Here is a 56,783-nt window from a genome sequence, read left to right as displayed (position 1 = left end):
CGACGACATGGCAAGCGTGCTCCTGGGCGTCCCGGCTCGCACCCCGGCGGTCGACCCCACACTGCGATGGAGCCCAGGACTGCCCGAACTGATCACAGCCGCCCGGTATGCCACCAGGCAGGCAGCCCACAATCCTGACTGGGTCGGCTCGACGCAGATCTTCGCCCACCTCGCCGACGAGCCGACATCGATCAGCATCCGACCCGTCTTCTCGTCCGGACATGTGATCGGGACCCTGGTCTCGTTCGGTGCCTCCGACGGGGCGCAGTTGCCCCAGGCCGAGGAGGCCGCGCACCCTCGGGCGCAGCCGCGCCGACTGGTCGCGATGCGCGACAACCGGATGGTTCTGCTGCGGCTGCCGGAAGTCTCCTTCGCCGAATCGCAGGGAAACGATGTGTGGCTCTCCACCGATCAGGGGCGATTGCGAGCCGCCTCTTTGAGTCTGGACAAGCTCGAAGGTGAGCTGGCGGATGTCGGCTTCCTGCGGGTGCACCGCCGGTATGTGGTCAACCTCAGCCGCATCCGGGAGATAGAGCGCGGGCCCAAGGGCGAGCTGTCTCTGGTCATGGACGACCGGGCGAACGAGATGGTGCCGGTCTCCCGGCGGAACGCGCCGGCCGTGCGCCGAGCGCTGGACATCTGAGTGGCCTGGCGACCGCTGTTCCCGGAAGGAGGAGTCCCGTGGACGACAGTCCGAACGCCGTTGTCGGCGAGACGAACGTCCGGGGCGCGGGCGGCCTCGGCCTCTCTGCCTCGGCCGGGCACCGCAGCCACGCGAGGGGCGGCGCGAGCACCCGCGACTGGTGGCCGCACCGGCTCAACCTGGCGATTCTCCGGAAACACCCCGCCGTGGCCGACCCCATGGGCGAGGATTTCGACTACGCCGCGGAGTTCCGGACGCTCGACCTCGACGCCCTGGCGCGGGACGTCGACGAGGTGCTGACGACGTCGCAGGAGTGGTGGCCGGCCGACTTCGGCCACTACGGGCCGCTCATGATCCGGATGGTGTGGCACAGTGCGGGTACGTACCGCATCGACGACGGCCGCGGTGGCGCGGGCGCCGGCATGCAGCGTTTCGCGCCGCTGAACAGCTGGCCGGACAATCGCAACCTCGACAAGGCGCGCCGGCTGCTCTGGCCGGTGAAGAAGAAGTTCGGCCGCAAGATTTCCTGGGCCGACCTGATGATCTTCGCGGGCAACCGCGCCCTGGAGACGATGGGCTTCACGACCTTCGGCTTCGCCGGCGGCCGGGAGGACGTCTGGGAGCCCGACGAGGACGTCTACTGGGGTCCCGAGCGCGCCTGGCTCGGCGACGAACGTCACAGCGGCGTCCGGGAGCTGGAGAACCCTCTGGCCGCGGTCCAGATGGGCCTCATCTACGTCAACCCGGAGGGGCCGAACACCGTCCCGGACCCGCTCGCCGCCGCCCGGGAGATCCGCGAGACGTTCCGGCGCATGGGGATGAACGACGAGGAGACCGTCGCGCTCATCGCGGGCGGCCACACATTCGGCAAGACCCACGGCGCGGCCGGCCCGGACGCCCACCTCGGCCCCGGACCCGAGGGCGCCACCCTTGAGGAGCAGGGCTTGGGCTGGAAGAGCAGCTACGGTACCGGAAGGGGCACGGACGCCATCACCAGCGGGCTCGAGGGTACGTGGACACCCACCCCGACGAGATGGGACAACAGCTTCTTCGAGACCCTGTTCGGCTACGAGTGGGACCTGGAGCTGAGCCCCGCCGGTCTGTGGCAGTGGATCCCCCGCGACGGCGGCGGGGCCGGCACCGTGCCGGACGCCCACGACCCGTCGACGACCCACGCCCCGACGATCCTGACGACGGACCTCGCGCTGCGGTCGGACCCGGTATACGAGCCGATCTCGCGACGCTTCCTGGAGCACCCGGACCACCTCGCGGACGTGTTCGCCCGGGCGTGGTTCAAGCTGACGCACCTCGACATGGGCCCGGTCCAGCGCTACCTCGGACCGCTCGTCCCCAGGGAGACGCTGATCTGGCAGGACCCGGTCCCCGCCGTGGACCACGAGCTCGTCGGGACGGCTGACGTCGCCGCGCTCAAGAGGCAGGTCCTCGCCTCCGGGCTGTCCGTCTCCCAGCTCGTCTCGACCGCGTGGGCGTCGGCCTCGACGTTCCGCATCAGCGACAGGCGTGGCGGGGCGAACGGCGCGCGCATCCGCCTTGAGCCGCAGCGGGGCTGGGAGGTCAACGACCCTGACACGCTGGCACAAGTGCTGCACGTCCTGGAGGGGATCCAGGAGTCCTTCAACAGCTCCGAGACCGGGGACAAGAAGATCTCGCTGGCCGACCTCATCGTGCTCGGCGGAGCCGCCGCCGTCGAGCAGGCCGCCGAGGCTGCCGGCCACGACGTCCAGGTCCCCTTCAGCCCGGGACGCACGGACGCCACGCAGGAGTGGACCGATGCGGAGTCCTTCGCCCCGCTCGAGCCGACCGCGGACGGGTTCCGCAACTACCGCGGCAAGGGAAACCGGCTGCCGTCGGAGCACCTGCTCGTGGACCGAGCGAACCTGCTGGACCTGAGCGCGCCCGAGATGACCGTCCTCGTGGGCGGCCTGCGAGTGCTGGGCGCCAACTACCAACAGTCGCCGCTGGGCGTCTTCACGTCGGCGCCCGGGGCGCTGACCAACGACTTCTTCGTGAATCTGCTCGCCACGGGCACGGAATGGAAGCCGACATCCGCGACCGCGGAAACCTTCGAGGGCCGCGACCGCGCTACCGGCGAGGTCAAGTGGACCGGTAGCCGCGTCGACCTCGTCTTCGGCTCGAACTCCGAGCTGCGTGCCATCGCTGAGGTCTACGCGAGCGACGACGCACGGGAGAAGTTCGTGCGGGACTTCGCTGCCGCGTGGGCCAAGGTCATGAACCTCGACCGGTACGACCTCGCTCGATGCGGTCCGGCTTCTCCCAACGGTGGCACATCGGGGTACGAACGGTAGCCGGTCGCGGACGAACGGCATGAGCAGCCCGGACTGGCGCTCGCGCTTGGCGGTGTGAATCATCCGGCGTAGCGTGTTTATTGAATACCAAATTCTCTCCCTTTCCGGCGTGGTTCATTCGACGCAGGAAATGCCAAAGTTGATTCGGAGAACACTTCTTCTGAAAAACGGGGATTCGGGATGAGGAGGGTGAAGCCCCGATGACGACCGCGCAGCAGCGGTCCGACCTGCTGGACAAGATCGGGTTGGACGCACAGAACAAGGCAGCGCTCGGGCAAGTGCTGGGAACCGGACGCATTGGACAGGCCGCTGAGAAATCGGACGGCCACATGGAGGCCACCATTCGCATCCACCCGGATGAGCTGACCTGGGATCCCGACATTCTGGTCATGCCCCATGGAGGCGATATCGAACTCGAGATCATCAATGACGACATGAACACGCACTGCGCGCTCCTGCCGAGCAACGGCGACCGGAAGTTCATCTGGCTCGTGAACCACTCGCGCGGACACGCGACCCTCAACCTCGACGGGCCGGGCTACTACTGGTTCAGCTCGCCCACGGGCAATGACGAGGGCAGGGGGCTGACCGGCGCCATCGTCGTCCTGGGAGACGCTCCGCCGGAGGCTCGCCTCGACCGCCCCGAACAGCCGCGGCCGTAGCAGGAAGCAGGAGGTGGAGGAAATGACCGTCGACTACGTGGACGCGGGCGTTGCCGTCGATCAGGGACGCCTGACCGGCAAGACCGCGGGCGGGGATGTCGCGCCGCCGGTGGTGGCCGGAGTCACCTACGAACGCATCCTCAATGCCCGCGAGGAACCACAGAACTGGCTCACCTACTACGGCGCCTACAACGGGCAGCGGTACAGCCCCCTGGATCAGATCAACACGGAGAACGTCAAACGCATGGTCCCGGCATGGGTCTTCCAGGCCGGCACGACCGGCCTGATCGCGGGTGCGTCGACCTACTCGTTCGAGGCCACCCCGATCGTCGTCGACGGGGTCATGTTCCTCTCCGGCTGGGACGGCTGGGTCTGGGCCCTTGACGCCAAGACGGGCGTGGAGATCTGGCGGTACAAGCATGCGGTCCCCTTCGACGTCTCCTTGTGCTGCGGGAACGTGAACCGAGGGGTCGCCGTGGCTCAGGGGAAGGTCTTCTTCGTCACGGCGAATGCTCGTGTGCTCGCACTCGACGCCACCACCGGCCATCGGGTCTGGGACAAGACCTACGGTGACGTCCGGGCCGGGGAGAGCGCCACGCTCGCCCCGCTGATCGTGAAGAACATGGTCATCGTCGGGAGCTCCGGCGGCGAGTTCGGCGTACGCGGCCACCTCGACGCGTTCGACCTCGAGACCGGCGAGCACCAGTGGCGCTGCTACACGGTGCCGAAGCCCGGGGAACCGGGATCGGAGACCTGGCCCGCCGAAGGCGAGGCCTGGGCACGCGGCGGGGCGAACTGCTGGGTCACCGGCACCTTCGACCCGGAGACGAACCTGCTGTACGTCGGCACCGGCAACCCGGCACCCGACTTCGACGGAGAGGTGCGCGAGGGCGACAATCTCTTCACCGACTGCGTCATCGCCGTCGACGTCGACAGCGGTCAGATCCGCTGGCACTACCAGTGCACCCCGCACGACGTGTGGGACTACGACAGCATCGCCGAGTGCATCCTGTTCGAGCAGGACGGGCGCAAACTGCTCGGGCACTTCGACAAGAACGGCTACTTCTTCGTCCTCGACCGCACGAACGGCGAAAGGGTCGGGATCACCCCCTTCGTGGACCGCATCACATGGGGAGCGATCACGAGGGACGGCCAGGTGACGGCGAAGGTGTACCCGGACAAGGAGGGAGAACCGGTCCACTTCTACCCGGGTCCGGCCGGCGCCAAGGAATGGACCCATGCGGCCTACAGCCCGAGGACCGGGCTCTTCTACGTCCCGGTCCAGGACACCGGCGCCACGGCCACCCGGCGACGCCGGGAGTTCAAGGAGAGCATCCCGTACTGGGGTGCGGGCGTTCAGGTGGACATCGAGGACATGGCGGGGTCCATCAGCGCCTTCGACGCCACCGGCGAGGAGAAGTGGCGCTGGCGCAACGAACTCCCGATGTGCGCCTCGGTGCTGGCCACCGGCGGTGACCTGGTGTTCGCCGGTGAGCCCTCCGGGGAGTTCAACGCGCTCGACGCCCGCACCGGGGAGCAGCTGTGGCAGTTCCAGTGCGGAAGCGGCCACCACAGCAGCCCGAGCACCTACATGGTCGACGGCAGGCAGTACGTCGCCGTACCGGTCGGCTGGGGTGGCTGGGCCGAGGGGTTCCTCCCCGGCATGCTCGGGGCGGGGCACGGAAGCGCCCTGCTCGTCTTCGCTCTCCCGGAACCGTCATAGCGCGCTGACCGGAGCCCGCCGCATCCGCCAGAGAGGAGGTGACTCCATGGAGACTCAGCTCGCTGTGTGGGAGACACCCGAGTTCGACGAGATCGCAGTCGCGGCCGAGGTGACCATGTACCTCGCTCAGTTGGAGGACCTGGAGGACTAGCGGAGGTGGGAGGGCGCCGGACCTGGTCCGGCGCCCTCCGGCGGTTCGAGACGGCCATGGACGGCCGCGCCGACGACGGACCTGGATCCTCACGGACCCGGATCCTCGATGAACGGAAGTGCCAGCGTGTTGCTGCGAGTGCTGGGCTCGGCGGCGGGGGGTGGCTCCCCGCAGTGGAACTGCGGCTGCCCGGTGTGCGCCGCGGTCCGCTCCGGGGCCGGCCTCGCGCGCACCCAGTCGTCGGTCGCGGTCAGTGCCGACCGACGACGGTGGTTCCTCATCAACGCCTCGCCCGACGTGCGCGCACAGATCGAGGTCTTTCCAGGCCTGCACCCGCGCGACGACCGGACGACGCCGTTGGAGGCGGTGCTGCTCACCGACGCCGAGCTGGACCACACGCTGGGCCTGCTGCTGTTGCGCGAGGCCCGCGCCCTGCGGCTGTTCGCCACTCAGGCGGTGCGCAAGACCCTGTTCGACGGCTCGGGGATTCTGCGTGCGCTCGAGCGCTACTGCCCGGTCGAGTGGCATGCGGTGATCCCCGACGCCGACCTCGCCCTGGCGGAGGGTCTGTCCTGCCGGGCTTTCGACGTGCCCACCGTCAAGCGCGACCGGTTCGCAACAGGGGCGGACCACGGCCGCGTCGTGGGCTACCGGCTGGCCGACGAGCGCAGCGGCGGGACTCTGGTGTACCTGCCGGGCGTGCAATCGCTGACACCGGCGCTGCACGGGGAGATCGAGGGCTGCGACTGCTTGCTGATCGACGGGACCTGCTGGCGTGACGACGAGCTGGTACGGCTCGGCCTGGCCGGCAAGACGTCCCGGGAGATGGGCCACCTGCCCATCGACGGCCCGGACGGCAGCCTGGCGCAGCTCCGGTCGCTGGGTGTGGGGCGGACGATCTTCGTCCACATGAACAACACCAACCCGGTCCTCCTGGAGGGCGCGCCCGAGCGGCGTACCGTGGAGGAGAGCGGCATGGAAGTGGCCATGGACGGCCTCGAGGTCCAGGTGTAGAGCCGTGATGACAACGACCACCACAACCGGCGCCGACGGCTTCGTCGAGATCTTGCGGGCCCACTCGCGGCGCTACCACGACCAGCACCCGTTCCACGTCCGGATGAACGCGGGCCGGCTCAGCCGCCGGCAGATCCGGGGCTGGGTGGCCAATCGCTTCTACTACCAGGAGAACATCCCCCGCAAGGACGCCGCGATCCTTTCCAACTGCCCCGACCTCAAGGTCCGCCGCCGCTGGATCCGGCGGATCATCGACCACGACGGCACCGGCGGCGGCGAGGGCGGCATCGAGGCGTGGCTGCGCCTGGGCGAGGCCGCCGGGCTGACCCGCGAGGAGGTGAAGGACCACCGGCACCTGGTGCCCGGGGTGCGCTTCGCCGTCGACGCCTACGTGAACTTCGCCCGGACCCGGCCGTGGGTGGAGGCGGTGGCGTCCTCGCTCACCGAGCTGTTCGCGCCCGACCTGATGGCCGCGCGGCTGGCCGCGTTCGAGCGGTGGTACCCATGGATCGACCCAGAGGGCCTTGCCTACTTCCGTGCTCGCCTGGAGCAGGCTCCACATGACTGCGAGCACGCCTTGGAGGTGGTCACCGCCCACTGCCTCTCCGCCGAGTCCCAGGCGCGCGCCGTCGACGCGCTGTCGTTCAAGTGCGACGTCCTGTGGAGCCTGATGGACGCCATCGACCAGGCCTACCCGGAGTGACCACCATGCACGCGACCCCTACCGGAACGACCCGGACCGGAACCAGGACCCGACCCGGCGTGTCCGGCTCGGACCGGCCCAGGCTTGCGCGCCATGTCCGGCTGACCTTCTGCCGGACCAGGCAGCGCAAGGTCCTGCTGCACCCCGAGACGGTGGTGGTGCTGAACGGCAGCGGCGCGGCCGTCCTCGAGCTGTGCGACGGGCGGCACACCGTGGCCGAGATCGTGACCGAGCTCGGCGCCCGCTACCAGACCGTCCCCGAGGGCGAGGTGCGGCAGTTCCTGGACCGGCTCGTCGCCCGGCGCTGGCTGGAGCTTGGCGATGGATAGCCCGTACGGCCTGCTCGCCGAGCTCACCTACCGCTGCCCGCTGGCCTGCCCGTACTGCTCCAACCCGTTGGACCTGGCCGGCTACCAGGACGAGCTGGCCACCGACGAGTGGCGGCGGGTGCTCGCCCAGGCGGCTGACCTCGGGGTTCTGCAGTGTCATCTGTCCGGTGGGGAACCGCTGCTGCGGCGCGATCTGGCGGAGATCGTGGCGGACGCCCACGACCTGGGCCTCTACACCAATCTGATCACCAGCGCCCTCGGGCTCTCGCCTCCGAGGGCCGAGCAGTTGCGGGCCGCCGGCCTGGACCACGTGCAGATCAGCATCCAGGCCGACGAACCGACCGTGTCCGACCGGATCGCGGGGACCCCGTCCTTCCAGCGCAAGATCGAGGCGATGGGCGTGGTCAAGGAGCTGGGCTGGCCGCTCACCATGAACGTGGTGCTGCACCGGCACAACATCGACCGCGTCGCCGAGGTGATCGGGCTGGCCGAGGAGGTGGGCGCCGACCGGCTGGAGCTGGCCAACACCCAGTACTACGGCTGGGCCTGGCGAAACCGTGACGCGCTGCTGCCGAGCCGGGCCCAGCTCGAGGCGGCCGAGACCGTCGTGCGGGCCGCCCGCGAGCGGCTGCGGGATCGCATGGATGTCGTCTACGTCATCCCCGACTACTACAGCCGCTACCCGAAGCCCTGCATGGGCGGCTGGGCCTGCCGACAACTGACCGTGACGCCGAACGGCGACGTTCTGCCCTGCCCGGCCGCCCAGTCCCTGCCGTTGCCGCGGGCCAGCGTGCGGGAGGACTCGCTGCGGTGGATCTGGGCCGAGTCCCCGGTGATGACCGCGTTCCGGGGGACCGACTGGATGCCGGAGCCCTGCCGGAGCTGCTTCCGGCGAGAGGTGGACTTCGGCGGGTGCCGCTGCCAGGCGTTCCTGCTCACCGGCGACGCCGCCCGCACCGACCCGGTCTGCCACCTGTCGCCCGACCACGACCTGGTCGCCCAGGCCGTCGAGGCCGCCAACGCCGCCTCGCGGGACGACGGTCTTCCGCTGGTCCCCCGCGCGCACCGACCCGGTCGGCTCAGCCACCGGGCCACAACGGCAGCACCGCAGCGGCGATGATCAAGGTGACCCCGCTCAGCAGATCCGAGCGGATCCGGATGAGACGCGCCGCAGCACGTCCGAGCTGCAGCCCGACCAACGACAACGCCGCCGTCATGACACCGAAGACGGCGGCCGAGAACCACGGGGAGAGCCCGAGGACCCCCAGGCTCGCGCCGGCGAACAAGTTGTCCAGGCTCAGCGTCAACGGGATGCCGAACAACGCCCACGGGTGGTCCAACTCGTCCGGCTCGGGGTTCCGAAGGGCCGCGATGACCAGGTAGAGACCGTACCCGCCGAGCGCGGTGGCGCCCACCACATCGGCGACGGCTCCGACGGACTCCCCGATCCGGTGACCGATCAACAGCCCGACCAGGGGCATGATCGCGTCCATCAGCCCGAAGGTCAGCGCCACCTGCACCGCACGCTTCACACCGAATGGGACCGTGCCGAGCGCGATCGATACCCGGAAATTGTCCAGACTGAGTACAAAACCCAGGACCAGTATTTCCCAGATCATGGCGATGCCCGATGGTGAACGGCGTCGGCAAAAACGATTCTGCCTCGGCTTGGATCCATAATTTCACATAATATCTCAGATGGTTCTCGAAATAAACCCAGAAAGCCGCTTTCTGGAAGATTTTCCCGCTTCCGTGAGGGCTCGCCGATTGAACCTGCGCGCGTCATTTTGGCCATCTCGTAGGAGCAGTTCGCGGGCGCCGGTCGGGACGAGTCGGCCGCGGGTGGCCACGCTGAACGCTGCTCCCTGCGCCTGCGGGGATGATCCCGGTTGATGAAACCGGGCGGGGCGTCTTTCGCCTCGCCCGGTGGTGTGTGTGCGGTGTCGTGAAATACCGGCTCAGCGCACTCTTCCCCGTGGTTTCAGCGGTACCGGCGGCAGTTCGGGGGCGGGCAGGGGCGCTCCGTCGTAGCCCTTCACCTCTCCGAATCTCGACCCGCTCATCCAGTCCGCGCGGGCCTGCTCGATGTCCTCCTGGGTACGCCCGACGAAGTTCCACCACATGATCAGCTCCTCCTCGAACGGCTCGCCGCCCAGGAGCATGACCGACGCGTCCGACTCCGCGCGCAGGGGGAGGTCGGAGCGGCCGCAGCCCAGGTAGAGCATGGAGCCCGGGAGCACCGGAACGCCGTCGACGTGGACCTCGCCGGACATCGCCAGGACCCCGTACTCGAAGTCGGGCTCCAGGGGAAGCCGCAGGTCGGCGCCCTGGCCGAGGGTCAGGTCCGCGCCGACGATGGGAGTGAACACGGTACCGGGGGAGGTCGCGCCGTCGAGGGAGCCGAGGATGACCGTGGCCGTCAGACCGGGCGCCGTGACCGTCGGCAGGTCGGGGTGGTGTTCGAATTTCGGGTCCGTGTGCCGGTGGGAATCCGGCAGGGCCACCCACAGCTGCGCCCCGTGCAGGTAGCGGGCGTGCGGCCGGGGGCTCTCCTCGGAGTGGCTGATCGCCCGGCCCGAGGTCATCAGCCCGAGTTCGCGCGGGCGGATCGTCTGGAGGCTGCCGGTCGAGTCGCGGTGCAGCACCTCGCCCTGGTGCAGCCAGCTGACCGTCTGCAGCCCGATGTGCGGATGCGGCGGCACCTGCATCCCGGGCTCGTCGGCGATGTCGTCGGGGCCGTAGTGGTCGACGAACGCCCAGGCGCCGATCATGCGGCGGCCGAGGTTCGGCAGCAGCCGGCGCACCTCGGTCGACTCACCGAGTCGTACCTGGCGGGGGCTCAGCAGTTCGCGGACGGGTTCGGCGACGACGAATCCGCGGCCGCCGCACACGCTCGGAACGGGGGCGCGGTCAAGGTTGCTCATGCCGGACAACTTAGCGGCCTCCGCCCCCGTTGCCGAGCGGTCAGCAGGTCATGCGGAATCCCTTCCTCACGCGGAATCCCTTCCTCACGTCGTCGGGGACACCCGGCTGCCGAGCAGCAGGGCGTGCGGGGCGACGGACGCGGCTCGTCACCCCGCACGGGGTCCGCTCGGGTGCGCCGTGGGGTACGTCAGCGAGCCGTCAGCCTCCACAGGTGGTCGGCGGTGCCGTTGTCGTCCCACTGCAGGACCTGGGCACCGGAGGAGGTGCTCATGCCGGTCACCCCGAGCAGCAGCCCGCTGTGGTAATTCGCGATCTTGTAGGAGCCGTCACCGGACGGGATCAGCTGCCAGAGGTGATCGGCGGTGCCGTTGTCACCCCAGATCAGGGCGGTGCCGCCGTCGGAGGTTCCCGCGTTGGTGATGCCCAGGAGCAGGCCGCTCGCCTGCTGCTTGATCTTGTAGAGGCCGTTGCCCGCGGCCACCAGGGTCCAGTTCTGGTCGGTGCCGGTGGTGGAGGCGGCCTGGACGACGAGGGTGCCCTGGGCCGTGCCCGCGCCGCTCGTGTCGAGGGCGAGGCCGCTGTTCCTGTTGGTGATCTGGTAGCGGCCGGCCAGCGAGGTGGCGGTGCCGCTCGGCGTGATGGTCAGGTGGTAGCCGTCGGAGGCGTTCATGGTCACCGGTACGGTGATCGAGCCGCCGCTGACCGGGTAGTCGGTGTCCGAGATCGTCACCGGCCCGGAGACGGCGGTCGTCCGGCCCCTGGACGGGGTGTACTCCAGCTTGACGTGCACGGTGGAGCCGAAGGCGGAGAGCGACGACAGTCCGTTGACGGTGACGGCGCACGAACCGGTGCAGCCGCCGGTGACGACGCTGATCTGGTTGCCCGCGCCGTTGCGGGAGGCGAAGCCGTCGATGCCGGTCTGTGCCGGAGGCGTGGTGACCAGCATGTTCCCCGACATGGCGCCGTACCACTGGTAGAGCCAGTAGGCGCCGTTCGGTGAGCCGCCGGTGTCGGTGAGGGTGTCGCCGAGGGTGCCGTAGTGGTTCCAGAAGGCCAGTTCGGCGTCGTGCACGCCCGCCCGCTCGAACTTGGCGACATAGCTCGCGAGCGGACCGGGGACACCGACCTCGCCCGTGGTGCCGTACTCCTCGATGGCGATCGGGCGCGGGCTGAGGCCGAGGCTCGACTCCAGGGCCCGGTAGTCGGCCACGTGCGCGGCGATGTTCGCGCTGCTCTGCAGCTCGTGCCAGCTGACGATGTCGGGCACGGCGTTGTTCGCGACGGCGTCCTGGAGGAACGTCCTCATCTTGCTGTCGGTGTACGTCGCGAAGCTGGGCCCCTGGATCGGGGTGCCGCTGTCCTTCGCACGGACCTCCCGGTACGTCCGTGCCCAGCCGTCGTCGAAGGCGCCCGCCGCCGAGGTGTTCCAGGTGCCGTCGGGCTCGTTCCACAGTTCGTAGGCGCTGACGTTCGTGGCGCCGGACGACCGCACGGACGCGACCTGCTTGTCCACGGCCGCCAGCCAGTCGCTCCAGCTCACCCACTTGTAGGGGAAGTTCGGGTACCAGTCCGGCATCCGTACGACCACCTTCGCACCGGCCCTGGCCGCTTCCGGGGCGACGACCAGGGCGTCACCGCCGGGGGCGGGCTCGCCGTTGGGCAGCTGGCTGCCGCCGGGTGCCATCTGCACGAAGGTGTTCGGCTTCAGCGGCTCGACCAGGCTGTCGGCGGGCACGCTCGCCGTGTCCAGGCCGTACAGGCTGCCCGAGGCCACGTGGGTGACCGGGCGCAGGGTCTGGTTCGCGCTCACCACCAGGGTGGTGGCGGAGGTGGGCGAGGCGTGGGCGGCGGGGGCCGTGGTGCCGAGGGCGGCGGCGGTCAGGGCCAGGGCACCGAGGGCGGCTCTGCGGGGGATGCGGCTCATGGCATGGGTCTCCTCATCAAGGAGTAGGGGGGAAGCGGGAGTTCAGTCCTTCACCGCGCCCGCGGTGACGCCCGCGGCCACATAGCGCTGGGCGAGGATCAGGAGGACGGCCGCGGGGACCGACGCGACGACGGCGGTGGCCATGATCGCGTTCCACTCCTGGTTGTTGTTGCCGATGTACGTGTAGATGCCGAGCGTGATCGGCCTCCAACCGCCGCCGCCGTCCAGGGTGGTGGCGAAGACGAAGTCGGACCAGGCCCACAGGAAGCCGAACAGCGAGACGGTGACGACCGCGTTGCGGCTCAGCGGGAGGACCACCGACCGGAAGGTGCGCCAGGTGCCGGCGCCGTCGATCCGGGCGGCCGAGACGAGTTCGCCGGGGATGCCGGACATGAAGGCGGTGAAGATCATGACGCCGAAGGGCACGGCGATGGTGGAGTCCGCGACGATCAGTCCCCACCAGGAGTTGAGCAGACCGAGGTCCAGGAAGACGCCGTAGAAGCCCATCGCCATGACGATCCCCGGGACCATCTGGGCGACGAGGAGCGCCAGCCCGAGGGCGCCGGCGCCGCGCGGGCGCAGCTTGGCCAGCGCGAAACCGGCGGGCGCGGCGATCAGGAGGGTCAGCACGACCGTGCCGAGGCCGATCAGCAGGCTCGTGCCCAGGTAGGGCAACTGGTCGTCGAGGACCGCCCGGTAGCCCTCGAAAGTGGGGTGCAGCGGCAGCAGGTCCGGCGGACTCTTGCGCATGTCCTGCTGCGGGGTGAGGGACACGTTGACCATCCAGTACACCGGGAACAGCATCAGGGCGGTGAGCAGCAGGCCGATGACCGTGTGACGGCGCCTGTCCGTGGCCGGCTTCATGCCTCCTGCCTCCTCTGGACGCGGATGTACAGCAGGCCGAAGGCCAGCGCGATGAGGATCAGGATGTCGCCGACCGCGGCTCCGGGACCGAACCTGGGCAGCAGCGTGCCGAAACCGAGCTGGTACGACCAGGTGGCCAGGGTGGAGGAGGCGTCGCCGGGGCCGCCCTTGGTCATGATCCAGATCAGGTCGAACACCTTGAGGGTGTAGACGAACCCCAGCAGCAGGGTGATCGCCGACACCGGCCGCAGCAGCGGGAGGGTGATCCGGCGGAACTGCTGCCAGGCGCCCGCACCGTCCAGCGCCGCCGCCTCGTACAGCTCACCGGGGATGTTCTGCAGGCCGCTGTGCAGGATGACCAGATTGAAGGGGATGCCGATCCAGATGTTGGCGATGATCACCGAGGCCAGCGCCCAGGTGGGCGAGGTCAGCCAGCCGACCGGAGCGACGCCCAGGAAGTGCAGGAAGTAGTTCACCACCCCCGACTCGCTGTTGAACATCCACGACCAGGTCGACGCCGACACGATCAGCGGCAGCAGCCAGGGGATCAGGAACAGCGCCCGCAGCCCGGTCGACAGCCGGAAGTGCCGGTTGAAGAAGACCGCGAGGGCCAGCCCGATCACGTACTGGAAGGCGATCGACACGAAGGTGAAGACCATGGTGTGCCGCATCGCCGGGCCGAACGTCGGGTCGTCCAGCACGGTACGGAAGTTGGCCCATCCGGAGAACGGGGCGTCGCCCGCCACGAAGGAGCGCACCGTGTAGTCGCGCAGGCTGAGGTCGAGGTTGCGGTAGAGCGGATAGGCGTAGAAGGCGGCGAGGTAGGCGAGGAGGGGGAGAACGAAGGCGAGAGCGGTCAGCCGCCGCCGAAGGGCGGGGGACAGGCGAACTCCCTGTGGTGCGGCGGCCCTGTAGGGGCGTGGGGAACTGCGCGACAAGCCCCCGCCGACCCGCAGATTCACAGCCATCGGTCAGCCCTTGCCCGCCGCGGCCTGTGCGGCATCCAGTGCGTCCTGGGGGCTCTTGCTGCCGGAGAGCGCCGCCTGCACGGCCGTCCACAGGGGCTGGGAGATCGTCGGGTACTTGGTGCCGAGACCACCGCTGGTCCGGCCCCGCGCCGCCGCGACCGCCGCCACCCACGGCTTCAACTCCGTGTTCTTGGCGACCTGTTCGCTCTGCACGGCGGAGGTCGGCGCCACGTACATGAGCGTGGTGTCGGTGGCCAGCAGACTGGAGTCGCTGGTCAGGCAGTTGACGATCTTCTTGCTGACGTCGTAGCGCGAGGTGTCCTTCTGCACCGGCACGGTGACGAACTCGCCGCCCGTCGGCACCGGTGCCGAACCGCCGTTCCGACCGGGGATGTTGATCACGCCGTACCCGAAGCCGGCCTTGTCGGCGTTGCCGAGCTGCCAGGTGCCGTTCTCGCTGAACGCGTAGTCGCCGGTGGCGAACTCCTGCCAGCTGGTGGTCTGGGTGTTCTGCAGCACGTCCTTCGGCGCGTACCCCGCGTCCACCCACTGCTTCCACAGCGACAGCGCGGCGACTCCCTCGGCGGAGTCGAGCCTGGTGAGGTCACCGCCCGCGCCCCAGAACCACGGCAGGAACTGGAAGCTGCCCTCCTCGGTGTTGACCGCCGAGAAGGTGATCCCCTTCTTCCCGGCCGCCTTGACCTTCTTCAGCGCGGCCGTGAGCGACGCCCAGTCCTTCACCGAGGCCGGATCGACGCCGGCCGCGGAGAGGACCTTCTTGTTGTAGTACAGCGCGAGGGTGTTGGCGCCGATCGGGACGCCGTAGGAGGCGCCGTCGATCGTGCCGGCGCCGATGATGTTCTTCTGGATCGAGGAGGTGTCGAGCCCGAGGTCGCTCGTCCTGTTGAGGATCCCGGCCTCCACCAGCGTGGAGACGACCGGGTTGTCGACCAGCATCACGTCCGGCGCGTTGCCCTGCTGCGCGGCCAGCAGCGCCTTGTTGCCCAGGTCGGTGGTGTCGTATGCGGTCCGCTTCAGCTTCACCCCGGCCGCGGTGCCGCACGCGGTGACCCGCCTGCCCCAGTCGGAGGAGGCGTCGAACTGCGGGTAGGGGTCCCAGAAGGCGTACGTGCCGCCGGCCGCGGACGACGATCCGGAGGAGCCGGAGCCGCCACCGCAGGCGGAGAGCGGGAGAAGGGCGGCGGCCGTGGCGACGGCCATGAGGGTACGGCGGGTGGGTGTCACGGGTGACCTCGTTGTCGTAGGACGGGGTGTCTCAGGAGGTGGGGAGCCAGACGCGCATGCTGCCGTCCTCGCGGTTGGCCCAGACGTGGTACGGGATCGCGGTCAGCTCGACCGGCTCGCCCTCGGGTCCGGCCTCTGCACCGGTCGCCGGGGCATACGGCCACCAGCCGCGGTCGGGGACGCGGCGGCGCCGGCCTCCGGCCACCACGGTGGTGACACCGCCGAGGAGGTCCGGGCGGTGCTTCACGGCGAGCGGCCGGGACGGGTCGAGGACGATGTCGTCGAGACCGCCGCCCGGGTGGTCGACCTGCTCCAGGCAGTGCACGAGCGGCCCGCGCTCGATCGCCGCACAGCCGCGTACGGCGTCCACGCGCGGATCGGCGGCGGTCAGCCGCGGCTCCAGGGTGAGTTCCAGCACCACCCGGTCGCCCGGTTCCCAGGTCCGCGTCAGCCGCAGCCAGCCGTCGTCCACCGGTGCCTCGTACGTCTCCTCGCCGCACCGCACCCGGAACTCCCGGCACCACTCCGGGATGCGCAGTGACAGCGTCCAGGGGCCGTCGGACGGGGTCTCCAGCACGGTGAACGCGACCGTGCCGTGCCAGGGGTAGTCCGTCTCGGCCCGCACCCGGACCCGGTCGGTCGCGTACGTCCCGGTGACGAACTGGTGGATCTGCAGGCCCTGTTCGTCGCACGACGCCAGGTAGTGCTGCAGACTCGCCAGCAGCCGCATCACGTTGGGCGGGCAGCAGGCGCAGCGGAACCAGCGGGTGCGGCGGGCCGACTGGTCGCCGCCGGTGTCGGTGTGGCCGTCGCGGACCTGGAGCGGGTTGACGTACAGCCACCGCTCGCCGTCCAGCGAGACCCCGGCCAGGAAGCCGTTGTAGAGGGTGCGTTCGATCAGGTCGGAGTAGCGGGCCCGGCCGGTGAGCAGGGCCATGCGCCAGCTCCACTGGACGGAGGCGATGGCGGCGCAGGTCTCGCAGTAGGCGCGCTCGTTGGGGAGTTCGTAGGGGTCGCCGAAGTCCTCCTTGTCGTGGTGCGCGCCGAGCCCGCCGGTGAGGTGGGTCTTGGTGGTCGTCATGGCCTGCCACAACCGCTCCCCGGCCGACCGCAGTTCGGCGTCCCCGGTCTCCGCCGCCAGGTCCGCGGCCGCAGCCAGCAGGTACAACTGGCGTACGGCGTGCCCCTCGACGTTCGTCGCCTCGCGCAGCGGCACCCGGTCCTGGCAGTAGGCGTCGCCGCCCAGCAGGCCGTGGCCGTGCCGGTCCACGAAATACCCGGCCAGGTCCAGGTAGCGGCGCTCGCCGGTCTCCCGGTACAGCTCCACCAGGGCCGTCTCCACCTCGGGGTGGCCGTCGACGCCGTCGAGGGGCCTGCCGCTGCCCGGCAGACCGAACACCGAGTCGATGTGGTCGGCGAACCTGCGGGCCACGTCGAGGAGTTCGGCGCGCCCGGTGGAGCGGTGGTGGGCCACGGCGGCCTGGATCAGGTGGCCGGCGCAGTACAGCTCGTGCCCCCAGCGCAGGTCCTGGTACCGCTCACCGCCCTTGACCAGCTGGAACCAGGTGTTGAGGTAGCCGTCGGGCTGCTGGGCGGCGGCCACCAGGGCGACGATCCGTTCCACCTCGGCGGCCAGCGACGCGTCCGGGTTCTCCGCGAGGTGCCAGGACGCCGCCTCCAGCCACTTGTAGACGTCCGTGTCGACGAAGGGGAACGCGCCCCGGAACCCGCCCTCGCCCGCCGCCTCCGGCGACGCCTCCCGTGCTGCCGCCGCCAGCCGGAGGTTGTGCAGGTTCCCGGCGGACTCCAGCAGGTCCGGACCCTGGGGGAGGGAGACCCTGGCGTTGGTGGTGCGACGGTCGTGCCAGAAGCCCGCGTCGATGGTGACGGCTGCCGGACGCAGCGCCGTACGGGCGTCGGGGGTGAGCCGGACCGGGCCGACGGGGGAGGGCGGGGCGGAGCGGGTGCGGGGCATGGCTCTCCGGGGTGAGGAGGGGTGGGCGCCGTGACGTCAGTGCTGTCGGTATCCCGAACGTCGTCCGGAACCTCGGGCGTGGCGAGGTGCGGGACCATGGTGGGCAACCGTTTTCTCGTCGAGAAGTACAGGGCAGTCGGAGACGGCGGTCAAGACGCCCGGCACGGATTTCTCAAGTCGCTCCAGGGGTCTGGCCCTTCACCTGGCGGGCTGGGAGGATGGCGGGCGGCTCTGTCGCCGTGAGACGGGTGACGCGGTCGAGAAACCATCGAGGAAAAGGTTTGCCCGTGACCTCTGCTCCAGACTCCCCGCCCACCGGCCGGGCCAGGCTCACCGATGTCGCCGCGCTCGCCGGTGTCAGCGTCGGCACGGCGTCCAAGGCGCTGAACGGCGCCGGCCGGATGCGCCCGGAGACCCGGCAGCGGGTCATGGACGCGGTGCAGGCGCTCGGGTTCCGGCCCAACCAGCACGCGCAGAGCCTGCACAGCGGCCGCAGCTGGACGGTCGGCCTGATGACGACGGACGGCATCGGACGGTTCAGCACCCCCGTCCTGCTCGGCGCGGAGGACGCGCTCGGCGCCGGGAAGATCTCCGTCCTGCTCTGCGACACCCGGGGCGACGCCATCCGCGAGCAGCATCACCTGCGCACCCTCACCGACCGGCGGGTCGACGGCGTCATCGTGGCCGGCCGCCGTACCGACCCCCGCCCGCCGCTGACCGGCATCGACCCGGCGATCCCGGTCGTGTACGCCCTCGCCCCGTCGACCGGCCCCGCCGACACCTCGGTGGTCACCGACGACCGCGGCGGGGCCCGGCTCGCCGTGGAGCACCTGCTCGCCACCGGCCGTACCCGCATCGCCCACGTCACCGGACCCGAGCACCACCAGGCCGCCCGGGACCGCGCCCGGCACGCCGTCGAGCACCTGGCCGAGGCGGGCCTGCGGCTGGCCGCCGGGCGGGTGCACTTCGGGGAGTGGAGCGAGGCCTGGGGAAGGCGCGCCGCCGACGCGGTGCTGCGGACGGCGCCCGACACGGACGCCTTCTTCTGCGGCAACGACCAGATCGCCCGGGGCGTCGCGGACGCGCTGCGCGAGCGCGGCAAGGACGTGCCGGGGGACATCGCCGTGGTCGGCTACGACAACTGGGACACCATGGCCCTCGCCTGCCGCCCGCCGCTCACCACCGTCGACATGAACCTGGCCGAGATCGGCCGGATCGCCGCGCTGCGGCTGCTCAGGGCCATCGACGAGGAGCCGGAGCCCGGGGTGCACACCGTGCCGTGCCGCCTGGTGGTGCGCGAGTCCAGCTGACGGTGGAGGTGGCGGTGTCCGTCCACGGCATCGACCACGACCCCGACCTCGGACTCGGCCGCCCCGGAGGGTGGTTCGCGGGGCGGTCAGTGCCGCTCGGGCTGCCGGGCCGCCCACAGGCCGCGCACGTGGCCCAGGTGGCGGGTCATGACCTCGCGCACGGCCTGTTCGTCGCGGGCCGACAGGGCGTCGAGGAGTTCCAGGTGCTCCTCGGCGGAGGCCTTCAGCCGTCCCGCCGCCACCAGCGCCGTCAGCCCGTACAACCGCGAACGGCGCCGCAGGTCCCGTACCACCTCCACGAGATGGTCGTTGCCGGCCAGCGCCAGCAGCCCGAGGTGGAAGGCCAGGTCGGCCTCGACGTACGCGATGAGGTCGCCCTTCACGGCCGAGGTGACGATCTCCAGGGCGAGCGGCCGCAGCGCCTCCAGGTCACCGGGGTCGGCCGTGGCCGCGAGAGCGACGGTCGTCGGGATCTCGATCAGGGACCGGACGTGCGTGTACTCGTCGAGCTGCCGCTCGGAGACGGCGGTGACCCGGAACCCCTTGTTCGGGACGATCTCGACCATGCCCTCCTTCACGAGTTCGAGCATGGCCTCCCGCACCGGGGTCGCGGAGACGCCCAGGCGGGGGGCGAGCCCCGGCGCCGAGTACACCTCGCCGGGGCGCAGCTCACCGGCGATCAGCGCGGCACGCAGCACGTCCACGACCCGCTCCCGGAAGTTCGGTTTCCGGCCGCCGAGCGACGGAATGGCGGGAGCGGCGGCGCTCGGACTGCTGGGCTGGTCGGCCATGGCGGAACTCCTGGTACGGGTGCGGGGAGGATCAGAGTACGAAGCCGGCCGGGAACGGGTCGTCCGGGTCCAGCAGGTACTGGGCCGTGCCGGTGATCCAGGCCCGGCCGGTGAAGCTGGGCAGGACCGCGGGGCGGCCGGCCACCTCGGTGGTGCCCAGCAGCCGGCCGGTGAACCGGGTGCCGATGAAGGACTCGTTCACGAACTCGGTGTGCAGCGGGAGTTCGCCGCGGGCGTGCAGCTGGGCCATCCGCGCGCTGGTGCCGGTGCCGCACGGGGAGCGGTCGAACCAGCCGGGGTGGATGGCCATCGCGTGCCGGGAGTGGCGGGCGGTGGCGCCGGGGGCGATCAGGTGGACGTGGTGGCAGCCGCGGATGGTCGGGTCCTCCGGGTGGACGGGCTCCGCCTCCGCGTTGATCGCGGCCATGAGGGACAGCCCGGCCCGGAGGATGTCGTCCTTCCGGGCGCGGTCGAAGGGCAGGCCGAACTCCTCCAGCGGGAGGATGGCGTAGAAGTTGCCGCCGTACGCCAGGTCGTAGGTCACCGACCGACCGTCGGCCAGCACGATCTTCCGGTCCAGCGCGACCGAGAACGACGGCACGTTCCGCAACGTGACGTTCCGCGCCGCGCCGCCCTCCACCGCGACCTCGGCGACGACCACACCGGCCGGGGTGTCGAGCCGGATGGTGGTGACCGGCTCCACCACCTCCACCATCCCGGTCTCCACGAGCACGGTCGCCACACCGATCGTGCCGTGCCCGCACATCGGCAGATAGCCGGAGACCTCGATGTAGACCACGCCCCAGTCGCAGTCGGGCCGGGTCGGCGGCTGCAGGACCGCCCCGCTCATCGCGGCGTGCCCGCGCGGTTCGTTCATCAGCAACTGCTTGATGTGATCGCGGTGTTCACGGAAGTACAGCCGCCGCTCGTTCATGGTCGCGCCGGGAATGGTCCCGATCCCGCCGGTGATCACGCGGGTGGGCATGCCCTCGGTGTGCGAGTCGACGGCGTGCAGGACGAGTGTGCTGCGCATGACGCTCCTGGAGATCGGTCGGGTGGGGCCCTGCCGGAACGGCTCGTCCGGCTCGTCCGGCTCGTCCGGCTAGGACAGTCCGGCCGCCCCGGCCTTCTCGGTGGCCGCGCGGACCGCGGCCTCCTGCTCGGGCAGCAGCGGCACGCGCGGTGGCCGGCAGACGCCGCCGTGGCGGCCGACGATGTCCATGGACAACTTGATGGCCTGGACGAACTCGACCCTGGAGTCCCAGCGCAGCAGCGGATGCAGCTGCTCGTACAGTCGCCTGGCGGTGTCCAGGTCCCCGCTCACCGCCGCGCGGTACAGCTCGACCGACGACGCCGGCAGCGCGTTCGGGTAACCGGCCACCCAGCCCTTGGCGCCCGCGATCGCCAGCTCCAGCAGGACGTCGTCGGCGCCGATCAACAGGTCCAGTCCGGGGGCGAGTTCGGCCAGCTGGTAGGCGCGCCGGACATCGCCAGAGAACTCCTTGACGGCGTGCACGTACCCCTCGCCGTGCAGCCTGGCGAGGAGTTCCGGCACCAGGTCGACCTTGGTGTCGACGGGGTTGTTGTACGCCACGACCGGCAGCCCCGCCCGCGCGACCTCCGCGTAGTGCGCCAGCACCGAACGCTCGTCGGCGCGGTACGCGTTGGGCGGCAGCAGCATCACGGCCGCGCAGCCGGCGTCCCGCGCCTGCTCCGCCCAGCGGCGGGCCTCGGCCGAACCGTAGGCGGCGACCCCGGGCATGACCCGCGCCCCGCCGACCGCGGCCACCGCGGTCTCCACCACCGCGGCCCGTTCCTCGGCAGTGAGGACCTGGTACTCACCGAGCGAGCCGTTCGGCACGACGCCGTCGCAGCCGTTCTCGACCAGCCAGGCGCAGTGCTCGGCGTACTTCTCGTGGTCGACGGAGAGATCGTCGCGCAGGGGGAGCGCGGTGGCCACGAGGACACCGCGCCAGGGGCGGGAGGGGGGAGTGGTCATCTGGGCACCTCCGGAGTGGTGGAATGTGACATATCACTGTTCGTCGTCGATGCCGCCGGTGCCGTCGACGGCACCGGTGTCCCCGGCCCGAGCGAGCACCCCGAGCGGCACCGGCCGGGCGAACGGCCTGCGCGTCGCCGTCTCCGGGCAGCCGGTCAGCCCGGCGACCGCCGACCCGCACATCCGCCCCTGGCACCAGCCCATCCCCGCCCGAGTGAGCAGTTTGACGGTGCGTACGTCCCCCGCGCCCAGCTCGGTCACCGCCCGCCGGACCGCCCCGCCGGTGACCTCCTCGCACCGGCAGACGACCGTGTCGTCGGTGACCTGCTCGGCCCAGTGCGCGGGCGGCGCGTACGCGTCGTCCAGCGCCGCGGCGAACCGCCGCAGCCCGGCCCGGACCCGGGCGGCCCGCGCCCGGCCGTGCGCGTCCGGCTCCCGGCCCGACAGCCGCGCGGCGGCCGACCGGCCCGCGAGATGTCCCTCGGCCAGGGCGAGTTCCGCGCCTCCGACGCCGGTGGCCTCGCCCGCCGCCCACACCCCCGGCACGTCGGTGCGCTGTTCGTCGTCCACGTGCACCGCGACCCCGTCGATCCGGCAGCCCAGGCCCTCGGCGAGATCGGTGTGCGGGAGCATCCCGTGCCCGACGGCCAGCGTGTCGCAGTCGATGCGCCGCCGGGTGCCGGGCCGCACCCGGCCCGCGGTGTCCAAAGCGGCGACGGTGACGGCTTCGAGCCGCTGGTCGCCGTGCGCCTCGACGACGGTGTGGTGGACCAGGGTGCGCACGCCGTGCCGCAGCAGCCGGGCCGCGTACCAGGCGCCTTCGGCGAGCTTGGCCGGCTGGGCGGCCAGCGCGGCGGAGTGGCGCAGAAAGGCCCACGGGTCGGCGGACTCCACCAGGGCCGCCACCCGGGCCCCCGCCGCCGCGAGCCCGGTCGCCACCGGCAGCAGCAGCGGTCCGGTGCCGGCCACGACGGCCGTACGACCCGGCAGCACCAGGGCGCCCTTCAGCATGGCCTGGGCGCCGCCCGCCGTGACGACCCCGGGGAGCGTCCAGCCGGGGAAGGGCAGCACCTTCTCGTGACCGCCGGTCGCGAGCAGCACCGCGTCCGCGCGCACCTCGACGGGCTGTTCCTGGGCGGGTCCGAGCAGCGCGTGCACGGTGAAACCGGACCGCCGTCCCCGTGTCACGCACCACACGTGATGGTCGCGGAGGTGGGTCACCCGCCCCGCCGTGATCTGCCGGTCGAGGCCGTCACGCAGCAGTTCCCAGCCGCGCCACCGGTGATGCAGGGCCTGCGGGCGGCGGGCGCCGAGAGCGGCGGCGGGCAGCCGGTAGAACTGACCGCCCGCCTCCGGCGCCGCGTCGATCAGGGTGACGCGCAGGCCGTGCCGGGCGGCTGCCAGGGTGGCGGCGAGACCGGCCGGACCCGCGCCGATCACGGCCAGGCGGGGTGGCCCCTGCCGGGGGCTCGTGTCAGTCATCGTGCCCCGTGCCCTGCTGCGTACGGATCACGTCGCCCGGCTCGACGGGCACGAGGCAGGCCCGTTGGCCGGGACGGTCGTTGACGGTGACCAGGCAGTCGAAGCAGACGCCGATCCCGCAGAACACCCCGCGGGGACGGCCCGTACGGCGCGTGGTCCGCCAGGACGTGACACCGGACGCCCAGAGCGCGGCGGCGACCGTCTGGCCGGGCAGGGCCGTGAGTTCGCGGTCGTCGAAGGTGACGGTGAAGGCGGGGCCCGGCCGGGCCCCGGCCAGCTCCAGGGGGTTCACGCGGCCTCCTCGTCGAAGCGCTCGGGACGGAACGGGGTCAGATCCAGTTCGGGTGTCCCGCCGCTCAGCACCTGGGCGATCAACTGGCCGGTGCCGGTGGCGAGTCCGATGCCCGCGCCCTCGTGCCCGCAGGCGTGGAACAGGCCCGGTGCCCGGGGATCGGGGCCGATCGCGGGGAGGTGGTCGGGCAGGTACGGGCGGAAACCCGCATAACTGCGCATCGCCCGGACCCCGGACAGAAAGGGAAAGAGCCGGATCGCGCCCGCCGCCAGCGCCCGCACCGCCGGCAGCGAGAACGACCGGTCGAAGCCGACGCGTTCCCGGCTCGCCCCGATCAGGACCGGTCCGGCCGCCGTGCCCTCGACGACCGGCGAGGTCTGCAGGGCGGCCGAGTCGCTGGCCACGTCGGCCACGTAGTCGGCCGCGTACACCTTGTGCCGTACCCGGCGCGGCAACGGCTCGGTGACCAGGACGAAGCCGCGCCGGGGGAGGAGCGGCAGGCGCACCCCGGCGCGGACGGCCAGTTCGCCGCCCCAGGTCCCGGCCGCGTTGACCACGGCCGGGGCGTGCAGGTCGCCGTGGTCGGTCCGGACCCCGCACACGGCACCGTCGGCGCCGCGCAGCACCTCCGTCACCGTGCGGCCGGTCGCCAGGCGGGCGCCGGAGGCCCGCACGAGATGCGCGGCGGCCAGCGCCGGCATCACCTGGGCGTCCTGGGGGTAGCGCACACCGCCCGCGAGTCCGGGTGCCAGGTACGGCTCCAGGTCGTGGAGCCGATCCGCGCTCACGTTCTGCGCCACCACTCCGGCCGCCCGTTGCCCGGCCGCGAACCGCTCCAGGGCGGCCAGCCCCTCCGGTTCGGCGGCGACGACCACTCCGCCCTTCGGCTCGTACTCGATCCGGTCGCCCAGCTCCGCGGCCAGGCCGGTCCACAACCGGCTGGACATCAGGGCCAGTTCGAGCTCGGGCCCCGCTTCCTTGTCGGAGACGAGCAGATTGCCCTCGCCCGCCCCGGTGGTGCCGCCGGCCACCGGGCCGCGGTCCACCACGATCACGTCCAGCCCCGCCCGGGACGCGTACAGGGCGCAGGCGGCGCCCACCATGCCCGCCCCGATCACCACGACGTCGCAGGTCAGTCGCATGCTCACGGCAGTAATATGTCACATGGCACCAAGCGGCGGAAGGCCGCCGAGCCGATCGCCCCCACGAATGGCGCTCCCGAGTTGACAGGAAGACGATGGAGTGGTCGGCGGGAGTGCGAAGGAAGGACACCGTCATGCTGGAGATCAAGACGGTCGACAAGCCGGACGAGCGGCGTGACTTCCCCCGCGGTCACCTGGAGGCCGTGCACATGACCGGCCTCGACTTCGCCGTCGCCACCTTCGAGCCGGGCTGGCGCTGGACGGAGTCGGTGGCGCCGATCGCGGGCACCGAGCACTGCATGGTCCACCACAACGGCTATGTGGTGCAGGGCAGGATGCGCCTCGTCATGGACGACGGCGGTGAGGGCGAGATCGGCCCCGGCGACGTCTTCGTCTGCCCGCCGGGACACGACGCCTGGGTGGTGGGAGACGAACAGGTCATCCTGTACGACTTCGCCGGCGGCATGGCGACCGACTACGCGAAGGCCAAGGAGAGCTGAGCAGGGTCACCGGGTGCCGTCACCGTCCGCGGGTGGCGGCACCCGGTGCGTCACACCGGCAGCAGCCGCCCGATCAGCCCGCCGAGCTGCCGTGCGGTGCGGCACTCGTGCATCTCCGTCAGCTCCGCGTACTCCGGCGCGGCCGAGTCGCCGGTGCCCCACAGGGAGAGCGGTTCGGGGTTCAGCCAGTAGACGCGCCGCGCCTGCCGGGCGATCTCGCGGACGGCGGCGAGGTTCGGGTCGAGGTTGTTGGTTCGGGCGTCCCCGAGCACGAACACCGTGGTGCGCGGGGTCACCGCGGCGCCGTACCGCTCCGCGAACTCGCCGAACGCCATCCCGTAGTCGCTGCTGCCGTGCCAGCCGGTGAGCGTCGCCTCCGCGCGGATCCGGGCGCCCAGCCCCTCCGGATCGGCCCGGCCGTGCTCCAGCAGGCCGGTCACCTCGTCGATCCGGTTGACGAACGCGAACACCCGGACCTTGCTGAACTGGTCGTGCAGCGCCTGCACCAGCAGCATCGTGAAGTCGGAGAACCCCGACACCGAGCCGGAGACGTCGCACAGCAGCACCAGTTCGGGACGGACCGGCCGACGCCGGCGCAGCACCGGCCGCAGAGGGACCCCGCCGGTCGACAGCGACCCGCGCAGGGTGCGGCGCAGGTCGATGGTGCCCCGTGCGGCCCGGCGGCGGCGTGCGGCCAGCCGGGTGGCCAGCTTCCGCGCCAGCGGCCGCACGGTCCTGCGCAGCTCGCTGAGCTGCTCCCGCCCGGCGGACAGGAAGTCCACCCGGTCGGCGCTCGGGGCGACCGCCCGCCGGGCGATCTCGTCCCGTCCGCGCCGCTCCGCCACCCGGCGCCGGGCCTCCGCCGCGACCATGCCGCGGAAGGCGTCGATGCGCCGCCGGATCTCGTCGTCGAGCAGCCGGTCCGCGAACCCGGAGCCGTCCGAGCCCCGCCCGCGGACATCCGCCCGCACCCGCACCCGCGCCAGCAGCGTCTGCGGCCGCAGCCGGTCCAGGGTCTGGTACGACGACCACCCGTCCGAACCCGGCGAACTCCCGTATCCGCCCAGGCCGTCCACAGCCTCGGCCGCCAACTGCCGCAGCAGCGCGGTGTCGTCGTCCGCCAGCGCCGCCGCGAGCCGTTCCCGCAGCTCCTCCCGGTCGGCGGCCGGGTCACCGGAACCAGCGCCGGGCCCGCCCACCCCGCGCGGGAAGTAGAGGTCGAAGACCTGGTCGAACACGCCCCGTTGGCCGGTGCCGTGCAGCAGGGTCGCCGCCAGCCCCTCGCGCAGCAGCTCGCGGTCCGCCAGGCCCAGCGCCGCCATCGCCCGGCCGGCGTCCACGGTCTCCCCGGTGCCGATCCGCACCCCGTGCGCCCGCAGCGCGCCGACCAGTCCCGTCAGCCGGGCGGCGAGGTCGGCCGGAGCGCCGGCCGGTGCGGCGGCCGGAGTGCTCACAGCGCGTCCAGGTCCAGTTTGGCGGCCGCCTTCTGGATGTCGTCCTGGTGCTTGAGGATCACGCCCAGGGAATCCCGTACGACCTGTTCGTCCAGCGTGTCGGCGCCGAGCGCGAGCAGGGTGCGCGCCCAGTCGATCGTCTCCGCCACCGAGGGGACCTTGCGCAGGTCCATCGCGCGCAGCGCGCCGACCACCCGGACGACGGACTCGGTGAGCGCCTCGGTGAGCCCCGGCACCTTCAGCCGGACGATCCGGCGCTCCAGCTCCTCGTCCGGGAAGCCGATGTGCAGGAACAGGCAGCGGCGGCGCAGCGCCTCGGACAGCTCACGGCTGGCGTTGGAGGTGAGGACGACGAAGGGGCGGCGGGTCGCGGTGACGGTGCCCAGCTCGGGGACGGTCACCTGGAAGTCGCTGAGCACCTCCAGGAGCAGGCCCTCCACCTCGACGTCGGCCTTGTCCGTCTCGTCGATGAGCAGCACCTTCGGGTCGTCGCCGCGGATCGCGGTGAGCAGCGGGCGGGGGAGCAGGAACTCCTCGCTGAAGATGTCGGTGCGGGCCTCGTCCCAGGTCTCGTCGCGGCCGGCGCTGATCCGCAGCAGCTGCTTGGCGTGGTTCCACTCGTACAGCGCCCGGGACTCGTCCACGCCCTCGTAGCACTGCAGCCGCACCAGCCGGGCCCCGGCGACCTCGGCCACGGCCTTGGCCAGCTCCGTCTTGCCCACCCCGGCGGGACCCTCGACGAGGAGTGGCTTGCCCAGCCGGTCGGCGAGGAAGACGGTGGTGGCGACGGCGGGGGAGGCCAGATAGCCGGTCCCCGCGAGGCGCGCGGCGACGTCGTCGACGGAAGTGAACAACGGGGCCTCCGACTGGGGTGCGTTCTCTCGGACCCCACTATCTAAGCGCTTGTTCAGGCGGCGTGCCACCCTCCGTGACCCCGGACGGATCACCACGACGCGCCGGGCCGCTCGCCCCTGGGATGCAATGGACGCGTGACCGCGCCCCCGGACGACTGCCTCGCGCGCAACGAGTGGCTCTGCGGCGCCTACCTGACCAGCCGCCGCCAGATCCTCCTCGACGCCCTCGGCCAGCACCTGCGGCTCACCTCGGTCTCGGTGCTCGTCGCCCTCGCCGTCGCCGTTCCCCTGGCCCTGCTGGCCCGCCGCTCCCGCTGGGCGTCCGGACCCGTCCTCGGGGTCACCACCGTCCTCTACACCATCCCGTCCCTGGCGATGTTCTCCCTGCTCCTGCCCCTGTACGGCCTCTCGGCCGGACTCGTCGTCGCCGGCCTGGCCCTCTACTCACTCACCCTGCTCGTCCGCAACCTCCTCGCGGGCCTGCGCGCCGTCCCCGCCGAGACCCGGCAGGCCGCCCGCGGGCTGGGGTACGGCCCGATCCGCCTCCTGCTCACCGTCGAACTGCCCCTCGCCCTGCCCGCCGCGATGGCCGGCCTGCGCATCGCCACCGTCTCCGCGGTCTCCCTGGTCACCGTCGGCGCGATCGTCGGCTTCGGCGGACTGGGCAACCTGATCTACGCCGGCATGAACACCTACTTCAAGGCCCAGGTCCTCACCGCGTCCGTGCTCTGCGTGGTCATCGCCGTCGCCGCCGACCTGCTGCTGCTCGGCGTGCAGCGGCTGCTCACCCCCTGGACGCGGGCGGCCCGCAGGTGACCGCCCTCGCCGACGCCTGGGCCTGGCTCACCGACCCCGCGCACTGGGCCGGCGACGACGGCATCGGGCACCGGCTGCTCCAGCACCTCACCCTGACCGTCGTCTGCCTGGTCGTCAGCTGCCTGATCGCGCTCCCCGTCGCGCTGGTCCTCGGCCACCTCGGCAGGGGCGGCGCGCTCGCCGTCAACCTCTCCAACGTCGGCCGCGCCGTCCCCACCTTCGCCGTTCTGGTGCTGCTGCTCCTCACCCCGCTCGGCGGCTGGAGCGAGGGTCCCACGGTGGTCGCCCTGGTGCTGTTCGCCGTGCCGCCCCTGCTCACCAACGCCTACGTCGGCATGCGCGAGGTCGACCGTGCCGTCGTGCGGGCCGCGCGAGGGATGGGGATGACCGGGCGACAGGTGCTGTTCCACGTGGAACTGCCCCTTTCGCTCCCCCTGGTCCTCAACGGGGTGCGGATCGCGGCCGTGCAGCTCGTCGCCACCGCCACCATCGCCGCGCTCGCCGGCGGCGGCGGGCTCGGCCGGATCATCACCGCCGGGTTCAACCTGGCCAGCACACCCATGGTGGTCGCCGGAGCGGTCCTGGTCGCCGTCTTCGCCCTGCTCGTCGAGGGCGTCTTCGCGCTCCTGGAACGGCTCCCCCCGGTCCGGACGCGGAGCGCGCGATGAGGAACCGCACGGCGGCCGGCGCCGCACTCCTGCTCACCCTCACCGCCTGCGCCACCGGCCCCTCCCTGGAGCACCGCGGCGAGGTCACCGCGCCTCCGGGCGACAGCCGGCACCTGACCGTCGGCTCCGCCGGGTTCACCGAGAGCGACCTGCTCGCCCAGCTGTACGCCCAGCTCCTGGGCCAGGCCGGATACCGGACCTCCCTGATCACCGTCGCCGACCGCGAGATCTACGAACCCGCCCTGGAGTCCGGGCAGATCGACGTCGTCCCCGAGTACGCGGCCACCTTCGCCGACTGGCTGGGCGCCAGGACCAACGGCCCCGACGCGCCCCCCGTGGGCTCACCCGACCTCGCCGGCACCATGACCGCGCTGCGCCGCCTCGCCACCCCCCGCGGCCTCACCGTCCTCGACCCCGGAAGGGCGGTGGACCAGAACGCCTTCGCGGTCACCGTCGCCTACGCCCGGCAGCACCACCTCAGGACGCTCAGCGACCTCGGCGCCTCGGGACTGAAGGTGCGGCTCGCGGCCGGCGACGAGTGCGTGCAACGGCCGTACTGCGCACCGGGGCTGAAGAAGGTCTACGGCATCGACATCACCGGCGTCGACCCCAAGGGCGTGGGCACCACCCAGGCCAAGCGGGCCGTGCAGAACGGGCAGGACCAGATGGTGCTGACCACGACCACGGACGCGACCCTCGGCCAGTTCGGCCTGGTCCTCCTCGCCGACGACCGGCACCTGCAGAACGCCGACTACGTCGTCCCCGTCGTCAACCGGGCCAGGGCCGGCGCCGAGCGGGTGACGAAAGCACTCGGCAGGCTCAACCACGTCCTGACGACGGCCGACCTGGCCGCCATGGACCAGCAGGTCGACAGCCGGCGGCGACTGGCCCAGGACGTGGCCCGGACCTACCTGCGGGACAAGGGCCTGCTGACGTGACGGCGGGCGGCGGCCGGGGCCGGTGTCAGTGCCGCGCGGTAGGTTCGGGGCATGGGGATCTATCTGGTGAGTGTCGGCGCGCAGGAGTGGCTCGACGGAGACGCGGACGAGGGCGGCAAGGGCGCCCTCGCCGCCGCCCTCGACGAGGAGCTGCGACGCCGCGGGCTGGCGCCGTACGAGTCGGTGCCCGAGGCGGCCGCCTTCGTGCGCGGCTCGGGGCTGTCGTTCGAGGAGAAGCTGGTGCCGCCCATGGACGGCTTCGCCGCACTCTGCGAGGAACACCTGTCACCCGAGGAAGGCGACCTGCTGCTGGGGTGGTCGGTGCTGGTGCCGTTCTCACTCGACGAGGAGATCCGGCTGCCCGTCGAATCCTCCTACGGCGACGACACGGTGGTCGCCGGCGCACCCGAGGTGCTCGCCCTCGCGCAGCGGCTCGCGGCGGCGATCGGCCTGCCCGTCGAGGCGATACCGGAGGCCTGCGACAACCTGGATCTGACCATGTGGTTCCTGGACGGCCCGGCGAAGGAGACGGCCGCCGTCCGTCCCGGCCCCTGGGGCGAGGACCTGGACACCGCCTTCTACGTCGCGCTCTACCTGCGCGCCGCCCAGCACTCGCTGCGCCGCGGCTGCCCGATGACCTACTGCTGACGACCGCCGGCCGCGCGCCCCCGGTCAGGCGCCCGGCACCGAGTCGAACGGCACCTGACCGCGCGGGACACCACGCGCGTCCGCGTCCACCGAGCGGCGCAGCGCCTCGTGCAGCCCGGCCGGGGTCAGCACGCCGAGGAAGCGCGAGCCGTCCAGCACCGCCACCCACCCGGCGTCGTGCTGGAGCATGACCCCCAACGCCTGCTTCAGCGGGGCGCCCACCGGCACCCACGCGGTCATCCGGTGGGCGAGAGCGCCGACCGTGCCGCCCGCCGCCAGCTCGTCCCGGCCCACCCAGCCGTGCAGGCCGCCGTCCGGGTCCAGGACCACCGCCCACCGGGCACCCGCCGCCCGCAGCCGTGCCGCGGCGCGCCCGGCGGACTCGTCCAGCCGGACGACCGGCGGCTGTTCCAGGTCGTCCGGCTCCACGGCGGTCACGGACAGCCGCTTCAGCCCGCGGTCCGCGCCCACGAACCCGGCCACGTACGGGGTGGCCGGCCTGCCCAGTACGGCACCCGGGGTGTCGAACTGCTCGATGCGCCCCCGCCCGTACACCGCCATCCGGTCGCCGAGCCGTACCGCCTCCTCGATGTCGTGTGTGACCAGCAGCACGGTCTTGCGTACGGCGGCCTGCATCCTGAGGAACTCGTCCTGCAACTGCTCCCGCACCACCGGGTCGACCGCGCCGAACGGCTCGTCCATCAGCAGCACCGGGGGGTCGGCGGCGAGTGCCCGGGCCACGCCGACGCGCTGCCGCTGGCCGCCGGAGAGCTGGTCGGGGTAGCGCGGCCCGTACGTCTTCGGGTCGAGGCCCACGAGATCCAGCAGCTCGGCGGCGCGGGCCCGTGCCCTGGCCCGTTTCCAGCCGAGCAGCGCGGGGACCGTCGCGGTGTTGTCGAGGACCGTCCGGTGCGGGAACAGCCCCACCTGCTGGATGACATAGCCGATCCGGCGCCGCAGCCGCACCGGGTCGACGCCGGCCACGTCCTCGCCGCCGACGAGGATCCGGCCCGAGGTCGGTTCGATGAGCCGGTTGACCATCATCATCGTCGTGGTCTTGCCGCAGCCGGAGGGGCCGACCAGGGTGACGAGTTCCCCCTCGGCCACCTCGAAGGAAAGGCCGTCCACCGCGGTCGTGCCGTCCGCGTACCGCTTGGTGACCTGCTCGAACCGGATCATTCCCGCACGTCGACCGCGCACGTCACCGACCGCCCTCGCCGGCCGGCCGCCCGCTGTCGACGAGCACCACCTCCAGGGTGCGCGGACCGTGCACCCCCTCGACCCGGTCCAGCTCGATGTCGCTGGTGGCCGAAGGCCCGGAGATCCAGGTCGACGGCCGGGTCGGGGCGAGCCGTTCGAGGGCCTGGGGCACGGAGGACACCACCTGCTCCGGGACCCGTACGACACAGATGTGGTGATCGGGCACGAGGGTGATCCGGCGGCGGCCCTGGTCCGGGCCGCCGTCCAGCACGATCGTGCCGGTCTCGGCGACCGCCACCGCGCATCCGGTGACCACGCTGCCGACCCGGTCGAGTTCGTGCGGGGTGCTCCCGGCCCGGTCCGCGATCCGCTCGGCCTCGGTCGCCGCGAGCCACTCCGCGGGGAGCCCCGCGGGCACGACCACGGACCGCGAACCGCGCTCGGCGACCAACCGCCCTATCACGTCCGGCAGTTCGTGCCGCGCGCAGCGGTGCACGACCGCCCGGTAGTCGGCCAGGTTCTCCGCGAGCAGATCCACCGTCTCCGCGATGCTCCGCTCCCCGTGCTCGCGCAGGTACGCCCGCTCGACGGGTGTCTCCTCGTCCCGCACCTCGGCCAGTGCCCGCCGCACCCGGCCCAGGATCCGCTCCCTGCTGCTCACTTCGCACCGCCCTTCGCGCCGCCGGTCCGCTGCCACCAGTCCCGGAACGGCTCCGCCGGCACGGCGGGCAGGTCCCGGGTACCGCTCCACGCCCGCCCGGGACCCGGCAGGGTACGGGGATGCAGGCGGCGGCTGCGGGAGGCGAGCCGCTGGCCGGTGCGCAGCGCGGCCGGGTGCGAGAGCGCCCAGCGGGCCGCGCGCATCGCCGCACGCTCGGCCGCGTGCCCCTTGGCCGGCTTGAGCACCACCTTGTTCCCGCCGCGGACCGCCGCCCCGCCCTCGACGACCCGTTCGCGCAGGTGCACCAGCACCTCGGGGATGTCGATGGCGACCGGGCACACCTCGTAGCACGCCCCGCACAGCGAGGAGGCGTAGGGGAGCGAGGCGTCGATCTCGCTCTGCGTGCCCCTCAGCTGGGGGCTGAGGATGGCGCCGATCGGGCCCGGGTAGACCGAGCCGTAGGCGTGGCCGCCGGCCCGCTCGTAGACCGGGCAGACGTTGAGGCAGGCCGAGCAGCGGATGCAGCGCAGGGCCTGGCGGCCGACCTCGTCCGCGAGGGTGTCGGTGCGGCCGTTGTCCAGCAGGACCAGGTGGAAGGTGCTCGGGCCGTCGCCGTCCGTTGTGCCGGTCCACATGCTGGTGTAGGGGTTCATGCGCTCGGCCGTCGACGAACGCGGCAGGGTCTGCAGGAAGACCTCCAGGTCCCGCCAGGACGGCACGATCTTCTCGATGCCGACGACCGAGATCAGCGTCTCGGGCAGGGTCAGGCACATCCGCCCGTTGCCCTCGGACTCGACGACGACCAGGGTGCCGGTCTCGGCGACCATGAAGTTGGCCCCGGAGATCCCGACCTTCGCGCGCAGGAACTTCTCCCGCAGGTGCAGCCGGGCCGCCTCGGCGAGTTCGGCGGGGGTGTCGGTCAGCCCCTCGGGGGCCGGGCGCCCCCACTCGCCCATCTCGCGCCGGAAGATGTCCCTGATCTCACCGCGGTTGCGGTGGATGGCGGGCACGAGGATGTGCGAGGGCCGGTCGTGGCCGAGCTGCACGATCAGTTCGGCGAGATCGGTCTCGTAGGCGCGGATGCCCGCCCCTTCGAGGGCCTCGTTGAGCCCGATCTCCTGCGTGGCCATCGACTTGACCTTCACGACCTCCGACTCACCGGTCGCCTTCACCAGTTCGGTGACGATCCGGTTCGCCTCGTCGGCGTCGGCGGCCCAGTGGACCGTACCGCCCGCCGCCGTCACCGACTCCTCCAACTGGACGAGATAGCGGTCGAGATGACGGAGCGTGTGGTCCTTGATCTGCTTGCCCGCCTCGCGCAGCGCCGCCCAGTCGGACACCTCGGCGACCGCCCTGGCCCGCTTGGCGCGGATGGTGTGCGTGGCATGGCGCAGGTTCCCGCGCAGCGTGCGGTTGCCGACGGCCTCGTGCGCGGCCTTGGGGAAGGCCGGCATGCCCAGATACGTCCCGCTCATGCGGCCGGCTCCTCCTCGGTGCTCGCCAGGATCTCCGCGAGATGCACCGGCCGCAGCCCGCTGCCCAGCCGGGTCATGGTGCCGCCGATGTGCATCAGGCAGGAGTTGTCGGCGGCGCACAGCACCTCGGCGCCGGTCGACTCCGCGTTGCGCACCTTGTCGGTGCCCATCGCCGCCGAGACGTCGGAGTTCTTCAGCGCGAACGTGCCGCCGAACCCGCAGCACTCCTCGGCGCCCGGCAGCTCCACCAGTTCCAGGCCCCTGACGGCCGCGAGGAGGCGGCGGGGGCGGTCGCCGAGGCCCAGGCTCCGCAGCCCGTGGCAGGTCGGGTGGTAGGTCACGGTGTGCGGGTAGTACGCCCCGACGTCCGTCACCCCCAGCACGTCCACCAGGAACTCCGTGAGCTCGTAGGTCTTGGGCACCACCGGCGCCAGCGCCGTGGCCAGCGCGCTCCCGCGCCCCTCCGCCCGCGCCCGCTCGCCCATCCGCGGATACAGCTCCCGCACCATCGCCCCGCACGACCCGGACGGGGTCACGATCGCCTCGTACTCCCCGAAGACATCGGAGAAATGCCGGGCCAGCGGCTCCGCCTCATGTCGGTAGCCGGTGTTGTAGTGGGCCTGGCCGCAGCAGGTCTGCGCCATCGGGAAGTCCACCTCGACGCCCAGTCTGGTCAGGAGTTTCACCACGGCACGACCGGTGTCCGGATAGAGCGTGTCGTTGACGCAGGTCAGGAAGAGAGCGACACGCATCGCGGCTCCTAGAGGTCGATCATCGGATGAGTGCAGGGTAATGGGCCGGTGCGGGCAGCGGGAGACCCGATCGCGGCACGGCGCGTCGGAAGCCGCCACGGGGTGGCCGGTGACGCCCGGTCACCGTGCGGCCAGACGCGCCTCGGCCGCCTCCCAGCGGGCGGTGCCGCCGCTCGGCGTGTACCGGGTCAGCGGCTGGGTACGGGCGAGCAGCCGCCGCATGTCGGCGAGATCACCGACGAGACCGTGCGCACGGGCCTGGACCAGGACGTTCCCCAGGGCGGCCGCCTCCGTCGGACCGGCCACCACCGGCAGCCCGCAGGCGTCGGCGGTCAGCTGGCACAGCAGCGCGTTGCGGGTGCCCCCGCCCACCACGTACACCGTGTCCACCGGATGGCCGGCGAGCCGCTGGGCCTGGGTCACCGCCCGCCGATGGGCGAGCGCGAGGGAGTCGAGGATGCACCGGGTGGTCTCGGCGGGCGTGCGCGGCACCGGCTGTTCCGAGGCCCGGCAGGCCTCCGCGATCCGCTCCGGCATCCGCCCGGGAGCCAGGAACCCGGCATCCCCCGCATCCACCACCGACCGCAGCACCGGCACGCCGGCCGCCGCCCGCAGCAGCTCGCCCAGATCCGGGTCGCCCCAGGCTCGTACGCACTCCTGGAGCAGCCACAGTCCCATGATGTTGCGCAGATAGCGGACCGTGCCGTCCAGCCCCAGCTCGTTGGTGAAGTTGGCGGCCCTGCTCTCCTCGGTCAGTACGGGCGCGTCCAGCTCCAGCCCGGCCAGCGACCAGGTGCCGGTGCAGATGTACGCGAACCGCTCACCGGTGGCCGGTACGGCGGCCACCGCGGACGCGGTGTCGTGCGAGCCCACGGCCGTCACCGGCACCGGCCCGGTCAGTCCGGTCTCCGCGAGCACCTCGGGCCGCAGCACACCTGCCGGATCCCCGGGGCGCCGCAGCGGCGCGAACAGCCCGAGGTCGATCCCCAGCCGGTCCGTGACCTCGGACGACCAGTCGCGCGTCCGGGGATCGATCAGCTGTGTGGTGGAGGCGTTGGTCAACTCCGTGCCCTGCTCGCCCGTCAGCCAGTACGTCAGCAGGTCGGGGATGAGCAACAGCCGCTCGGCGTGCGCGAACTGGCCGCTGGACCGAGCGGCCACCAGCTGGTAGAGGGTGTTGAAGGGCGCGTACTGCAACCCGGTGCGGGCGTACAGCTCCGCCGCCGGCACCCTCGCCCACACCTGCTCGGCGACCCCTGCCGTGCGGGCGTCCCGGTAGTGCACCGGGTTGCCGAGCAGCGCCCCGTCGGCGTCCAGCAGCCCGTAGTCCACGGCCCAGCTGTCGATGCCGACCGAGTCGACCTGCCCCGCCGTCCGCAGGCCGTCCAGCACACCCCCGTACAGCGCGAGGACGTCCCACCGCAGCCCTTCCGGCACCCGCACCGGCCGGTTCACGAACCGGTGCGCCTCGGTCAGCTCCACGGAGTCCGGCCCCACCCGGCCGACCATGACCCGCCCGCTGGACGCGCCCAGGTCTACCGCGGCGTACGACCTCACCGTGCCGCTCATCGCAGGAAGGCGGCCGCCACACCCGCGTCGACGGGCACGTGCAGCCCGGTGGTGTGGGTCAGCTCCCCGCCCGTCAGCGCGAACACCGCGTTCGCCACGTGCTCGGGCAGCACCTCCCGCTTGAGGATCGTCCGCTGCGCGTAGAACTCGCCCAGCTTGGACTCCTCCACCCCGTACACGGCGGCGCGCTGAGCCCCCCACCCCCCGGCGAAGATCCCCGACCCGCGCACCACACCGTCGGGGTTCACCCCGTTGACCCGGATCCCGTGCTCACCCAGCTCGGCGGCGAGCAGCCGCACCTGATGGGCCTGATCCGCCTTGGTCGCGGAGTACGCGATGTTGTTGGGCCCGGCGAACACGGCGTTCTTGGAGGCGATGTAGACCACGTCCCCGCCCAGCCCCTGGGCGATCATCACCCGCGCCGCCTCCCGCGACACCAGGAACGATCCGCGGGCCATGATGTCGTGCTGGAGGTCCCAGTCCTTCGCCGACGTCTCCAGCAGGGGCTTGGAGATCGAGACACCCGCGTTGTTGACGACCAGATCCACCCCGCCGAAGGCGAGCGCGGCGGCCCGGAACGCCGCCGCGATCTGCTCCTCCGACGTCACGTCCACGGTGACCGCGACGGCCCGGTCCGCCCCGCCCAGCTCCTCGGCCACCGCGGCCGCGCCCTCGGCGTTGAGATCGGCGACGACGACACACGCCCCCTCGGCCGCCAGCCGGTGCGCGATCGCCCTCCCGATCCCGCTGCCGGCGCCCGTCACCAGCGCCACCCGGGTGGCCAGTGCCTTCGGCTTCGGCATCCGCTGGAGCTTGGCCTCCTCAAGGGTCCAGTACTCGATCCGGAACTTCTCCGACTCCTCGATCGGCGCGTACGCCGACACGGCCTCGGCCCCGCGCATCACGTTGATCGCGTTGACGTAGAACTCACCTGCCACCCGGGCGGTCTGCTTGTCCTTGCCGAACGAGAACATCCCGACCCCCGGGATCAGCACGACGGCCGGGTCGGCCCCGCGCATCGCGGGCGAGTCCGCGTCGGCGTGCCGCCGGTAGTAGGCGGCGTACTCCTCGCGGTACGCGGCGTGCAGCTCGCGCAGCCGGGCCACGGCCTCCTCCACCGGTGCGGCCGGCGGCAGGTCGAGCACCAGCGGCCGCACCTTCGTCCGCAGGAAGTGGTCCGGGCACGAGGTGCCCAGCGCGGCCAGCCGCGGATGCTCGGCCCGTGCCAGGAAGTCGAGCACGACGTCGGAGTCGGTGAAGTGCCCGACCTGGGCCCGGTCCTGGGAGGCGATCGCCCGGACGTACGGCGCGAGCGCGGCCGCCCGCTCCCGCCGCTCGGACTCCGCCAGCGCGCCGTAGCCCTCGACGAGGGGCCCGAACGGCTCTGCCTTCCCGCGTTCCGCGAGGAACTCCTCGGCGGTGCGGATGATGTGCAGCGAGTTGCGCTCGCACTCCTCGGAGCTGTCGCCCCAGGCCGTGATCCCGTGCCCGCCGAGCACACACCCGATGGCCCGCGGGTTGGCCGCCTTGATCGCGGCGATGTCCAGCCCCAGCTGGAACCCGGGCCGGCGCCACGGCACCCACACCACACGGTCCCCGAAGCACTCCGCGGTCAGCTTCTCCCCGTCGGCGGCACAGGCCAGCGCGATCCCGGAGTCCGGGTGCAGGTGGTCGACGTGCGGGGCGTCGACCAGCCCGTGCATGGCCGTGTCGATGGAGGGCGCGGCCCCGCCCTTGCCGTGCAGGCAGTAGTCGAAGGCGGCGACCATCTCGTCCTCGCGCTCGACCCCCGGATAGACACCGGTCAGCGCCCGCAACCGGTCCAGCCGCAGCACGGCGAGCCCGCCCTCGGTGAGCGTCCCGAGATCCCCACCGGATCCCTTCACCCACATCAGCTCGACCTCTTGGCCGGTGACGGGATCGGACGTGGTGCCCTTGGCGGAGGCGTTGCCGCCGGCGTAGTTCGTGTTACGGGGGTCGGCACCGAGCCGGTGCGACCGGGCGAGGAGGGCGGCGGCTTCGGGATGGGTGGACATGAAGGTTCCTCACTTCGTGACAAGGGGTACACCAGTGCGCCCGGTCAGGGGCGCGGGGCCGCACGTGATGAGCGGCTACCGCCGCGCGGGCGCGACCAGCCACATCCGGCCCGCGGCCCGCGACGGATCAGCACCGGGCAGACGCTTACGCCCCCCACCCCGCCTGCTGCCCACCGATCCGCTCGGCGACGATCTTCTCGGCCCACCCCGACCGGCGGTAGGCCGTGACAGGGTCGGCGTCCAGCCCCATCTCCTGACGCACCTCGGCGAGCAACGGCCGCACATCGGTGTTGTACGCGTCCATCAGCACGGCGTTCGCGGTCAGCACGTCCCCGGCACGCTGCGCGTCGGCCAGAGCGGCACGGTCCACCAGCAGCGCCTTCGCCGTGGCCTCCTGCACGTTCATCACCGACCGGATGATCGCCGGGATCTTCGCCTCGATGTTGTGGCACTGGTCCAGCATGAAGGCCACCTCGGCCGTGAACCCGCCGCCCCGCACCACCTCGTACATGATCCGGAACAGCTGGAACGGGTCCGCGGCCCCCACCATCAGGTCGTCGTCCGCGTAGAACCGCGAGTTGAAGTCGAACCCGCCGAGCTTCCCCTCCCGCAGCAGCGTGGCGACGATGAACTCGATGTTGGTGCCCGGCGCGTGGTGGCCGGTGTCGACCACGACCTGCGCCTTCGGTCCCAGCTTCAGGCAGTGGGCGTAGGCCGTCCCCCAGTCCGGCACGTCGGTCGTGTAGAAGGACGGCTCGAAGAGCTTGTACTCCAGCAGCATCCGCTGCCCGTCGCCGAGGCGCGCGTACACCTCGGCCAGCCCCTCCGCCAGCCGGTCCTGGCGCGCCCGGATGTCGTCCTGGCCGGGGTAGTTGGTGCCGTCGGCGAACCACAGCTTCAGGTCCGCCGACCCCGTCGCGTCCATGATGTCGACGCACTCCAGCAGGTGATCGACGGCCTTGCGGCGCACGGCCGCGTCCGGGTGGCAGATGCTGCCGAGCCGGTAGTCGTCGTCCTGGAAGGTGTTGGAGTTGATCGCCCCCAGCCGCAGCCCGCGCTCCTCGGCGTGCTTGGCCAGGTCGGCGTAGTCGTCCACCTTGTCCCAGGGGATGTGCAGCGCCACCGTCGGCGCGACCCCGGTCACGGCGTGCACCTGCGCGGCGTCGTCCAGCTTCTCCTTCGGCGAGCGCGGCACGCCCTGCTGGGCGAACACCTTGAAGCGGGTCCCCGAGTTTCCGTACGCCCACGACGGCGTTTCGACGGCCTGGGTCTTCAGCGCGGCCTTCACCGCGGCGAGGTCGGTCACTTCGGGGCTCCCTGAGGGATCGGAACAACTGAGTGGTGAAACGATTCAGGACGGCAAAGTATGAGGCCGTCGCAGGGCTGTCAAGCGTTGCGACGCACCCTGTTCTCCGTGACTCCGCCGTGACCTTTGGCTATCGAAATTTTTTCGACACGGACCCATTGACGTGACATGCCCCTGGTGCCTACGGTCCCGGCAATCCAGTTGAAACCTTTCACGACGCCGTGAGGTCCGGTTCCCACCGTCCGCCGGCGTCGTCGAGGAGCCCCTATGACCCACCCGTCCGACACGGGACCGGCCCCGGTGCTGGCGCTGAAGGACGTCTCCAAGTCCTTCGGTGCCGTCCGCGCCCTGCGGGACGTCTCCCTGGAGCTGTTCCCCGGTGAGGTGCACGCCCTCGCCGGAGAGAACGGCGCGGGCAAGTCGACGCTGATCAAGACCCTCGCCGGAGTGCACCGACCGGACGCCGGCCAGGTGCTGCTCGACGGCGAGCCCATCGTCTTCCACGGCCCCGGCGACGCCCGCGACGCCGGAATCGCCGTGATCTACCAGGAACCCACGCTCTTCCCCGACCTGTCGATCGCCGAGAACATCTTCATGGGCCGCCAGCCCCGCCGCGCCCTCGGCCGCATCGACCACAAGGCCACCCGCGCGGCCACCGCCGCCCTGATGAAGCGGCTCGGCGTCGCCCTCGACCCCGACCGCCCCGCCCGCGGCCTGTCCATCGCCGACCAGCAGATCGTCGAGATCGCCAAGGCGCTCTCCTTCGACGCCCGGGTCCTGATCATGGACGAGCCGACGGCCGCCCTCACCGGCAGCGAGGTGGCCCGCCTCTTCGGCGTCGTCCGCACCCTGCGCGACCAGGGCGCCGCCGTGCTCTTCATCTCGCACCGGCTGGAGGAGATCTTCCAGATCTGCCGCCGGGTCACCACCCTCCGGGACGGCGCCTGGATCGCCAGCGAGCTCGTCGACGGCATGACCGAGGACGACCTCGTACGCCGGATGGTCGGCCGCGACCTGGCCGAGCTCTACCCCAAGCAGAACGTCCCCACCGGCGACGTCGCCCTGAGCGTACGGCGCCTGACCCGCGAGGGCGTCTTCACCGACGTCTCCTTCGAGGTCCGCTCCGGCGAGATCGTCGGCCTCGCCGGACTCGTCGGCGCCGGCCGGACCGAGGTCGCGCGCGCCGTCTTCGGCGTCGACCGCTGGGACGCCGGTGAGGTGGAGGTCAGGGGACGGAAACTGACCAACGGCGCCCCCTCCGTGGCGATGTCCGCGGGCCTCGCCCTGGTCCCCGAGGACCGCCGCGCCCACGGCCTCGTGATGGACATGTCCATCGAGCGGAACATCGGCCTGACCGGCCTGCGGACGACCGTGAAGGCGGGCCTCGTGGACCGGGGCGCCGAACGCAGCCGGTCCCTCGACTGGGCCGTCAGGCTCCAGGTGAAGTACGCCCGGATCGTGGACGCCGTCTCCACCCTCTCCGGCGGCAACCAGCAGAAGGTCGTCCTCGCCAAATGGCTCGCGACCGGCCCGAAGGTGCTGATCGTCGACGAGCCGACCCGTGGCATCGACGTCGGCACCAAGGCCGAGGTGCACCGGCTGCTGAGCGAGTTGGCCGCCGACGGGGTCGCCGTTCTGATGATCTCCTCCGACCTGCCCGAGATCCTCGGCATGGCCGACCGCGTGCTGGTGATGCACGAGGGCCGGATCACCGCCGAGATCCCGCGCTCCGAAGCCACCGAGGAAAGCGTGATGGCCGCAGCCACGGGGAGGGCCGCCGCATGACGGTGACCGCCTCCGAACCGACCCCCGTCGCCGAGGCACCCGAGTCCGCCGGGACCCGGCTCGTCGACCGTGTCTTCAAGATGCGCGAACTCGCCATCCTGGTCGTCTTCCTGGTGATGATCGCCGTCGCCCAGGCCGGCAACAGCGAGTTCCTCTCCGAGCAGGGCGTCAAGGACCTGCTGCTGAACGCGACCATCCTGGTGCTGGTCGCCACCGGCCAGTCCCTGGTGGTGATCACCAGGAACGTGGACCTGTCCGTCGGCTCGACCCTCGGCATCACCGCCTTCGCCGCGGGCGACTACCTGCACGGCGGCGGCAACCCGGTCGTCGCGATCCTGCTCGCCGTGCTGCTCGGCATCGGCTGCGGACTCCTCAACGGCCTCCTGGTGAGCCTCGGCCAGGTGCCCGCGCTCGTCGTCACCCTCGGCACGCTGTACGTCGTCCGGGGCGTCGACTCCATCTGGGTCGGCTCCCGGCAGATCACGGCCGCCGACCTCCCCGGCTCCTTCGTCGACTTCGGCTCCGGCGGCCTGGCGGCCGTCCCCTGGCTGGCCCTCATCGCCCTCGCGGTCCTGGTCGCCACCGCCCACTACCTCAAACAGTACGGAAGCGGACGGGAGTTGTACGCCCTCGGCTCCAACCCCGAGGCCGCCCGGCTGGCCGGCATCCCCGTCCGCAAGCGGATCCTCACCGCGTACACCTTCTGCGGAGCCCTCGCGGGGCTCGCCGGGGCGATGTACCTGGCCCGGTTCGGCAACGTCGACTCCGGCACCGGCACCGGCTACGAACTCACCGTCGTGAGCGCCGTGGTGGTCGGCGGCGTGGTCTTCACCGGCGGCTCGGGCAGCGTGTACGGCGCCGCGCTCGGCGCGCTGCTGCTCACCTCCGTCAACAGCGTGCTGCCCGCCCTGGGCGTCAGCTCCGTGTGGGTGCTCGCCATCAACGGCGTCCTGCTGCTGCTCGCCATCGCCGTCGACCGGATCGTCGCGCTGCGGGTGGCGGCGGCACTGAAGAAGAAGTCGGCCCTGACGAGGTCCGCGACCAGCAAGGAGAACGTCAGCCATGCCTGAGTCCTTGACGCGTGCGGTGCGGTGGGACACCGTCGTCGGCGCCCTGCTCGTCGTCCTGCTCCTGTGCTCCTTCGGCTTCGTGGACGGCTTCGGGAACTCGCTCAACCTGTCGTTCCTGATCGGCAACACGCTGCCGATCGCGCTGGTCGCGCTGCCGATGACCCTGCTGGTGGTCGCCGGGGAGGTCGACCTCTCGGTCGCCTCGACCGCCGGCCTCTCGGGGGCGGTCATGGGCAAGCTCTGGAACGAGGGCATGGCGATCGAGACGATCATCCCGCTGTGCCTGCTGCTGGGCGTGGTCTGCGGGCTGGTCAACGGACTGCTGGTGACCCGGCTCGGGCTGCCGTCGCTGGCCGTCACCATCGGGACGCTCGCGGCCTACCGGGGCATCGCCCAGATCGTGCTCGGCTCCGACGCGGTGACCGACTTCCCCACCCAGTACCTGGACTTCGCGGCGGGGCGGCTCGGGGACACGTTCCTGCCGCGGGCCTTCCTGCCCTTCCTGGTGCTGCTGGCGATCGCCGTGGTGGTGCTGCACGCCACGCCGTTCGGGCGGTCGCTGTTCGCCGTCGGGGCGAGCGAGGAGGCGGCCCGGTTCGCCGGGATCCGCGTGAAGCGCAACAAGCTGATCCTGTTCGTCGCCACCGGGTTCATGGCCTCGCTCACCGGGATCTTCTGGGCCCTGCACTACGCGAGTGCGCGGTACGACAACGCGACCGGGCTCGAACTGAGCGTGATCGCCGCGGTGTTGCTCGGAGGTGTCGACTTCGACGGAGGCAAGGGCACGCTGGGCGGCGCGATCGCCGGGGTGTTCCTGCTCGGGGCGCTCCAGAACGTGATGAGTCTGGTGAACGTGTCCGCGCAGTCCCAGATCGTCGTGACCGGTGTGCTGCTCGTCGTCTCGGTGCTCGGGCCTCGCGTTGCCCGGCAGATCTCGTTGGCTCGACGGAGGGCCGTCAAGGCCGTCTGAACACTGCGGACCGACTGTGGCCGGTCGCGCAGTTCCTCCCCCAGCCTTCGGCCGGGGGCACCCCCAGCGCCCCTTACGGGGCGTTCCCAACCCGTCCCGCAAAGGAACCCGTCATGCGTAGGTCATCCCTGCGGCGTGCCTGTGTGGCCGTCGCCGCTGTTTCGTCCCTCGCGCTCTCCGCCACCGCCTGCGGTGGGACCACCAAGAACAACTCCGCCAGCGACGAGTCGTCCGCGGCCACCTCCACCGCCAAGGCCGACCCGAACGCGGCGCTCAAGAAGGGCCTCACCGTCGGGTTCCTGCCCAAGCAGGTCAACAACCCCTACTTCACCTCCGCCGACAAGGGCGGCGAGAAGGCGCTCACCGAGCTGGGCAGCACGTACAAGGAGGTCGGGCCGTCCAGCGCGACCGACACCTCCGGGCAGGTGTCCTACGTCAACACGCTCACGCAGCAGCAGGTCAACGCCATGGCCGTGTCCGCGCAGGACCCCGGGGCCCTGTGCACCGCGCTCAAGCAGGCCATGAGCAGCGGCATCAAGGTCGTCACCTACGACTCCGACACCAACGCCGGCTGCCGCAACGCCTTCGTCTCCCAGGCGAGCGCCGAGGACCTCGGCCGTACCGAGGTGCAGCTGCTCGCGCAGCAGATCGGCTACAAGGGCGAGATCGCCGTCCTCAGCGCCGCGCAGACCGCCACGAACCAGAACACCTGGATCGGCTTCATGAAGGAGGAGCTGAAGGACCCGAAGTACAAGAACGTCAAGCTCGTCAAGATCGCCTACGGCAACGACGACGCCCAGGCGTCCTTCCAGCAGACCCAGGGCCTGCTCCAGCAGTACCCGAAACTCAAGGGGATCATCTCCCCGACCACCGTCGGCATCAAGGCGGCCGCCCAGTACCTGTCCGGCTCCAAGTACAAGGGCAAGGTCAAGCTGACCGGCCTCGGCACGCCCAACGACATGCGCCAGTACGTCAAGAACGGCACCGTCGACGCCTTCGAGCTGTGGGACCCGGCCAAGCTCGGCGACCTCGCCGCCCGGACCGCCGTCGCCCTCGTCTCCGGGCAGATCACCGGCAAGGAGGGCGAGACCTTCAAGGCCGGCGACACCACGTACACCATCGGCAAGGACGGCGTGATCAACCTCGGCAAGCCGACCGTGTTCGACGCGAAGAACATCGACCAGTTCAACTTCTGAGGCGGGGGCGGTACTTCATGCAGCGCGTCTGTTTCCTTCTCAAGGTCCGGCAGGACCGCCTCGCCGAGTACCGCGAACGCCACGCCGCCGTGTGGCCGGAGATGCGCGCCGCGCTCTCCGCCACCGGCTGGCACAACTACTCGCTCTTCCTGCGCGACGACGGCCTGCTGGTGGGCTACCTGGAGACCGAGGACTTCGAGGCCGCCCTTGCCGGCATGGAGGCCACCGAGGTCAACGCCCACTGGCAGGCCGAGATGAGCCCCTTCTTCGAAGCCCTGGACGGCGCCCGCCCGGACGAGGCGATGAAACCGCTCACCGAAGTGTTCCACCTCGCCTGAACCACGACAGGAGCCGCTCGTGAAAAGACGTACCGTGCTGGGGGCCGCGCTCCTCGGTGCCGTGGCCACCCCCGCCCTCGCCGCCGGCACCGCCCGCGCGGCCGACCCCGGACCGTCGGTGAACAAGCAGCAGAGCACACAACTGGATGCCCAGGCGATCTACTTCGTCTCCTACGACGGCCTGGTCAACAACAACTCCTTCCAGAAGAACGGCCTGTTCACCTACAAGGGCTACCAGTACGCCGGCTGGTACACCTCGACCGGCTCCGCGGTCGTCGGGCGCCGGGTGCTCGGCGGCGCGACGTGGTCGACCGTCACCCTCGCCCACCAGCTCAAGTCCAGCGACTCGCACAACGTCATCTCCCTGGGCCTGTCGAAGACCGACGGCCGGCTCCACGTGAACATGGACTCGCACAGCGACGGCTTCTTCTACGTGAAGTCGGCGGCCGGACTGCTCGACGACCCCGGCTCCACCGCCTGGACCCCGGCCGTCTTCGGCGCCGTACAGACCTCCCTCGACGGGCTGTCGCTCACCTCGCAGTTCACCTACCCGCAGTTCGTCTCCACCCCCGAGGGCAGGCTCCAGCTCAGCTACCGGGTGGGCGTCTCCGGGAACGGCCGCAACGCGCTGGCGGAGTACGACGGCGCGAGCTGGTCCGCGCTGGGGGAGTGGACCAGCTCGACCGGGACGTACACGAGCACGCACGGTTCGTCGACCGCCCGCAACATGTACCTGCACGGCATCGACTACGACGTCAGCGGACGGCTGCACGCCTTCTTCACCTGGCGCGAGCAGAACGCCGCCGTGATGTGCAACAGCGGCGGCATCACCAACCACGACACCGGCTACGTCTACTCCACGGACCGCGGCCGCACCTGGCGCAACGACGCGGGTACGCCGGTCGCCACCACCGGAAGCCCGGACACCGTCGCCGTCACCGACTCCGGGCTGGTCGTCGACTCCCTCAACCCCGACCACTCCCTGATGAACCAGGAGAGCCAGTGGACCGACTCCGCCGGCCTCCCGCACGCGATCATCAGCTATGTCCCCGGCCGCTTCGGCCAGTGCACCACGAACTACGTCAGCGACCGCACCGCCAACGGCCGCGCCTTCCACCTCCGCAAGAACTCCACCGGGACCTGGCAGAAGACCGAGATACCCGTCCCGCTGAACTCCAGCCAGCGCACCAAGCTCGTCCTGGACAGGTACGACAACGCCTACGCGGTCTTCCCCTACGGCCGGATCGCCGGTGCCTCGAAGTCCTCCGGCCACACCGACTGGACGCTGCTGTACGACGGCAGCGGACTGAACGCCTTCGGTGAGGTCGTGATCGACGAGATGCGGGTGAAGGCCGACAACGTGCTGTCCTTCATGTACCAGGAGACGTCGAGTGGGACGACCCCGTCGGCCCTCCACGTCGTCGACTTCGCGCTGCCCGGCTGAACCGGACCGGTGTGCGAGTCATGCCGTAATGTGAAGCCCTTCCCGATGTGCCCTTCCGTGCTGTGAAGGCGCCGTCCATGTTCCTGGAGGTATCGCCCGATGGCCCAGTCGGTGGGTATCAAGGACGTCGCCCGCGCCGCCGGAGTCTCGGTGGGCACGGTGTCGAACGTCATCAACCGTCCGGACACCGTCGCCGGCGAGACACGGGCGCGGGTGCAGTCGGCGATCGACCGGCTCGGCTACGTCCGCAGCGAGTCCGCGCGCCAGCTGCGCGCGGGCCGCAGCCGGATCATGGGCCTGCTCGTCCTCGACATGGGCAACCCCTTCTTCGTGGACGTGGCCCGGGGCGCCGAGCGGGCGGCCCGGGACGCCGGACTCGGTGTGATGGTCTGCAACAGCGCGCAGAGCGCCGGCGAGGAGGCCGAGTACCTCGCGCTCTTCGCCGAGCAGCGGGTACGCGGCGTCCTGCTCACCCCGGCGGACGCCACCGGCCGCAACATCGAGAGCTTCCGCCGGCACGGCATCCCGTTCGTCCTCGTCGACCGGGTCGCGGAGGGCACCACCGAGTGCTCGGTCAGCGTCGACGACGTGGCGGGCGGCGCGCTGGCCGTCCGCCACCTCGTCGACGCCGGGCACCGGTCCATCGCCTACGTCAGCGGGCCGCCCGGTTTCAACCAGGTCCGCGACCGGCGCACCGGCGCCCTGAACGCCCTCGCCGAGGCCGGGCTCGGCCCCGACGCGCTGCGCGAGCTGCCGACCGAGCGGCTCGACGTGGCCGCCGGCCGGGACGCCGGCGCCCGCCTGCTCGGGCTCGCCGACCGGCCCACCGCCGTCTTCTGCGCCAACGACCTCCTCGCCCTGGGCGTCCTGCAGGCCATGTACGCGGCCGGCGTGGTCGTCCCGGACGACCTCGCGATCGTCGGCTACGACGACATCGAGTTCGCCGCCGCGGCCGCCGTCCCCCTCACCTCCGTACGCCAGCCGGCCGTCACCATGGGAGCGATGGCCGCCGACCTCCTGCTGGAGGAGACCGAGGAACGGGAGGGCCGGACGGCGCACGAGCACCGCCGCGTGGTGCTCCAGCCGGAGCTGGTGGTGCGCCGCTCCAGCCTCGCCGCCCGCTGATCGGGTGTTCAGCAACGATGTCATGATCCCGGGGCCGGAGCGCCCCCCGGCCTGTGCTGAACTGTCACCCGACCAGCCGTCCGTCCCGGGAGAAACGTTGAGCCACAGCTACCGCCAGCCCGGCGTCGTCCTCACCGACCGCCACTTCACCGTCCCCCTCGACCACGCCGATCCGGACGGCGAGACCATCGAGCTGTACGCCCGCGAGGTGGTGGCGAGCGACAAGGCGGACCAGGAGCTGCCCTGGCTGCTGTACCTGCAGGGCGGCCCCGGCTTCGGAGCGAATCGTTTCGTCGGGCGGCAGGCCTGGCTCGACCGGGCCCTGCGGGAGTACCGGGTCCTGCTCCTCGACCAGCGCGGCACCGGCCGCTCCACCCCGGTCAACCGGCAGACCCTCCCGCTGCGCGGCGGCCCCGCCGCTCAGGCCGACCACCTGACCCGGTTCCGCGCCGACTCGATCGTCCGGGACTGCGAGGCGATCCGCCCGCAGGTCACCGGCGGCGCCCCCTGGACGACCCTCGGCCAGAGCTTCGGCGGCTTCTGCACGGTGACGTACCTGTCGTTCTTCCCCGAGGGGCTGCGCACCTCGGTGATCACCGGCGGCCTGCCGTCCCTGGACGCGCACGCCGACGACGTCTACCGCGCCGCCTACCCGCGCGTCGAGCGCAAGGTCGCCGCCCACTACGACCGCTACCCGCAGGACGTCGAACGGGCCCGGCGGATCGCCGAGCACCTGCTGGCCCGCGCGACCGTGCTGCCGAACGGCTACCGGCTCACCGTCGAGGCCTTCCAGTCCCTCGGCCTGATGCTGGGCACCAGCGACGGCAGCCACCGCCTGCACTTCCTCCTGGAGGACGCCTTCGTCCGCACCCCCTCCGGCCCCGAACTCTCCGACGCCTTCCAGGAACAGGTCCAGGGCCTCCTGTCGTACGCGGGCAACCCGCTGTACGCCCTCGTCCACGAGCCGGTCTACGGTCAGGACGCCCGCCCCACCGCCTGGGCGGCCGAGCGGATCCGCGCCGAGTTCCCGCAGTTCGACGCGGCCAAGGCGTTGGCCGGCGACGCCCCGGTGCTGTTCACCGGGGAGACCGTGCACCCCTGGATGTTCGAGACCGACCCGGCCCTGCGGCCGCTGAGGGCGGCGGCGGACCTGCTCGCCGCGCGCACCGACTGGCAGCCTCTGTACGACCCGGCCCGGCTGGCCGCCAACGAGGTCCCGGTCGCCGCCGCCGTCTACCACGACGACATGTACGTCGACACCGGGCACGCGCTGCGCACCGCGCGGGCCGTGCGGGGCCTGCGCACCTGGGTCACCGACGAGTTCGAGCACGACGGCCTGCGCACCGGCGCGCCTAGGGTCCTGGACCGGCTGCTGAAGCTCGTCCGCGACGAGGTCTGACGCCCCGTAAAAGAAGTTGCGGGCGAGGCGGAGGCGCATAGTCTGCGGCCGTGGAGGAACGGGGGACGGACATGACCACGGACACGGACCTGCTGGCCGGCCGCTTCGAGGAACACCGCGGCCAACTGCGCGCGGTGGCCTACCGGATGCTCGGCTCGCTCGCCGAGGCCGAGGACGCCGTGCAGGAGGCCTGGCTCAGGCTCGGGCGCGCCGACGCGGACGAGATCAGGAACCTGGGCGGCTGGCTGACCACGGTGGTCGGCCGGGTCTGCCTGGACATGCTGCGCTCCCGCACGGCGCGCCGCGAGCAGCCCATCGACGAGACGTTCGTGCCCGACCCGGTGGTCAGGCCGCTGTCGGTCGTCGACCCCGAGCAGGAGGTGCTGGAGGCGGACTCCGTCGGGCTCGCTCTGCTGATCGTCCTGGAGACCCTGGAGCCCGCCGAGCGGCTGGCGTTCGTCCTGCACGACCTGTTCGCGGTGCCCTTCGACGACATCGCGCCGATCCTGGAACGCACGTCGGCGGCCACCCGCCAGCTGGCCGGCCGGGCCCGCCGCCGGGTGCAGGGCGCCACGCCCGCGGGCGACCCGGACCTCGGTCGGCAGCGCGAGGTGCTGGAAGCCTTCCTGGCCGCCTCCCGGGGCGGCGACTTCGAGGCGCTGGTCGCCGTGCTCCACCCGGACGTGGTGCTGCGGGTCGACTCCGGTGCGCTGGTGCGCGGTGCCGCTGCCTCCAAGGTGGTGCGCGGCGCGCGGGCGGTGGCCGAAGGGGCCTTCACCTTCCGGCAGTTCGCCCGGTGGGCACGGCTCGTACTGGTCAACGGCGCCGTCGGCGTGGTCACCGCGCCCGAGGGCCGCCCCCTGTCGGTCACCGGGGTCACCGTCGCCGACGGCCGGATCACCGAGATCTACATCCTGGCCGACCCCGACCGCCTCGACCGCCTCGACCTCACCGCCGGGGCGGCCTGACCGCCGGGCAGCGGGCGCGGTGGGCCGAGGGGGCGCACGGTCCGCCCCGGCCGGGAAACGCGGAGCACGCGGCCTGCGCCGGTCAGTAGGCTGTCCGGATGCCAGAACAGATATCCGACCGGGGTGGGCTGACCGGGGACTGTGCCCGCTGCTTCGGGTTGTGCTGTGTCGCCCTGCCGTTCGCCGCGTCGGCGGCCTTCGCGGTCAGCAAGCCCGCCGGACAGCCCTGCCGCAACCTGGGCGGCGACCACCGCTGCGGCATCCACGGCGAGCTGCGGCAGCGCGGCTTCGCCGGGTGCACCGTCTACGACTGCCTCGGCGCCGGCCAGAAGGTCTCGCAGGTCACCTTCGGCGGCCGGGACTGGCGCGGCGGGTCCGCGGAGGACGCCCGTCGGATGTTCGACGCGTTCCCGGTCGTACGGCAGTTGCACGAACTCCTCTGGTACCTGACGCAGGCCCTGGAGCTGGCCGCCGCCCGCCCCGTGCACACCGGGCTGCGCGCCGCGCTGCACCGGACCGAGGAGCTGAGTCTCGGCACGCCCGAGGAACTGGCCGCCCTGGACGTGGCCGCCCACCGGCAGGAGGTCAACGTGCTGCTGCTGCGGACCAGCGAACTGGTCCGGGCGGGGGTGCGGGGGAAGAAGAAGGACCGGCGGGGTGCCGATCTGATGGGCGCCCGGCTCCGCGGCGCCGACCTGCGCGGGGTGAGTCTGCGCGGCGCCTGTCTCATCGCCGCCGACCTCACCGGGGCCGACCTGCGGGACACGGACCTGATCGGCGCCGACCTCCGGGACGCCGACCTCGGCGACGCCGACCTCACGGGCGCGTTCTTCCTGACCCAGCCCCAGCTCGCCGCGGCCCGGGGCGACGAGCGCACGCGCCTGCCGGGATCAGTCGTCCGCCCCGTGCACTGGGCAGCCGCCGCTCTCTGACGCGGGCGCGTCCGGCGCGGTCACCGGCGCCGGGGCGGGGGTGCGCCGCTCCAGCCGCAGCCGTAGCCCCTCCGGCATCAGCGTCAGCCGCTCGGTCACCCGCAGCCGGTAGTCCGGGTCGGCCATGAGTCCGTAGCGGCGCAGCAGAAGGCCGAGGACGAGCGTGGCCTCGTGCAGGGCGAACTGGCGGCCGATACAGGCGCGCGCCCCCGTGCCGAACGGTTTGAAGGTGTGCGGGGCCCGGCCCCGTGCCGCCTTCGCCTCGAACCGGTCCGGGTCGAATCGCTCGGGGTCCGGCCCCCACACCTCGGGGTCCCGGTGCAGCAGCGGGGTAAGGACCAGCGCCCAGGCGCCCCGGCGCATCGGATGCTCCCCGCCCAGCACGGTGTCCCGGCGGGCCTCGCGGGCGAAGGCGGGGGCCGTCGGCCACAGCCGCAGCGACTCGTCCAGGACCCGGCGGACATAGCGCAGCTTCGCCACCTGGTCGTAGCCCGGTGCGGGCGTGTCGCCCCAGACGCGGTCCACCTCGGCGGCGGCGCGGGCCGCGATCCGGGGGTTCAGGGCGAGGTAGTGCAGGGCGAAGGAGAGCGCGCCCGAGGTGGTCTCGTGCCCGGCGACCAGGAAGGTGATCACCTGCCGCCGTACGTTCTGCGCGGACAGCCGCTCCCCGGTCTCCGGGTGGGCCGTCTCCAGCATCCGGTCCAGCAGGTCGCCCTCCGCGCGGCCGCGCGTGCGCCGCTCCTCCACCAGCTCGTCGACCGTGCGGTCGAGGTAGGCGATGTCGGCGGCGTTGCGCCGGGCGGCCTGCCGCAGCAGCAGGGGGGCCAGCGGTCCGGGCACGCTGTTCAGGCGCTGCGCGTAGGTGAGCGTGCCGATCATCGCGGTCACGAAGGGGTGCGGGCGGTCCCGCTCGAACGAGCCGAAGTCGTGGCCGAACCCCGTGCGGGCGATGGTCTCCAGGGTCAGCTTGGTCATGTCCCCGGGCACGTCCACCCAGCGGCCGGCCGACAGCTCGCGGTCCCAGTGGTCGGTGAGCCGCCCGGCCACCGCGAGCATCATCCCGTGGTAGCCCTCCATGGCCTCCCGGCTGAAACCGGGCGCCAGCACGTCGTGGGCCAGCTGCCAGTTCGGCTCGTGGTTGTACGCCGTGAACAGGCCGTCCCCGGCGACCGGGCGCAGATTGGCGACCCCGAGTCCCACGTGCTTGGCGAACCGGGACTCGTCGGCCATGTCGGCGGCCAGCCGGGCGCCCCACACGAACACGAACTCGTTGCCGAACGCCTTGCGCCGGAAGATCGGGCCCAGCCGCGCGCCCAGGCGCATCGAGTCCTGCAGGGGGGTGCGCCGGTCGACGCCCAGGACGTCGCCGAGCAGCGGCAGCCGGCGCGGCGGACGGGGAATGCGGCTCAGCTCGGGCCAGCCCTGTTCGGCGCCCCTGAACCCCCTGGGCAGCGGGGCCTGCGCCGCCGTCCGCGTGTCCGTCTCCGCCATGACGCGATCTCCCTCGATGCTGCGGCACGTGAGCTAGTTGTACATGGGTTCAATAAGAGGCTTCAGTCTCGTCCCGTTGCTGAACCCGCGTCAAGTAAGGTGCGGGCATGGCCCCCAATCCGACGGAGCGCACCCGGCGCAGGCTCAGCACCGCGGAACGCCGTGAACAGCTCCTCACGGTCGGGGCCAGGCTCTTCTCCGAGAGTCCCTACAGCGACGTGTGGATCGAGCAGGTCGCCGAGATCGCGGGTGTCTCCCGGGGTCTGCTGTACCACTATTTCCCGACCAAGCATGACTTCTTCGCGGCGGTCGTGGCGCGGGAGAGTGAGCGGATGCTGCGCATGACGGCCGCCGAGCCCGGTGTGCCGGCCCGGGAGCAGCTCACCGCGAGCCTGGACGTCTACCTCGACTACGTCCACACCCACGCGCACGGCTTCCGGGCGTTCCACCGCGCCGAGGCCTCCGGCGACCAGGCCGTGCGCCGGGTCTACCGGCAGGCGCTGGCGGCCCAGGAGCGCCAGATCCTCGCCGCCCTGGCCGCCGACCCCGAGTTCGGCCCGGCGCTGGAGCGGCGCCCGGACACCCGCCTCGCGGTGCGCGGCTGGCTCGCCTTCACCACCCATGTCTGCCTGGAGTGGCTGCGCACCGAGGAGCTGACGCGGGAACAGGTGCGCGACCTGTGCGCACGGGCCCTGCTGGGTGTCCTCTCCTGAGCGGACGGACGGCCGCGGCCGCCTGCTGTCCGCGGACTGCATGCCACGCACCCCGGGTCGTGAGTCACCTCGGACCTGACCCACCTTGACGTGGACCGAGGGAGCAGCGCAAGAAAGGCACCGTGCGGTGCGTCCCGCGCAACGGCGTCACCAGTCGCCGTCCTCCACCGGCGTGCCCTGTGCGTCCTTCAGGGGAACCACCTGGCCGGGGGACGGCTGCTGCCAGGGCTCCAGGTCGGCGCCGAGCCAGTCGCCGACCGGCCTGACCGCCTCCAGGGTCTCCGGAGCGGCGAGATCCCCGGCGTCCTGGTCGTAGTAGTCGTACCAGGGCAGGCCCGCGCGGGTGTACGCGGCCCGGTCCGCCGGCGACGGCGGGGGCGCCTCACCGGTGATGCGCTGCCACTGCGGGGGCGTGACGAGGTGGACGAAGACGCGGCCGGCCGGGGTCTCGGCCCAGTCCCGCAGCGGGCGCTCGTCCAGGTACACCTCCTGGCGCATCGTGCCGCCGACCCCCAGCCCCATCGCCGCCGGGGCCGACCTTCGGCTCCGGGTCGCCCGTGCCGATCCCGGCGCGGCCGCCGCCATGGGCGGTGCCGCCCCGAAGGCGCCGGCCGCCCGGGAGCCGCGCGTCCGCTCCCGGCTCAGCCGCTGGCGCCGCAGCCGCTCCTGCCTGTGGTACTCGGCGAGTGCCTCCTCGGACAGCGGGAAGGACTGCAGCTGCACCCCGCCCCACACCTCCTCGCCGGTGACCTGGCCCTCGACCGTCGCCCCCAGGCCGAGCGGCACCGCCACGAACTGGCGGACCGTGCCCGTCCCGGAGTTGATGCCGTCCAGCCACGGCTGGCGGGGGAGCGTCAGGTAGTTCTGCGGCCGCTGCGAGAGCCGGTCGCTCCACGGCCTGCCGGACACCGCGCACACCTTGCCCACCCCGACCTGGAGTGCCGCCGGCCGCGTCGTGCCCGCGAAGCTCAGCCACATCGCCTCGCGCAGGTACACCGGAAGCATCACCCCGCCCCGCGCCCGCCACTCGGCCGGAACCGTGTCGGGGTGGTCGGCCACCCGCCGGACCGGGAACTCGCCGAGCCCCGGTGGCAGCGGATGCGTGCCCGTCTCCGGCAGCCGCAGGGTGCGCACGAACCGCACCGCCACCCCGCCCGGCAGCCGCAGCGTGTTCCCGTCGATCCGTACCGCCGTGTCCGTCATCGGCGTGCCCCCTTCCCCCTCTGTGACGGAGAACGCCTCGCAGCACCGCCCTGGTTCCGCCGCAGTCGCTCCGGCACGCCCACGCGCTCCCTCAGCCAGGTCAGCCACGGCCGCTTGGCCCGCTGCTCGCCGGAGACCCGGTCCAGCTCCTCCAGCAGGCGGCGGGTGCGGTGCTCGGTGTCCAGCTCGTCGAGGAGCCGGTTGACCTCGGTGAGGACGGCGCCCAGCAGCTGCCAGTTCCGGTCGTCGCGGTGGATCTCCTCCCGGAGCAGGTCGGCGAGCTTGTCGCGGGTGCCGACGGCGGTGTGCAGCTCGGCGGCCAGCCGGTCCTCCGCCGACTCGGCGTTCTCGCTGATGCTGGTGGTCACCAGGACCGCGAAGCTCACCACCGCGTCGGCGACCTGGGACAGCAGCTGCTCGACGGCCGCGCCCGTGTCCGAGGCGAACAGCGGCTCGGGTTCGCGGGCCTTGGCGAGGTCGGTGAAGGTCCGGGCCAGCACGCGCAGCACGACCGTGCAGATCTCCAGCGTGTCCAGGCCGGTGCGCAGCACCACCCGGTGCAGCAGGCCCTCCCTGACCCGTGGATTCAGCCGCAGGCTGTCCTCCGCCTGCCGCAGCGCCGCGTCCACCTCGATGATGGCGTGGTCCAGCCGGCGGGCCTCGTGCAGCCGTGCGGCGGCTTGCTGCCAGGGCATGATCTCGGCCGCCTCCTCGCCCATCCGCAACATCAACTGCCGCAGCCGTCGGGCCAGGCCCTCGATCGACTCGCCGGCCGCGTCCACCCACACCGGGGGCGGGAGCAGCAGGTTGCAGCCCATGCCGACGACCGCGCCGATCAGGGTCTCCACGATCCGCGCCCACGCGGTGCTGCTGATGGTGGTGACCCCGAGCACCAGCATGGCGCTGATCGCCACTTCCGGGATGTACTCGTCCACCCGCACCAGATGCCCCACCCCCAGTGAGGCCACGATCAGCAGGGCCAGGCTCCACCAGGTCAGCCCGACCAGCTGGCTGAAGGCGATGGCGACCAGCACACCGGCCACCACCGCGTTGACCCGGCGGAAACCGTTGGTCAGGGTGGCGTACAGGGTCACCTGGACGACCAGCAGCGCGGTGAGCGGAGCGGTGAGCGGGGCCGGTTCCGGGCTCAGGTGCAGCGCGACGACATAGGCGATCGTGGCCGCGGTGGCCGACCGCAGCGTCTGGACGACCACCGGGTCCCGGTGTCGGCGCAGCAGCCGCGAAAGCCCCTCGGCCCACTTCCGTACGTGTTGCATTCTTTGGCCTGTTCCCGCTCCCGTGTCACGCCGAACGTATTGTCCACAGATCACTCTCGCGCCAGGGTCCGGCTGACCAGAGTGGATGACGTGGCGTCCCTCACCCCGAGCGCCGCGCGGATCCCGCGCGGTACCCGAATCGGCCGGCCCCGCCCCCCGGCCCGCGCCGAAACGGCCGTGACCGGGCCCGCGGTGATCGGTTAGGGTCGGCCGGCATCGGACGGGGGCGGCGGGGGCTCCCGGCGGAGACGGGGGCAGCCCGATGGGACGCGCGGGCGCCGGGGCGGCACGGGGGGCTGCGGCACTGCGCCATGTGGCCGCACGGTCCGCGGGGCCGCCGCTCGACCCCGGCCTGCGCATCACCCTGAACTTCCACCCCGACCGGCTCTCGGCCGGTCTGCCGATCCTGGAGGCGCTCGCCCGGGACGGCGCCTACCATTCCCAGTTCGTCACCGGCACCAGCAACGGCGGGCTCACCGCGCACCCCGGCGGCGACCGCCGGCGCTGGGAGAGCCGGATGTTCGGCGGGACCTACGACGACGCCGACCCGCACGAGCGGCCGGTGTACGGAGCGCTGAACTTCCGCCGCCAAGTGGTCGGCGCGGCCCCCCGGTTCGGCTCCTCGCACCTGCGCCTGGCCGGGCCGGTCCTGCACCGCGCCACCTTCTGCTACCCCGACAGCGCGGCCGAGCCGACGGACTTCGGGGTGGCGGCCGGCACGCACCTGCTCGCGCTGGCCGAGGCCGACGAGCGGGACGCCCTCGACGACTACATCGAGACCCAGGTGCACGGCGGGGTGCGGCTCGACCGGGACGTCGAGGCGCTGGTGCTCGACGCCTGCTACCGGGGCACGCCCGTGGCGGTGGCCGCCGGCCGGCTGCCGTTCCCGGTCGAATGGCACCCCGGCTACCGGCTCACCGTGCCCGACCTGCGGCGGCACGCCGGCTACCGGGGCCCGGAGTACGCCGAACTCGGCGCCGCGATCGCCGAGCAGGGCGTCGTCGACCCCCGGATCATCGGTGCCGCCGCCCGCACCGGCCGGTACGGGATCCAGGACCTCAAGATGGTCTGGCACACCCTGGCCCGCTTCGGTGCCCCGGAAGGTGCGGGCACCGCCCGCTCCGCGGGGCCGGCGGCCGCCGCACGGCCTGAGCGCGCCGTCCGGGAAGATTCTGGCGAATCGCTCGACTCCCTGGTGGCGGACGGCCGTTCTGTGCAGGATGGACACGTGTCGAGCTGATCGACGCCGACCGCGCCCGCGCGGCGCCTCCCGCATCCGCCTGTTCTCCCGACCCCCTTCACTCACATCGTGAACTAAGGGTTGGGAAAATATCGCTTCCCGCCCCCTGAAGGAGTATGTTGCAGGTCGGGCAGGGTTCGTGAAGGGAGCCACATGGCGGGGCGTAACGGGCGCACGGTGCGCGACCTCAGGAGGGCCAACCGCACGGCCGTGCTGCAGCGGCTCTATTTCGACGGCCCGCTCAGCCGCTTCGAACTGGGCCCGGCCACGGGCCTGAGCTCCGGCT

At 72.0% G+C, this 56,783-nt stretch carries 53 protein-coding genes (2 of these 53 only partly in view); 28 read left to right on the top strand and 25 right to left on the bottom strand.

Features of this window, described 5'->3' with window-relative positions:
* From AB0M11_RS09960 to pqqE, 9 genes are all read left to right on the top strand, one after another.
* Positions 1-643: the 3' end of a LytTR family transcriptional regulator DNA-binding domain-containing protein gene (locus tag AB0M11_RS09960; protein ID WP_365703324.1), read on the top strand. It extends 752 nt beyond the left edge of the window; 643 of the gene's 1,395 nt are visible here — the last part of the coding sequence; its start codon lies beyond the left edge, outside the window; its stop codon occupies positions 641-643.
* 38 nt (positions 644-681) lie between these two features.
* Positions 682-2,970 carry a catalase/peroxidase HPI gene (gene katG, locus AB0M11_RS09955; RefSeq protein ID WP_365703322.1) on the top strand — a complete coding sequence of 763 codons (2,289 nt, stop codon included), beginning with the start codon at positions 682-684 and terminating at the stop codon, positions 2,968-2,970.
* A gap of 200 nt (positions 2,971-3,170) precedes the next feature.
* Complete coding sequence (locus tag AB0M11_RS09950) at positions 3,171-3,632, top strand: MSMEG_3727 family PQQ-associated protein (RefSeq protein WP_365703320.1); 462 nt, start codon at positions 3,171-3,173, stop codon at positions 3,630-3,632.
* A gap of 22 nt (positions 3,633-3,654) precedes the next feature.
* On the top strand, positions 3,655-5,355 hold the full coding sequence (locus tag AB0M11_RS09945; protein WP_365703318.1) for a PQQ-dependent dehydrogenase, methanol/ethanol family: 1,701 nt from the start codon (positions 3,655-3,657) through the stop codon (positions 5,353-5,355).
* A gap of 46 nt (positions 5,356-5,401) precedes the next feature.
* A complete protein-coding gene (pqqA, locus tag AB0M11_RS09940) occupies positions 5,402-5,506 on the top strand; it encodes a pyrroloquinoline quinone precursor peptide PqqA (RefSeq protein WP_293988696.1) in 105 nt (34 codons plus the stop codon).
* A gap of 126 nt (positions 5,507-5,632) precedes the next feature.
* Positions 5,633-6,520, top strand: coding sequence for a pyrroloquinoline quinone biosynthesis protein PqqB (gene pqqB / locus AB0M11_RS09935; protein WP_365703316.1), 888 nt, complete (start codon positions 5,633-5,635; stop codon positions 6,518-6,520).
* 4 nt (positions 6,521-6,524) lie between these two features.
* Entirely contained in the window at positions 6,525-7,223 is a 699-nt protein-coding gene (pqqC, locus tag AB0M11_RS09930) for a pyrroloquinoline-quinone synthase PqqC (RefSeq protein ID WP_365703314.1), read from the top strand.
* Positions 7,224-7,282: 59 nt separating this feature from the next.
* Complete coding sequence (gene pqqD, locus AB0M11_RS09925) at positions 7,283-7,552, top strand: pyrroloquinoline quinone biosynthesis peptide chaperone PqqD (protein WP_365703312.1); 270 nt, start codon at positions 7,283-7,285, stop codon at positions 7,550-7,552.
* Complete coding sequence (gene pqqE, locus AB0M11_RS09920; protein ID WP_365703310.1) at positions 7,545-8,672, top strand: pyrroloquinoline quinone biosynthesis protein PqqE; 1,128 nt, start codon at positions 7,545-7,547, stop codon at positions 8,670-8,672. The genes pqqD and pqqE overlap by 8 nt, the downstream gene beginning before the upstream one ends.
* Here the strand turns inward: pqqE and AB0M11_RS09915 are convergent.
* The 7 genes from AB0M11_RS09915 to AB0M11_RS09885 all read right to left on the bottom strand — a co-directional run bounded on the left by AB0M11_RS09915 (position 8,632) and on the right by AB0M11_RS09885 (position 17,453).
* Positions 8,632-9,084 carry a manganese efflux pump gene (locus AB0M11_RS09915; RefSeq protein WP_365703308.1) on the bottom strand — a complete coding sequence of 151 codons (453 nt, stop codon included), beginning with the start codon at positions 9,082-9,084 and terminating at the stop codon, positions 8,632-8,634. The genes pqqE and AB0M11_RS09915 overlap by 41 nt on opposite strands.
* A 426-nt stretch (positions 9,085-9,510) precedes the next feature.
* On the bottom strand, positions 9,511-10,476 hold the full coding sequence (locus AB0M11_RS09910; RefSeq protein ID WP_365703306.1) for a pirin family protein: 966 nt from the start codon (positions 10,474-10,476) through the stop codon (positions 9,511-9,513).
* Between the two features lie 188 nt (positions 10,477-10,664).
* Positions 10,665-12,401, bottom strand: a complete 1,737-nt coding sequence (locus tag AB0M11_RS09905; protein WP_365703304.1) for an RICIN domain-containing protein — start codon at positions 12,399-12,401, stop codon at positions 10,665-10,667.
* Between the two features lie 42 nt (positions 12,402-12,443).
* On the bottom strand, positions 12,444-13,265 hold the full coding sequence (locus AB0M11_RS09900) for a carbohydrate ABC transporter permease (RefSeq protein ID WP_365703302.1): 822 nt from the start codon (positions 13,263-13,265) through the stop codon (positions 12,444-12,446).
* Positions 13,262-14,233, bottom strand: a complete 972-nt coding sequence (locus AB0M11_RS09895) for a sugar ABC transporter permease (RefSeq protein WP_365703300.1) — start codon at positions 14,231-14,233, stop codon at positions 13,262-13,264. The genes AB0M11_RS09900 and AB0M11_RS09895 overlap by 4 nt, the downstream gene beginning before the upstream one ends.
* A gap of 3 nt (positions 14,234-14,236) precedes the next feature.
* Positions 14,237-15,478, bottom strand: a complete 1,242-nt coding sequence (locus tag AB0M11_RS09890; RefSeq protein ID WP_365703298.1) for an extracellular solute-binding protein — start codon at positions 15,476-15,478, stop codon at positions 14,237-14,239.
* A 31-nt stretch (positions 15,479-15,509) separates the two neighbouring features.
* Positions 15,510-17,453: a beta-L-arabinofuranosidase domain-containing protein gene (locus AB0M11_RS09885; protein WP_365703296.1), complete on the bottom strand. Its 1,944-nt coding sequence runs from the start codon at positions 17,451-17,453 to the stop codon at positions 15,510-15,512.
* Between the two features lie 287 nt (positions 17,454-17,740).
* Here AB0M11_RS09885 and AB0M11_RS09880 point away from each other — a divergent pair, with 287 nt between their 5' ends.
* Positions 17,741-18,763 (top strand): LacI family DNA-binding transcriptional regulator, encoded by a 1,023-nt coding sequence (locus AB0M11_RS09880; protein WP_365703294.1) that lies wholly within the window; start codon positions 17,741-17,743, stop codon positions 18,761-18,763.
* Between the two features lie 86 nt (positions 18,764-18,849).
* Here AB0M11_RS09880 and AB0M11_RS09875 read toward each other — a convergent pair whose 3' ends face one another.
* The 6 genes from AB0M11_RS09875 to AB0M11_RS09850 all read right to left on the bottom strand — a co-directional run bounded on the left by AB0M11_RS09875 (position 18,850) and on the right by AB0M11_RS09850 (position 24,475).
* On the bottom strand, positions 18,850-19,554 hold the full coding sequence (locus AB0M11_RS09875) for a GntR family transcriptional regulator (protein WP_365703292.1): 705 nt from the start codon (positions 19,552-19,554) through the stop codon (positions 18,850-18,852).
* Between the two features lie 31 nt (positions 19,555-19,585).
* Positions 19,586-20,587, bottom strand: a complete 1,002-nt coding sequence (locus AB0M11_RS09870) for a proline racemase family protein (RefSeq protein WP_365703290.1) — start codon at positions 20,585-20,587, stop codon at positions 19,586-19,588.
* 69 nt (positions 20,588-20,656) lie between these two features.
* A complete protein-coding gene (locus AB0M11_RS09865) occupies positions 20,657-21,553 on the bottom strand; it encodes a dihydrodipicolinate synthase family protein (RefSeq protein WP_365703288.1) in 897 nt (298 codons plus the stop codon).
* Between the two features lie 33 nt (positions 21,554-21,586).
* On the bottom strand, positions 21,587-23,035 hold the full coding sequence (locus AB0M11_RS09860; RefSeq protein ID WP_365703286.1) for an NAD(P)/FAD-dependent oxidoreductase: 1,449 nt from the start codon (positions 23,033-23,035) through the stop codon (positions 21,587-21,589).
* Positions 23,028-23,327: a (2Fe-2S)-binding protein gene (locus AB0M11_RS09855; RefSeq protein WP_365703284.1), complete on the bottom strand. Its 300-nt coding sequence runs from the start codon at positions 23,325-23,327 to the stop codon at positions 23,028-23,030. Before AB0M11_RS09855 ends, AB0M11_RS09860 begins: the two co-directional genes overlap by 8 nt.
* On the bottom strand, positions 23,324-24,475 hold the full coding sequence (locus AB0M11_RS09850) for an FAD-binding oxidoreductase (protein ID WP_365703282.1): 1,152 nt from the start codon (positions 24,473-24,475) through the stop codon (positions 23,324-23,326). The genes AB0M11_RS09855 and AB0M11_RS09850 overlap by 4 nt, the downstream gene beginning before the upstream one ends.
* 128 nt (positions 24,476-24,603) lie before the next feature.
* Here AB0M11_RS09850 and AB0M11_RS09845 point away from each other — a divergent pair, with 128 nt between their 5' ends.
* Entirely contained in the window at positions 24,604-24,969 is a 366-nt protein-coding gene (locus tag AB0M11_RS09845; protein WP_365703280.1) for a cupin domain-containing protein, read from the top strand.
* Positions 24,970-25,019: 50 nt separating this feature from the next.
* On the opposite strand, the gene AB0M11_RS09840 is transcribed toward AB0M11_RS09845, so the two are convergent.
* Positions 25,020-26,423, bottom strand: coding sequence for a VWA domain-containing protein (locus tag AB0M11_RS09840; protein WP_365703278.1), 1,404 nt, complete (start codon positions 26,421-26,423; stop codon positions 25,020-25,022).
* Positions 26,420-27,277: a MoxR family ATPase gene (locus tag AB0M11_RS09835; RefSeq protein ID WP_365703276.1), complete on the bottom strand. Its 858-nt coding sequence runs from the start codon at positions 27,275-27,277 to the stop codon at positions 26,420-26,422. Before AB0M11_RS09835 ends, AB0M11_RS09840 begins: the two co-directional genes overlap by 4 nt.
* Positions 27,278-27,412: 135 nt before the next feature.
* Between AB0M11_RS09835 and AB0M11_RS09830 the strand changes: the two genes are divergently transcribed.
* The 4 genes from AB0M11_RS09830 to AB0M11_RS09815 are packed head-to-tail and all read left to right on the top strand — an operon-like array spanning position 27,413 to position 30,347.
* Positions 27,413-28,093, top strand: a complete 681-nt coding sequence (locus AB0M11_RS09830; protein WP_365703274.1) for an ABC transporter permease — start codon at positions 27,413-27,415, stop codon at positions 28,091-28,093.
* Positions 28,090-28,761, top strand: a complete 672-nt coding sequence (locus tag AB0M11_RS09825) for an ABC transporter permease subunit (RefSeq protein ID WP_365703272.1) — start codon at positions 28,090-28,092, stop codon at positions 28,759-28,761. Before AB0M11_RS09830 ends, AB0M11_RS09825 begins: the two co-directional genes overlap by 4 nt.
* Complete coding sequence (locus tag AB0M11_RS09820; RefSeq protein ID WP_365703270.1) at positions 28,758-29,699, top strand: ABC transporter substrate-binding protein; 942 nt, start codon at positions 28,758-28,760, stop codon at positions 29,697-29,699. Before AB0M11_RS09825 ends, AB0M11_RS09820 begins: the two co-directional genes overlap by 4 nt.
* Before the next feature lie 51 nt (positions 29,700-29,750).
* Complete coding sequence (locus tag AB0M11_RS09815) at positions 29,751-30,347, top strand: hypothetical protein (protein ID WP_365703268.1); 597 nt, start codon at positions 29,751-29,753, stop codon at positions 30,345-30,347.
* A gap of 24 nt (positions 30,348-30,371) precedes the next feature.
* Here AB0M11_RS09815 and AB0M11_RS09810 read toward each other — a convergent pair whose 3' ends face one another.
* The 7 genes from AB0M11_RS09810 to rhaI form a co-directional block, all read right to left on the bottom strand.
* Positions 30,372-31,526 carry an ATP-binding cassette domain-containing protein gene (locus AB0M11_RS09810; RefSeq protein ID WP_365703266.1) on the bottom strand — a complete coding sequence of 385 codons (1,155 nt, stop codon included), beginning with the start codon at positions 31,524-31,526 and terminating at the stop codon, positions 30,372-30,374.
* Between the two features lie 22 nt (positions 31,527-31,548).
* Positions 31,549-32,208: a lactate utilization protein C gene (locus AB0M11_RS09805; protein ID WP_365703264.1), complete on the bottom strand. Its 660-nt coding sequence runs from the start codon at positions 32,206-32,208 to the stop codon at positions 31,549-31,551.
* Positions 32,205-33,683, bottom strand: a complete 1,479-nt coding sequence (locus AB0M11_RS09800) for a LutB/LldF family L-lactate oxidation iron-sulfur protein (protein ID WP_365703262.1) — start codon at positions 33,681-33,683, stop codon at positions 32,205-32,207. Before AB0M11_RS09800 ends, AB0M11_RS09805 begins: the two co-directional genes overlap by 4 nt.
* Positions 33,680-34,435, bottom strand: a complete 756-nt coding sequence (locus tag AB0M11_RS09795) for a (Fe-S)-binding protein (RefSeq protein WP_365703260.1) — start codon at positions 34,433-34,435, stop codon at positions 33,680-33,682. The genes AB0M11_RS09800 and AB0M11_RS09795 overlap by 4 nt, the downstream gene beginning before the upstream one ends.
* 120 nt (positions 34,436-34,555) lie before the next feature.
* Positions 34,556-36,004, bottom strand: coding sequence for a rhamnulokinase family protein (locus AB0M11_RS09790; RefSeq protein WP_365703258.1), 1,449 nt, complete (start codon positions 36,002-36,004; stop codon positions 34,556-34,558).
* A complete protein-coding gene (locus AB0M11_RS09785; protein ID WP_365703256.1) occupies positions 36,001-38,040 on the bottom strand; it encodes a bifunctional aldolase/short-chain dehydrogenase in 2,040 nt (679 codons plus the stop codon). The genes AB0M11_RS09790 and AB0M11_RS09785 overlap by 4 nt, the downstream gene beginning before the upstream one ends.
* A gap of 145 nt (positions 38,041-38,185) precedes the next feature.
* Entirely contained in the window at positions 38,186-39,346 is a 1,161-nt protein-coding gene (gene rhaI, locus AB0M11_RS09780; RefSeq protein WP_365703254.1) for an L-rhamnose isomerase, read from the bottom strand.
* 267 nt (positions 39,347-39,613) lie between these two features.
* Between rhaI and AB0M11_RS09775 the strand changes: the two genes are divergently transcribed.
* The 10 genes from AB0M11_RS09775 to AB0M11_RS09730 all read left to right on the top strand — a co-directional run bounded on the left by AB0M11_RS09775 (position 39,614) and on the right by AB0M11_RS09730 (position 50,573).
* The gene (locus tag AB0M11_RS09775) at positions 39,614-41,131 is read left to right on the top strand and encodes a sugar ABC transporter ATP-binding protein (RefSeq protein ID WP_365703252.1); all 1,518 of its coding nucleotides are present in this window, start codon (positions 39,614-39,616) and stop codon (positions 41,129-41,131) included.
* Positions 41,128-42,201, top strand: coding sequence for an ABC transporter permease (locus AB0M11_RS09770; protein ID WP_365703250.1), 1,074 nt, complete (start codon positions 41,128-41,130; stop codon positions 42,199-42,201). Before AB0M11_RS09775 ends, AB0M11_RS09770 begins: the two co-directional genes overlap by 4 nt.
* On the top strand, positions 42,194-43,171 hold the full coding sequence (locus AB0M11_RS09765; protein ID WP_365703248.1) for an ABC transporter permease: 978 nt from the start codon (positions 42,194-42,196) through the stop codon (positions 43,169-43,171). The genes AB0M11_RS09770 and AB0M11_RS09765 overlap by 8 nt, the downstream gene beginning before the upstream one ends.
* 113 nt (positions 43,172-43,284) lie before the next feature.
* Entirely contained in the window at positions 43,285-44,367 is a 1,083-nt protein-coding gene (gene rhaS / locus AB0M11_RS09760) for a rhamnose ABC transporter substrate-binding protein (protein WP_365703246.1), read from the top strand.
* A gap of 17 nt (positions 44,368-44,384) precedes the next feature.
* On the top strand, positions 44,385-44,705 hold the full coding sequence (locus AB0M11_RS09755) for an L-rhamnose mutarotase (RefSeq protein ID WP_365703244.1): 321 nt from the start codon (positions 44,385-44,387) through the stop codon (positions 44,703-44,705).
* A 19-nt stretch (positions 44,706-44,724) separates the two neighbouring features.
* A complete protein-coding gene (locus AB0M11_RS09750; RefSeq protein WP_365703242.1) occupies positions 44,725-46,149 on the top strand; it encodes a BNR repeat-containing protein in 1,425 nt (474 codons plus the stop codon).
* Positions 46,150-46,248: 99 nt separating this feature from the next.
* Entirely contained in the window at positions 46,249-47,274 is a 1,026-nt protein-coding gene (locus AB0M11_RS09745) for a LacI family DNA-binding transcriptional regulator (protein WP_365703240.1), read from the top strand.
* 97 nt (positions 47,275-47,371) lie between these two features.
* Entirely contained in the window at positions 47,372-48,673 is a 1,302-nt protein-coding gene (locus tag AB0M11_RS09740; RefSeq protein ID WP_365703238.1) for an alpha/beta fold hydrolase, read from the top strand.
* A 71-nt stretch (positions 48,674-48,744) separates the two neighbouring features.
* Positions 48,745-49,641, top strand: coding sequence for an RNA polymerase sigma factor SigJ (gene sigJ / locus AB0M11_RS09735; protein ID WP_365703236.1), 897 nt, complete (start codon positions 48,745-48,747; stop codon positions 49,639-49,641).
* Positions 49,642-49,739: 98 nt separating this feature from the next.
* A complete protein-coding gene (locus AB0M11_RS09730; RefSeq protein ID WP_365703234.1) occupies positions 49,740-50,573 on the top strand; it encodes a pentapeptide repeat-containing protein in 834 nt (277 codons plus the stop codon).
* Here AB0M11_RS09730 and AB0M11_RS09725 read toward each other — a convergent pair.
* Entirely contained in the window at positions 50,532-52,064 is a 1,533-nt protein-coding gene (locus AB0M11_RS09725; RefSeq protein ID WP_365703232.1) for a cytochrome P450, read from the bottom strand. The genes AB0M11_RS09730 and AB0M11_RS09725 overlap by 42 nt on opposite strands.
* Before the next feature lie 107 nt (positions 52,065-52,171).
* On the opposite strand from AB0M11_RS09725, the gene AB0M11_RS09720 reads away from it, so the two are divergent.
* Complete coding sequence (locus AB0M11_RS09720; RefSeq protein WP_365703230.1) at positions 52,172-52,777, top strand: TetR/AcrR family transcriptional regulator; 606 nt, start codon at positions 52,172-52,174, stop codon at positions 52,775-52,777.
* 147 nt (positions 52,778-52,924) lie between these two features.
* On the opposite strand, the gene AB0M11_RS09715 is transcribed toward AB0M11_RS09720, so the two are convergent.
* Positions 52,925-53,980 carry a hypothetical protein gene (locus AB0M11_RS09715; RefSeq protein ID WP_365703228.1) on the bottom strand — a complete coding sequence of 352 codons (1,056 nt, stop codon included), beginning with the start codon at positions 53,978-53,980 and terminating at the stop codon, positions 52,925-52,927.
* Positions 53,977-55,257, bottom strand: a complete 1,281-nt coding sequence (locus tag AB0M11_RS09710) for an FUSC family protein (RefSeq protein WP_365703226.1) — start codon at positions 55,255-55,257, stop codon at positions 53,977-53,979. Before AB0M11_RS09710 ends, AB0M11_RS09715 begins: the two co-directional genes overlap by 4 nt.
* Before the next feature lie 262 nt (positions 55,258-55,519).
* Here AB0M11_RS09710 and AB0M11_RS09705 point away from each other — a divergent pair, with 262 nt between their 5' ends.
* Together AB0M11_RS09705 and AB0M11_RS09700 are read left to right on the top strand one after the other, a co-directional pair.
* Positions 55,520-56,497 carry a DUF3626 domain-containing protein gene (locus AB0M11_RS09705; RefSeq protein ID WP_365703224.1) on the top strand — a complete coding sequence of 326 codons (978 nt, stop codon included), beginning with the start codon at positions 55,520-55,522 and terminating at the stop codon, positions 56,495-56,497.
* A 153-nt stretch (positions 56,498-56,650) separates the two neighbouring features.
* A protein-coding gene (locus tag AB0M11_RS09700; RefSeq protein WP_365703222.1) for an ROK family transcriptional regulator crosses the window boundary here: on the top strand, positions 56,651-56,783 show its 5' end (the start). It continues 1,157 nt past the right edge of the window; 133 of the gene's 1,290 nt are visible here — the first part of the coding sequence; the start codon lies at positions 56,651-56,653; its stop codon lies off the right edge, out of view.

This window comes from Streptomyces sp. NPDC051987, from assembly GCF_040680735.1.
In the GTDB taxonomy this organism is placed as follows: Bacteria; Actinomycetota; Actinomycetes; order Streptomycetales; family Streptomycetaceae; genus Streptomyces.
Note: the sequence above shows the minus strand (reverse complement) of the source record. Positions and strands in the feature narration are given on the sequence as shown.

Coding starts and splice junctions, on each gene's coding strand:
- AB0M11_RS09950 (WP_365703320.1), top strand. CDS start 3,171: ATGACGACCGCGCAGCAGCGGTCCGACCTGCTGGACAAGATCGGGTTG.
- AB0M11_RS09945 (WP_365703318.1), top strand. CDS start 3,655: ATGACCGTCGACTACGTGGACGCGGGCGTTGCCGTCGATCAGGGACGC.
- pqqA (WP_293988696.1), top strand. CDS start 5,402: ATGGAGACTCAGCTCGCTGTGTGGGAGACACCCGAGTTCGACGAGATC.
- pqqE (WP_365703310.1), top strand. CDS start 7,545: ATGGATAGCCCGTACGGCCTGCTCGCCGAGCTCACCTACCGCTGCCCG.
- AB0M11_RS09910 (WP_365703306.1), bottom strand. CDS start 10,476: ATGAGCAACCTTGACCGCGCCCCCGTTCCGAGCGTGTGCGGCGGCCGC.
- AB0M11_RS09905 (WP_365703304.1), bottom strand. CDS start 12,401: ATGAGCCGCATCCCCCGCAGAGCCGCCCTCGGTGCCCTGGCCCTGACC.
- AB0M11_RS09900 (WP_365703302.1), bottom strand. CDS start 13,265: ATGAAGCCGGCCACGGACAGGCGCCGTCACACGGTCATCGGCCTGCTG.
- AB0M11_RS09895 (WP_365703300.1), bottom strand. CDS start 14,233: ATGGCTGTGAATCTGCGGGTCGGCGGGGGCTTGTCGCGCAGTTCCCCA.
- AB0M11_RS09885 (WP_365703296.1), bottom strand. CDS start 17,453: ATGCCCCGCACCCGCTCCGCCCCGCCCTCCCCCGTCGGCCCGGTCCGG.
- AB0M11_RS09875 (WP_365703292.1), bottom strand. CDS start 19,554: ATGGCCGACCAGCCCAGCAGTCCGAGCGCCGCCGCTCCCGCCATTCCG.
- AB0M11_RS09870 (WP_365703290.1), bottom strand. CDS start 20,587: ATGCGCAGCACACTCGTCCTGCACGCCGTCGACTCGCACACCGAGGGC.
- AB0M11_RS09865 (WP_365703288.1), bottom strand. CDS start 21,553: ATGACCACTCCCCCCTCCCGCCCCTGGCGCGGTGTCCTCGTGGCCACC.
- AB0M11_RS09860 (WP_365703286.1), bottom strand. CDS start 23,035: ATGACTGACACGAGCCCCCGGCAGGGGCCACCCCGCCTGGCCGTGATC.
- AB0M11_RS09845 (WP_365703280.1), top strand. CDS start 24,604: ATGCTGGAGATCAAGACGGTCGACAAGCCGGACGAGCGGCGTGACTTC.
- AB0M11_RS09820 (WP_365703270.1), top strand. CDS start 28,758: ATGAGGAACCGCACGGCGGCCGGCGCCGCACTCCTGCTCACCCTCACC.
- AB0M11_RS09815 (WP_365703268.1), top strand. CDS start 29,751: ATGGGGATCTATCTGGTGAGTGTCGGCGCGCAGGAGTGGCTCGACGGA.
- AB0M11_RS09810 (WP_365703266.1), bottom strand. CDS start 31,526: ATGATCCGGTTCGAGCAGGTCACCAAGCGGTACGCGGACGGCACGACC.
- AB0M11_RS09800 (WP_365703262.1), bottom strand. CDS start 33,683: ATGAGCGGGACGTATCTGGGCATGCCGGCCTTCCCCAAGGCCGCGCAC.
- AB0M11_RS09795 (WP_365703260.1), bottom strand. CDS start 34,435: ATGCGTGTCGCTCTCTTCCTGACCTGCGTCAACGACACGCTCTATCCG.
- AB0M11_RS09790 (WP_365703258.1), bottom strand. CDS start 36,004: ATGAGCGGCACGGTGAGGTCGTACGCCGCGGTAGACCTGGGCGCGTCC.
- AB0M11_RS09785 (WP_365703256.1), bottom strand. CDS start 38,040: ATGTCCACCCATCCCGAAGCCGCCGCCCTCCTCGCCCGGTCGCACCGG.
- AB0M11_RS09775 (WP_365703252.1), top strand. CDS start 39,614: ATGACCCACCCGTCCGACACGGGACCGGCCCCGGTGCTGGCGCTGAAG.
- AB0M11_RS09770 (WP_365703250.1), top strand. CDS start 41,128: ATGACGGTGACCGCCTCCGAACCGACCCCCGTCGCCGAGGCACCCGAG.
- AB0M11_RS09765 (WP_365703248.1), top strand. CDS start 42,194: ATGCCTGAGTCCTTGACGCGTGCGGTGCGGTGGGACACCGTCGTCGGC.
- rhaS (WP_365703246.1), top strand. CDS start 43,285: ATGCGTAGGTCATCCCTGCGGCGTGCCTGTGTGGCCGTCGCCGCTGTT.
- AB0M11_RS09755 (WP_365703244.1), top strand. CDS start 44,385: ATGCAGCGCGTCTGTTTCCTTCTCAAGGTCCGGCAGGACCGCCTCGCC.
- AB0M11_RS09745 (WP_365703240.1), top strand. CDS start 46,249: ATGGCCCAGTCGGTGGGTATCAAGGACGTCGCCCGCGCCGCCGGAGTC.
- sigJ (WP_365703236.1), top strand. CDS start 48,745: ATGACCACGGACACGGACCTGCTGGCCGGCCGCTTCGAGGAACACCGC.
- AB0M11_RS09730 (WP_365703234.1), top strand. CDS start 49,740: ATGCCAGAACAGATATCCGACCGGGGTGGGCTGACCGGGGACTGTGCC.
- AB0M11_RS09725 (WP_365703232.1), bottom strand. CDS start 52,064: ATGGCGGAGACGGACACGCGGACGGCGGCGCAGGCCCCGCTGCCCAGG.
- AB0M11_RS09720 (WP_365703230.1), top strand. CDS start 52,172: ATGGCCCCCAATCCGACGGAGCGCACCCGGCGCAGGCTCAGCACCGCG.
- AB0M11_RS09715 (WP_365703228.1), bottom strand. CDS start 53,980: ATGACGGACACGGCGGTACGGATCGACGGGAACACGCTGCGGCTGCCG.
- AB0M11_RS09710 (WP_365703226.1), bottom strand. CDS start 55,257: ATGCAACACGTACGGAAGTGGGCCGAGGGGCTTTCGCGGCTGCTGCGC.
- AB0M11_RS09705 (WP_365703224.1), top strand. CDS start 55,520: ATGGGACGCGCGGGCGCCGGGGCGGCACGGGGGGCTGCGGCACTGCGC.